General features: G+C 39.3%; 50 protein-coding genes and 1 tRNA gene (1 of these 51 running past the window's edge). 22 read left to right on the forward strand and 29 right to left on the reverse strand.

Features of this window, described 5'->3' with window-relative positions:
- Positions 1-286: 286 nt before the first annotated feature.
- Positions 287-1,924, forward strand: coding sequence for an AMP-binding protein (locus tag ACT29I_RS19190; RefSeq protein ID WP_430932949.1), 1,638 nt, complete (start codon positions 287-289; stop codon positions 1,922-1,924).
- Positions 1,925-2,113: 189 nt separating this feature from the next.
- The gene (locus ACT29I_RS19195) at positions 2,114-2,362 is read left to right on the forward strand and encodes a putative signal transducing protein (protein ID WP_430932948.1); all 249 of its coding nucleotides are present in this window, start codon (positions 2,114-2,116) and stop codon (positions 2,360-2,362) included.
- A gap of 136 nt (positions 2,363-2,498) precedes the next feature.
- Here the strand turns inward: ACT29I_RS19195 and ACT29I_RS19200 are convergent, their stop codons facing one another.
- The 8 genes from ACT29I_RS19200 to ACT29I_RS19235 all read right to left on the reverse strand — a co-directional run bounded on the left by ACT29I_RS19200 (position 2,499) and on the right by ACT29I_RS19235 (position 13,563).
- Positions 2,499-3,953, reverse strand: a complete 1,455-nt coding sequence (locus tag ACT29I_RS19200) for a DUF6029 family protein (RefSeq protein ID WP_444794173.1) — start codon at positions 3,951-3,953, stop codon at positions 2,499-2,501.
- Positions 3,950-4,435 (reverse strand): TlpA family protein disulfide reductase, encoded by a 486-nt coding sequence (locus ACT29I_RS19205; RefSeq protein WP_444794174.1) that lies wholly within the window; start codon positions 4,433-4,435, stop codon positions 3,950-3,952. The genes ACT29I_RS19200 and ACT29I_RS19205 overlap by 4 nt, the downstream gene beginning before the upstream one ends.
- 3 nt (positions 4,436-4,438) lie before the next feature.
- Positions 4,439-5,020, reverse strand: coding sequence for a peroxiredoxin family protein (locus ACT29I_RS19210; protein ID WP_444794175.1), 582 nt, complete (start codon positions 5,018-5,020; stop codon positions 4,439-4,441).
- 367 nt (positions 5,021-5,387) lie between these two features.
- On the reverse strand, positions 5,388-7,334 hold the full coding sequence (locus ACT29I_RS19215) for a DUF3857 domain-containing protein (protein ID WP_430932944.1): 1,947 nt from the start codon (positions 7,332-7,334) through the stop codon (positions 5,388-5,390).
- A 156-nt stretch (positions 7,335-7,490) separates the two neighbouring features.
- Complete coding sequence (locus tag ACT29I_RS19220; protein ID WP_430932943.1) at positions 7,491-9,449, reverse strand: DUF3857 domain-containing protein; 1,959 nt, start codon at positions 9,447-9,449, stop codon at positions 7,491-7,493.
- A 45-nt stretch (positions 9,450-9,494) separates the two neighbouring features.
- The gene (locus ACT29I_RS19225) at positions 9,495-12,755 is read right to left on the reverse strand and encodes a tetratricopeptide repeat protein (RefSeq protein WP_430932942.1); all 3,261 of its coding nucleotides are present in this window, start codon (positions 12,753-12,755) and stop codon (positions 9,495-9,497) included.
- A gap of 153 nt (positions 12,756-12,908) precedes the next feature.
- Positions 12,909-13,100 (reverse strand): cold-shock protein, encoded by a 192-nt coding sequence (locus ACT29I_RS19230; protein ID WP_027472784.1) that lies wholly within the window; start codon positions 13,098-13,100, stop codon positions 12,909-12,911.
- 172 nt (positions 13,101-13,272) lie between these two features.
- Entirely contained in the window at positions 13,273-13,563 is a 291-nt protein-coding gene (locus ACT29I_RS19235; RefSeq protein ID WP_430932941.1) for a hypothetical protein, read from the reverse strand.
- 215 nt (positions 13,564-13,778) lie between these two features.
- Here ACT29I_RS19235 and ACT29I_RS19240 point away from each other — a divergent pair, with 215 nt between their 5' ends.
- Positions 13,779-14,597, forward strand: coding sequence for an MBL fold metallo-hydrolase (locus ACT29I_RS19240; RefSeq protein ID WP_430932940.1), 819 nt, complete (start codon positions 13,779-13,781; stop codon positions 14,595-14,597).
- A gap of 3 nt (positions 14,598-14,600) precedes the next feature.
- On the opposite strand, the gene ACT29I_RS19245 is transcribed toward ACT29I_RS19240, so the two are convergent.
- The 7 genes from ACT29I_RS19245 to tatC all read right to left on the reverse strand — a co-directional run bounded on the left by ACT29I_RS19245 (position 14,601) and on the right by tatC (position 21,147).
- Entirely contained in the window at positions 14,601-15,311 is a 711-nt protein-coding gene (locus ACT29I_RS19245) for a Crp/Fnr family transcriptional regulator (RefSeq protein WP_430932939.1), read from the reverse strand.
- A 393-nt stretch (positions 15,312-15,704) separates the two neighbouring features.
- Positions 15,705-16,919, reverse strand: coding sequence for an ATP-dependent Clp protease ATP-binding subunit ClpX (gene clpX, locus ACT29I_RS19250; RefSeq protein WP_444794176.1), 1,215 nt, complete (start codon positions 16,917-16,919; stop codon positions 15,705-15,707).
- Positions 16,920-17,003: 84 nt separating this feature from the next.
- The gene (gene clpP, locus ACT29I_RS19255) at positions 17,004-17,681 is read right to left on the reverse strand and encodes an ATP-dependent Clp endopeptidase proteolytic subunit ClpP (protein WP_430932937.1); all 678 of its coding nucleotides are present in this window, start codon (positions 17,679-17,681) and stop codon (positions 17,004-17,006) included.
- 182 nt (positions 17,682-17,863) lie between these two features.
- Positions 17,864-19,225 carry a trigger factor gene (tig, locus tag ACT29I_RS19260; RefSeq protein ID WP_444794177.1) on the reverse strand — a complete coding sequence of 454 codons (1,362 nt, stop codon included), beginning with the start codon at positions 19,223-19,225 and terminating at the stop codon, positions 17,864-17,866.
- A 139-nt stretch (positions 19,226-19,364) separates the two neighbouring features.
- Positions 19,365-19,449: transfer RNA gene (locus ACT29I_RS19265), tRNA-Leu, on the reverse strand.
- A gap of 95 nt (positions 19,450-19,544) precedes the next feature.
- Positions 19,545-20,306 (reverse strand): LPS export ABC transporter ATP-binding protein, encoded by a 762-nt coding sequence (gene lptB / locus ACT29I_RS19270; RefSeq protein WP_430932935.1) that lies wholly within the window; start codon positions 20,304-20,306, stop codon positions 19,545-19,547.
- A gap of 19 nt (positions 20,307-20,325) precedes the next feature.
- Positions 20,326-21,147 carry a twin-arginine translocase subunit TatC gene (gene tatC / locus ACT29I_RS19275; RefSeq protein ID WP_430932934.1) on the reverse strand — a complete coding sequence of 274 codons (822 nt, stop codon included), beginning with the start codon at positions 21,145-21,147 and terminating at the stop codon, positions 20,326-20,328.
- Between the two features lie 321 nt (positions 21,148-21,468).
- Here tatC and recQ point away from each other — a divergent pair, with 321 nt between their 5' ends.
- A complete protein-coding gene (recQ, locus tag ACT29I_RS19280) occupies positions 21,469-23,649 on the forward strand; it encodes a DNA helicase RecQ (RefSeq protein ID WP_430932933.1) in 2,181 nt (726 codons plus the stop codon).
- Between the two features lie 77 nt (positions 23,650-23,726).
- Here recQ and ACT29I_RS19285 read toward each other — a convergent pair whose 3' ends face one another.
- From ACT29I_RS19285 to purE, 3 genes are all read right to left on the reverse strand, one after another.
- A complete protein-coding gene (locus ACT29I_RS19285; protein ID WP_430932932.1) occupies positions 23,727-25,745 on the reverse strand; it encodes a hypothetical protein in 2,019 nt (672 codons plus the stop codon).
- The gene (locus tag ACT29I_RS19290) at positions 25,742-26,533 is read right to left on the reverse strand and encodes a hypothetical protein (protein WP_430932931.1); all 792 of its coding nucleotides are present in this window, start codon (positions 26,531-26,533) and stop codon (positions 25,742-25,744) included. The genes ACT29I_RS19285 and ACT29I_RS19290 overlap by 4 nt, the downstream gene beginning before the upstream one ends.
- Before the next feature lie 138 nt (positions 26,534-26,671).
- Positions 26,672-27,178: a 5-(carboxyamino)imidazole ribonucleotide mutase gene (gene purE / locus ACT29I_RS19295; RefSeq protein WP_430932930.1), complete on the reverse strand. Its 507-nt coding sequence runs from the start codon at positions 27,176-27,178 to the stop codon at positions 26,672-26,674.
- Positions 27,179-27,301: 123 nt separating this feature from the next.
- Here purE and hpt point away from each other — a divergent pair, with 123 nt between their 5' ends.
- The 8 genes from hpt to ACT29I_RS19335 all read left to right on the forward strand — a co-directional run bounded on the left by hpt (position 27,302) and on the right by ACT29I_RS19335 (position 37,617).
- On the forward strand, positions 27,302-27,838 hold the full coding sequence (gene hpt / locus ACT29I_RS19300; protein WP_430932929.1) for a hypoxanthine phosphoribosyltransferase: 537 nt from the start codon (positions 27,302-27,304) through the stop codon (positions 27,836-27,838).
- A gap of 17 nt (positions 27,839-27,855) precedes the next feature.
- Complete coding sequence (locus ACT29I_RS19305) at positions 27,856-28,428, forward strand: adenylate kinase (RefSeq protein ID WP_430932928.1); 573 nt, start codon at positions 27,856-27,858, stop codon at positions 28,426-28,428.
- Positions 28,429-28,501: 73 nt separating this feature from the next.
- Positions 28,502-29,506: a GTPase ObgE gene (obgE, locus tag ACT29I_RS19310; RefSeq protein ID WP_430932927.1), complete on the forward strand. Its 1,005-nt coding sequence runs from the start codon at positions 28,502-28,504 to the stop codon at positions 29,504-29,506.
- Positions 29,470-31,296 carry a MutS-related protein gene (locus ACT29I_RS19315; protein ID WP_430932926.1) on the forward strand — a complete coding sequence of 609 codons (1,827 nt, stop codon included), beginning with the start codon at positions 29,470-29,472 and terminating at the stop codon, positions 31,294-31,296. Before obgE ends, ACT29I_RS19315 begins: the two co-directional genes overlap by 37 nt.
- 401 nt (positions 31,297-31,697) lie before the next feature.
- Positions 31,698-33,530 carry a DNA topoisomerase IV subunit B gene (locus tag ACT29I_RS19320; RefSeq protein WP_430932925.1) on the forward strand — a complete coding sequence of 611 codons (1,833 nt, stop codon included), beginning with the start codon at positions 31,698-31,700 and terminating at the stop codon, positions 33,528-33,530.
- A gap of 21 nt (positions 33,531-33,551) precedes the next feature.
- Positions 33,552-36,182, forward strand: coding sequence for a DNA gyrase/topoisomerase IV subunit A (locus ACT29I_RS19325; RefSeq protein WP_430932924.1), 2,631 nt, complete (start codon positions 33,552-33,554; stop codon positions 36,180-36,182).
- A 31-nt stretch (positions 36,183-36,213) separates the two neighbouring features.
- Positions 36,214-36,729, forward strand: a complete 516-nt coding sequence (locus tag ACT29I_RS19330) for a shikimate kinase (protein ID WP_430932923.1) — start codon at positions 36,214-36,216, stop codon at positions 36,727-36,729.
- Between the two features lie 48 nt (positions 36,730-36,777).
- A complete protein-coding gene (locus ACT29I_RS19335; RefSeq protein ID WP_430932922.1) occupies positions 36,778-37,617 on the forward strand; it encodes an MBL fold metallo-hydrolase in 840 nt (279 codons plus the stop codon).
- Positions 37,618-37,815: 198 nt separating this feature from the next.
- Here ACT29I_RS19335 and ACT29I_RS19340 read toward each other — a convergent pair whose 3' ends face one another.
- The 3 genes from ACT29I_RS19340 to ACT29I_RS19350 form a co-directional block, all read right to left on the reverse strand.
- On the reverse strand, positions 37,816-38,529 hold the full coding sequence (locus ACT29I_RS19340) for a tetratricopeptide repeat protein (RefSeq protein WP_430932921.1): 714 nt from the start codon (positions 38,527-38,529) through the stop codon (positions 37,816-37,818).
- Between the two features lie 21 nt (positions 38,530-38,550).
- A complete protein-coding gene (locus tag ACT29I_RS19345) occupies positions 38,551-38,904 on the reverse strand; it encodes a hypothetical protein (protein ID WP_430932920.1) in 354 nt (117 codons plus the stop codon).
- 872 nt (positions 38,905-39,776) lie between these two features.
- Positions 39,777-39,938 carry a hypothetical protein gene (locus ACT29I_RS19350; RefSeq protein WP_430932919.1) on the reverse strand — a complete coding sequence of 54 codons (162 nt, stop codon included), beginning with the start codon at positions 39,936-39,938 and terminating at the stop codon, positions 39,777-39,779.
- 48 nt (positions 39,939-39,986) lie between these two features.
- On the opposite strand from ACT29I_RS19350, the gene ACT29I_RS19355 reads away from it, so the two are divergent.
- The 6 genes from ACT29I_RS19355 (at position 39,987) to pheS (ending at position 46,004) form a co-directional block, all read left to right on the forward strand.
- The gene (locus ACT29I_RS19355) at positions 39,987-40,610 is read left to right on the forward strand and encodes an HD domain-containing protein (protein WP_430932918.1); all 624 of its coding nucleotides are present in this window, start codon (positions 39,987-39,989) and stop codon (positions 40,608-40,610) included.
- A gap of 45 nt (positions 40,611-40,655) precedes the next feature.
- Positions 40,656-41,015 (forward strand): hypothetical protein, encoded by a 360-nt coding sequence (locus ACT29I_RS19360; RefSeq protein WP_430932917.1) that lies wholly within the window; start codon positions 40,656-40,658, stop codon positions 41,013-41,015.
- Between the two features lie 17 nt (positions 41,016-41,032).
- Positions 41,033-41,899, forward strand: a complete 867-nt coding sequence (locus tag ACT29I_RS19365; RefSeq protein WP_444794178.1) for a peptidylprolyl isomerase — start codon at positions 41,033-41,035, stop codon at positions 41,897-41,899.
- 341 nt (positions 41,900-42,240) lie between these two features.
- Complete coding sequence (locus ACT29I_RS19370) at positions 42,241-43,041, forward strand: peptidylprolyl isomerase (RefSeq protein ID WP_430932915.1); 801 nt, start codon at positions 42,241-42,243, stop codon at positions 43,039-43,041.
- A gap of 198 nt (positions 43,042-43,239) precedes the next feature.
- The gene (locus tag ACT29I_RS19375) at positions 43,240-44,538 is read left to right on the forward strand and encodes a peptidylprolyl isomerase (RefSeq protein WP_444794179.1); all 1,299 of its coding nucleotides are present in this window, start codon (positions 43,240-43,242) and stop codon (positions 44,536-44,538) included.
- 446 nt (positions 44,539-44,984) lie between these two features.
- Positions 44,985-46,004: a phenylalanine--tRNA ligase subunit alpha gene (pheS, locus tag ACT29I_RS19380; protein ID WP_430932913.1), complete on the forward strand. Its 1,020-nt coding sequence runs from the start codon at positions 44,985-44,987 to the stop codon at positions 46,002-46,004.
- 260 nt (positions 46,005-46,264) lie between these two features.
- Here the strand turns inward: pheS and ACT29I_RS19385 are convergent, their stop codons facing one another.
- Positions 46,265-46,708 (reverse strand): Rieske (2Fe-2S) protein, encoded by a 444-nt coding sequence (locus tag ACT29I_RS19385; RefSeq protein ID WP_430932912.1) that lies wholly within the window; start codon positions 46,706-46,708, stop codon positions 46,265-46,267.
- Positions 46,709-46,843: 135 nt separating this feature from the next.
- Between ACT29I_RS19385 and ACT29I_RS19390 the strand changes: the two genes are divergently transcribed.
- From ACT29I_RS19390 to ACT29I_RS19400, 3 genes are all read left to right on the forward strand, one after another.
- Positions 46,844-47,260 (forward strand): hypothetical protein, encoded by a 417-nt coding sequence (locus ACT29I_RS19390; RefSeq protein WP_430932911.1) that lies wholly within the window; start codon positions 46,844-46,846, stop codon positions 47,258-47,260.
- Between the two features lie 253 nt (positions 47,261-47,513).
- On the forward strand, positions 47,514-47,987 hold the full coding sequence (greA, locus tag ACT29I_RS19395; protein WP_430932910.1) for a transcription elongation factor GreA: 474 nt from the start codon (positions 47,514-47,516) through the stop codon (positions 47,985-47,987).
- 10 nt (positions 47,988-47,997) lie between these two features.
- Complete coding sequence (locus ACT29I_RS19400; protein WP_430932909.1) at positions 47,998-48,390, forward strand: HIT family protein; 393 nt, start codon at positions 47,998-48,000, stop codon at positions 48,388-48,390.
- A gap of 272 nt (positions 48,391-48,662) precedes the next feature.
- Here ACT29I_RS19400 and rimM read toward each other — a convergent pair whose 3' ends face one another.
- The 4 genes from rimM to ACT29I_RS19420 all read right to left on the reverse strand — a co-directional run bounded on the left by rimM (position 48,663) and on the right by ACT29I_RS19420 (position 51,947).
- Positions 48,663-49,208 (reverse strand): ribosome maturation factor RimM, encoded by a 546-nt coding sequence (gene rimM / locus ACT29I_RS19405; protein WP_430932908.1) that lies wholly within the window; start codon positions 49,206-49,208, stop codon positions 48,663-48,665.
- A gap of 157 nt (positions 49,209-49,365) precedes the next feature.
- Positions 49,366-49,935, reverse strand: coding sequence for a 30S ribosomal protein S16 (locus tag ACT29I_RS19410; RefSeq protein ID WP_430932907.1), 570 nt, complete (start codon positions 49,933-49,935; stop codon positions 49,366-49,368).
- A gap of 139 nt (positions 49,936-50,074) precedes the next feature.
- Positions 50,075-50,881, reverse strand: coding sequence for an HAD family hydrolase (locus tag ACT29I_RS19415; protein ID WP_430932906.1), 807 nt, complete (start codon positions 50,879-50,881; stop codon positions 50,075-50,077).
- A gap of 16 nt (positions 50,882-50,897) precedes the next feature.
- The gene (locus tag ACT29I_RS19420; RefSeq protein ID WP_430932905.1) at positions 50,898-51,947 is read right to left on the reverse strand and encodes a DUF3810 domain-containing protein; all 1,050 of its coding nucleotides are present in this window, start codon (positions 51,945-51,947) and stop codon (positions 50,898-50,900) included.
- Between the two features lie 166 nt (positions 51,948-52,113).
- On the opposite strand from ACT29I_RS19420, the gene ACT29I_RS19425 reads away from it, so the two are divergent.
- The gene (locus tag ACT29I_RS19425; RefSeq protein ID WP_430932904.1) at positions 52,114-53,475 is read left to right on the forward strand and encodes a UDP-N-acetylmuramate--L-alanine ligase; all 1,362 of its coding nucleotides are present in this window, start codon (positions 52,114-52,116) and stop codon (positions 53,473-53,475) included.
- 293 nt (positions 53,476-53,768) lie between these two features.
- Here ACT29I_RS19425 and ahcY read toward each other — a convergent pair whose 3' ends face one another.
- From ahcY to ACT29I_RS19440, 3 genes are all read right to left on the reverse strand, one after another.
- Positions 53,769-55,193: an adenosylhomocysteinase gene (ahcY, locus tag ACT29I_RS19430; protein ID WP_430932903.1), complete on the reverse strand. Its 1,425-nt coding sequence runs from the start codon at positions 55,191-55,193 to the stop codon at positions 53,769-53,771.
- Between the two features lie 55 nt (positions 55,194-55,248).
- Positions 55,249-56,187 (reverse strand): bifunctional riboflavin kinase/FAD synthetase, encoded by a 939-nt coding sequence (locus ACT29I_RS19435; RefSeq protein ID WP_430932901.1) that lies wholly within the window; start codon positions 56,185-56,187, stop codon positions 55,249-55,251.
- A gap of 133 nt (positions 56,188-56,320) precedes the next feature.
- On the reverse strand, positions 56,321-57,671 hold the 3' end of the coding sequence (locus ACT29I_RS19440) for an ATP-binding cassette domain-containing protein (protein WP_430932900.1). It continues 1,760 nt past the right edge of the window; the window shows 1,351 of its 3,111 coding nt (coding positions 1,761-3,111); its start codon lies off the right edge, out of view; it ends in the stop codon at positions 56,321-56,323.

Raw genomic sequence — 57,671 nt, forward strand, 5'->3', positions numbered from 1 at the left:
TTGAATTATATACCGCCATATTAAATATTACACATGCAAATATAAATCCCCGCAACATCAAGTGCGATGAAATTTTATTGTAATTTTTTTACCCACGATAAATTCTTTGAAAGTAATCGGGACAAGTTATGCCTCGTTTCGGTAATGCCTTGTTTTATTATACTTGCAATGCTCATGACGAACCTCCAATACATAATCCGGGTTTAAATAAAAGTATTAACTTGCAAAGTTAAAATCGTTTTACAATTTTTGACCCATCCCATCCCAATTAGCTTAATCGAAATTTATGGAGAATAATGGATTTATCGGCATGATAGAACATGCCTTAAAAAGTTATGAAAATCAATCTGCCTTTAGCAACTATCAGGGAGAATCATATACCTATCGTCAAGCAAGCGAAAGAATTTACTGGATACACGAATTGTTTAAGAAGTGTGATATCCAACAGGGTGACAAAGTAGCACTTATCGGCAGAAACCTAAGCAATTATGCCATCACCTACTTGGCAACCGTGTCGTATGGAGCTGTTGTTGTCCCTATTCTGCCTGACTTTGGCAGTGGCGAGATTCATCATATTGTCAGCCATTCAGAATCGAAGTTGTTGTTTTCGACCGATTTGATTTTTAACAAGGTGGATGAAAGCATGATGCAAAATATAAAGGGTATCGTAAGCATCGAAAGTTTTAAACCCTTGGTTAGTTGTACACTTGAGCTAAAAAACATTGTTGACTCAATAAAAATTCCTGAGGAGTTTACTGTTGAGATGATAGAGTTTGCCAAAATTGATAAGGATGAACTAATGGTGTTGTCATACACATCGGGTACCTCCGGATTTTCAAAAGGGGTGATGTTACCTCACCGAAGTATCTGGTCAAATGTTCTTTATGCACAGGAAAATCTGGAACTAAAACCTGGTAACAGGATTGTTTCATTCCTGCCTTTAGCGCATGCATACGGTTGCCTGTTCGAATTTCTGTGGCCATTTACCGTGGGATGTCATATTACCTTTTTGAGCAGGACGCCTTCTCCCCAGATTATCACCGAGGCTTTTCAAAACGTAAAACCGCATTTGGTTTTAGCAGTGCCATTAATCCTGGAGAAAATATTCAAGAAACGGATTTTGCCGGCTTTGGAAAAGAATCCCGTGAAAACCTTGAGCAAGATTCCAATCCTAAATCAGGTGGTTTACCAAAAAGTAAAAAATCAATTGACCGAGGTGTTTGGTGGCGAATTTCAGCAGATTGTGATTGGCGGTGCTGCACTCAATAAAGATGTTGAAGATTTTTTGCGTAAAATTGGCTTCCCGTTTACCATTGGCTATGGCATGACGGAATGCGGTCCGCTGATCAGTTACGAGCCCTGGGACACAACCCAACCGAGATCTGCGGGCAGGCTAGTAGACCGTATGGAGGTAATGATTGATTCCAACGACCCCTATAACGAAGTGGGGGAGATTATGGTAAAAGGCACCAAAACAATGTTGGGGTATTACAAAAATAAAGAGGCTACAGAAAAGGCTTTCGACAAAAATGGCTGGTTGCACACAGGTGATCTGGGTGTTATAGATGATAACAACTTCATTTATATTAAAGGACGAAGTAAAAACATGATACTGAGTGGTTCCGGACAGAACATTTACCCCGAAGAGATCGAGGCCAAACTGAATAACATGGAATACGTTCAGGAGTGCCTGGTACGCGATATAGGGGAAGGAAAACTGGAGGCACTGGTATATCCCGATTACGAAAAGGCTGATGCAGAAAATTTATCAGAGAAAGAAATTACCGACACAATTGAAGGCCTCAAGAAATTGGTAAACGAAGAGTTACCTGCTTATATGAACCTTTCACAGGTGACTTTGTTTCCCGAGGAATTTGAAAAAACGCCCAAAAAGAGCATCAAACGATATAAGTACACCAAGTAGCATCTGGCTGCAGGCCTTTAGTTATCGGTTGCAGGATATTAGCCTTTGCAAAGGTGTTTCAGGTTGAAGGTTCTTAACCGGTACCAAATGGGCTTTACCGTAAACAGACTGCTTCGTATACTTGCGAAGGATTTTTTTAGTAGGAAAAACCGGGTATCTTATACACTTATTAATCAAAACTATTTAATTATGGCGGATACGGAAATAAAAGCACTACTTCAGGTAAGCGATAAAATTATAGCTGAGGAAATTAAACGAATTCTGGAGGGCTCTGGAATTTATTCCCTTCTTCATTCCGATAACCCGGCATCATCCTTAATGAATACCTATTTCGGGTCGGCAACACAAGATGATATTACACTAAAAGTTAATGCAGCCGATTATGAGAATGCCGTCAAAATCATCGAAGAACATGGATACCAGGATTTATTGGTGTAAGAAATTGGTTGGGACTATAACTCTGACCAGAGTGTAATACCTTTATTTGAAATTTAACTGGTGAAGGAGCAAAGTCCTTGCCTATATACCTGGATTTTTTCCGCTTCCATTAACCATTTGTGTTTTTCATTCTCCATCATAGTCTTGCCGACCACCTGATTTCCATTCCTTTAAAATCCAACACTTCGTAGCATACACCCGCGCTGCAGGCAGGCCCTCCTCTGCGTTCGCCAACAAACAGTTGAACGCTGTTTTTTGAGTTGAGCTTGTATCGGGTACTACACCCAACCCACCATTTATCGGATTCGGATACAAACCGATCGTTACTCCACTCTGTATTTAAGCCCAGATAAAATTTAGATTTATTACGAATGGTAAGCCCCAAAAGATAATTCTGGACATGGGTATCAAGTCTTTCAAATTTTTGTCCTTCACCTTCAACGATCAATCCCCATTTTTTGCAAAGCGGACTATCCATATAGAAACCAGCAGATATTCTTTTGTCCTCATTTTTAAGCGGATCCAGCGCATAATCGGCAAACAGTTTTAAATCTCCATCATAAATTCCAACACCCGAAAATTCAAAAAACCACTCGTTATAATTAAACTCCCTGACAAACCTGTTTCTGGCATAGGTGTAATTAAACGTCAACAAGGAAAAAAGACCTGGCTGATAAAACGCCTCCAACTGGATGCCACTTTCATTGGTTGGCTGCAGAACATGTGTGCTTCTGTTCAATAACTTATAACTATGCTCACGAACTAAAGCAGGTGGTTCGTTAATTCCTGTACCAATTAAAAAGTGCTCGTAATGCTTGTATTCCAGGCTTAAACCGAAGTTTGCTAACGAAAACGCTAAACTGCCATATATTGCAAAAGCTTCTTGTTCGTTGGAGCTTTTACCTTCTCCACCTAAATAGTCGGCATATCCCAAATAATATGTCAATGTTGGGAGAATGGTGCCGGAGAATCCTGTCATAGCATAGTAGCTTTCTTCCTCATCGTTCTTTAATCGTAATCCGGAAAATTCTATTTTTTGCTTTCCAACCGTATATCCCGCTTCAGTACCCAGCACCTCATCCGACCTTCTTCTCTCCCATATTTGCGTGGGTGGGTACAGGTTATTTAAGGCATACCCCCAAAGTACCTTTCCCGACCATTTATCGGTTTTATAGGAAGCCGTAGCTCCAAGCATGTCGGTATAGAAATACTGCTTGGAACGGAAACCGCGATCTTCGATAACCGCACCAGGTATTTCGTAATTTCTTAGTAGGATACCTTTGCCCAGAATCTCATTGTAGTTGCCTAATTGCACCGACACGGATTTTGTTTGATAGCTTACTTTGGCTTGCGATAAGTTTATGTAATTCCTTTCTCCAAAGGGCGATTGATATAGCTGCAGGCCTGCACCAAACTTAAACTGACTTAGAGTATAGTTTAAATTCAACTTGCTGTACACCGAATTGAACATATCGTCCTGTTCGTTGGGGAGCTTTCCGTATTGATACTCCGTTAAAGCGGTGCCCGAAAATTGGGCAGTAACAACCGTGAATCCAATCATCAATAAGGTAAATATCGAATAGCTTCTCATTCTGCAAGTAGTTTTTCTATTACCTTTCGCCACTCTTCCTCGTCGCCGGAAGCAAATCCCTCGTGACGAAAAACCACTATGTCTTCTTTGCTTATAATAAGAAATGTAGGCATTGAACTCACTTCCAGTTCGTCTTTTATCTTACCTTCAATATCCCTTATGTTGGGGTAGGTGATATTTAACGAGTTTACCAGTGGCAAGACCTTCGAGAAGCTTCGTGGGCCATCGGTATTTACGCCAATAAAAGCAACTCCTTTATGATTGTATTCCTGGTAAATATTTTGAAGTTTGGGCATGGCTTTCAAACAGGGCCGGCACCACGATGCCCAAAAATCGAGTACAGTTAAATATTCCCCTTTTATATCAGAATAGCTTACCGGTTTGTTATCTATCGTAGAGGTTGAGAAATTCCGAATCGTCTGTGCACTTATGTTGAGCGAAATAAACAAAACAAAAAGGACAAGTAAATGATTTCTTGCCATAGTCTATTTGTTTAGGTATGTTTCCACGGTACTTTTGGCAGAATCTGCATCGCTTCCAGCTCCACGGCTCCCTTTAAATCGGATATAACCTTCCTTATCCACAACAATAAGCCTGTCGTAGGTAGTTTCGAACTTACTGGCTACCGATGAACCTTTCAGCAGCAGAGGGAAATCTACACCTGTACTGTTTTTAAACCCTTCTACCGAAGCCTTTGTGCCATCCCACTGATCAATACCTACAATAATAACATTGCCGTTAGCACTATATGCATTTGCCAACTTGCTTTGCACTGACGGCGCTGATGCTATGCAGGATGGGCAAGTGTTGCCAAAAAAGAAAAGTACCACCACTTTTCCTTTGTAGGCAGATAGCGTTACGGTTTCGTCATTTAGATTTTGAAGACTGAAATCCGGTGCCAGTGTTGCACCGTTATTGTTACTCCCATCATCATTCATATCCCCATCGTTATTATTGTCCGTGGGGTTTGTGTTGGAATCTGACATGGGATTATTGCCATCATCACATGCATAAAAGGCCAATGACGAAATAACGAAAACGGATATAAGAAGTCGACTTACTTTCATTACAGTATAATTTTAAATTCCAAATGTATTCGAAGGAACTCCCTATAATGCTTCTCTTCCCAATGAATAGGGACAAATAGTGCGAGAAACTTTTCTTTAGGGTCGTTTCTTTTACGTACATTTATAAGATTAATACCGTATCAGTCGAATGGCATAGCATTTCCTTACAAATAGGATTGTATTTTTTGGTGACATTTTTTATTAAAAGGCGATTTTCCTTCGCAGAAAATAAATCCGCGAGAAACAACAAGCATACTACAGCATATCTTCTTCGTTTATGAGTCTTCGGTAACCCAGGCATATAGATATATAGATAAGGGAACCGACAGTTATCGGGTAGATGAATATTTTACATCTTAACTCAATATTACTTTTCCTCCAAAACCAGTACAATTTTATTAAAATCGGCGGCGGCGTTTACCACGTTTTTAAAACCTTCAAAGGATTCTTGATCGACAAAAATTTCCTTGTAATATTCTTCAACCACTATTTTATAGATATCACCGTTGTAGGTATAATTCGATTCAAATCCGAAAATCTTCTCACCCCCTTTGCTTGCAATAACGTTCAATTCTCCCGCTTCGGGATTGACAATTTTATAACCTTGGGGCACTTGTAGGCTGATTTCGCGATAATACATGCGGTTAAAGTCGTTCTCAGCCATCGACTGGCGGTCATCTTCAAAATACATTTCAACCTGTTGGCCGATAGCTTCCCCAATACTCAATAATAGTTTGGGTCCTGCTTGTTCCAGAAATGCGGCCGTGGTAAAATCGGAATGCACCAGAAACTCCCCATCTTTTAAATGTTCCAGATCGCTCGAATCCCTTAAAAACAATTTGTTAACAGTTGGGTTTGGTGCTTTGGTCGCGGTCATTTCCTTTAAAGTATTCTGTTGTTGCTCTTCATCCATCATTTTAAAAAAATGAATGAAGAAACCGCCGCTCAAACCTTTGAGTCCTCGTTCGGTAACAATACGAACATTATCGCTATCCACATCTAATGTCATATTGATAATCATATTGTCGTAGTTGTGGTTGTATGGAGCGGGTGGAATATACCTTATTTTGCCAATGGCCGATTCAAAATCCCCAATCCTGACGGGCTCAATAAAAAGTCCGTCGGTAGCGGTGAGTTTGCCATTGACCACACCTAGTCTATATCCGGCATTGGATGGGTCGATGTACTTATCGAGGTTCGGGAAATAAATTAAATATTGGTCGAGGTAGTTCCATGACTGGAAGCTACCATCGAACCTAACGTTATCGCGCTCCGAGGTCAATACCATTTGATGCTCAATGCCCAGTTGTTTTAAGATATTTCCGTATAATTTAACTATTCCCCGGCTGCCGGTCACTTTGTGTTCCAGCACAAAATCAAGGTCGGAGAACTCGTCGGCATTGAACTGTTCCACATAAATATTGCTTTTGAGGAACGCCTCTACATATGTTACTTTTTCTTCTTCGGTATTGCCCTGAACCTGTATCAATTCCATCCATTTTTCGATGGTTTTAGGGTTAACCGTCAAGTACATGGATTCATACACTCGTTGCGCCGCATCGTCCCAGGTCAGTTTTTGTGCATTGTCATGGGAGTAATTATAGTCTAAACGATATTCAATGCGTTGTTTTCTCGGGTCAACATAGGAAAATTTCTCGCCTTTAATGGCCGGAATCATGCCACTCTCGCACCAGAACCGGCTTCGTTCATCGCCAAGCTTTTCAAAAATTCCGTTGGGAAACCCGTTGTATCCGCGAATATCATATACCAGGTTGTTTGGGCATATTATCTCGAACGAAGCATGCTGTAAAGGAAAATTAAACTGGAAATAGTTGCGACCGAAATTGCTGGCATGCATTTTTCGAACCACGTAATATTCTACCTCATCGCCTATCTCGATTCCGTCGATGGCGAATATTTTATAGCTTTTGCCGCTTTCATCGTCTTTTATTTCCTTGATATTATTTTTATCGAATTCGATGGATTTCCCATTAGGCTTGATGGTTCTGGCTTTAATATCAGTGACCTCGATCACATTTCCCAATGCCACTGATATTTTATTAAAACGATTGATTGCATCATCGTTATTCAGGCGGAATTTTTTATGAATGGTATGGTTCATCAGCAATCCTTCTTCCTCGGAATAGAAATATTCGTACTTTTCTTTTAAAAGGATGCCGATTATGTTTTCGCCTTCGTTCTGTTCTTCAACTTCGGAATAGTAGGGTTTTGCCGACCATACTTCGTTGGTCGCGTTTTGCGCCGAGAGACCAAAGGCAAAAGTTAGTAATATTAGTAAAATTGAATTTCTCATATTAGTTCTTTAATATCATCCTTATCTAGTTGCGGTGTAAAAACGACTTGAATCTTTCACATTTGTGATTCCACCGTTTATAATATACACAATTTACCCAGAGCGTTGCCCTAAGCTATGTTCTTTATGGCTTTCAGCCTATTTACTGTACCTGTATCATTTGAAATCAAAGTTAGGGTTAGTTTTTAAACCTTTTTTTAGTACCAGTGTGTTTCTATAACTCTTGTTTAGTGTTTTTATCATTTTGTTCCACTCTCCAATTTTATCCTCCAATAGAATCAGAAATTTAAACTTAAGTTCCTTCTCCAGAATCACCGTATTATCAGTTTTCTTGTACTGGATGCTAAACTCAAATTCTGGATTTGAAAAACTGTTGTCTTTAGGCATATACGTAACTTCATATCCTTCCGGAATCTCTAATTCTGTTATATATCGTTCGGTACAATAAAAATCATTTTCAAGGGGTGTGAATGTATTACCGGTGGTATCTATAATCATCTGACCGTAGGATTTATCGAGATGCAGGTTCAGGTATATTTCATCACCCATGGATTTATAATAATCACTGACCTCAAATTTCAATTCGAGCCGGGCTGGATTGTCATACTCAAATAAATTAATTATTTTATTATTCGTGACCACGAATTTGTTGTTACCCATCTCAAAATGATGGGATAGGTATTGATTGTATTTTTCGGGTTTTACACCATCCAGGGCATGGGCCAATTCCAGCTTGTTAAAACCCGTGTATTGGACTTTATCATGGCCTTTCACTTTGCCATCCACTAACTTAATTTTAATCGAATCGCTTGTAACACTATAGTCAGCCGGTGTAATTGGCACTTTATAAATTTTATACTTATCCTCGCTTATCCCAATCATCACTTCTTTCCCTTGGATATGGTATGGACTTACTCCATAATCGAGATACTCGAAGGTGCCATCCAGCAACACGACTGAATCATTTACAATTTGAGCAGCTATCATATGATTGTCTACCACAGGTAAGGGTAATTCCTCGTACCTGTATGGTTTATGACGGGTTCCCACCCAGGTAAAGTAAGTAGGGAGGCCTGCCATGTCCATCATGGTTTTTATCAGACACGACATGCCCTTGCAATCACCAAAACGTTTGGTCAACACTTCCTTGGCCGGCATAGGAACAAAACCTGAATAACCCTCTTCGTAAGCAATGTATTTGATGTTTTTGTGTACCCAATAATAAATGGCCTTGGCTTTTTCTTGGTCATCGGTTAGCCCATGTGTAACTTCATCCACGAGAGCTTTCAACTCTTCGGTTCCGGATTTATCTACCTGGTTTATAAAGTCGTTATAGAATGCATAAAGTTGATCGAGTGTTCCGAAGTAAGGTTCATTGTTAATACTTTTGATAAAAAAAGCGATATGCGGACTAAAGAAACTGGTGGAATAAAAGCCTCCCGCATAATACTGATACGGCATAACATCTTCTACCGTCCACTCATAAAAAGTGTACTTGCCTTTTTTATACGTTTTATAGCTGGGCTGAATATGATCGAAATTAAACTCTTTGAAACCTAGCTCGATATGCTTATGGACTTTCACAATTATTTTTGCCTTGGCAATAGGGATGAAGGATTGCAGGAAGGATTGCCCTAAAAATTTAGGATTGCTATAATTGATCGTATAATTCAAACGTGTAATAGCGCCTTTTTGAATCGCAGGATAAGCAAATTGCATTATTTTGGAATCATCGTAAAAAATGCCGCCATCAATACTGTGCGTTTCTTGAAACTGTTTCACCTTCACTTTATCGAAATCATCACCAGCAGGAACTAAAGTGTACGCTTCTTTTTCTGAGATTGTTGTAAAGCCACCAAAAAAGATAAAATCTTTTGTAAGACCTTTAGAGAAATCGTTTAATATCACCACTTCCTTTGAGTTTTGCTGAGTGACAATTACCGAATCATCTGCCCAATCCATCACATACAAGGATTCCATATTGGAAACTACCGCATTATATTTTTGATATTTAGCAGTTAGTTCATCAACGTTTGGATAATTGGCCGGGAAGCTTTTTTTTGCTACAATGCTCAGAAAGCAAAGAAAGATGTATTTTAGTATTGTAGTCCTCATGGTATCAAAAATAAAACACAAAAAGATAGTGTGAATGAAATTCTTCTACTGCTCATATCCAATAAACTTGCCACTCCACCATTTTTCAATGGAAATAATCTTACCCGATTGGTTGTAATTCTTTACAACACCGTGTAATTCATCACGCTTATATTGACTCACTTTTTTTGGTTTCCCGCTCTCAAAGAATTCGGTATTTTTTCCGTTTTTCATTCCCGCAATGTTGAAATACTCCAATTTCTTTTTGCCGTTAGGATAATAGGCTAAAAATTGTCCATTCAGCATTCCGTTTTTAAAGGAGTTTTTTTGACGGATTTTCCCATTACTATAATATTTTATTCTGTCTCCATGGGGAAGAAAGTTTTTAAAGGATTGCTCGTAACTTTTCTTACCGTTGTTAAAATAGGCTTCAATTTTATAATCGCCATTCGTAATTGGAATGGTATCTGTGTACAAGCCGTTTTTTAAATACTGGTATGCCATCAGTTCGTTTTCTTCAAAAATGAGTTTAATGATGACATCGCCACTTATATCATATTGGATGACATCGCCATGTAATTCTCCATTTCTATAATTTTCGGTGAGTTCTAAAGTTTTGTCTTCGTCATAATATTTGGCTTCAGCATCTTTTTCTCCATTAAAATAATTGACTTCTTCTTTCAGATTTCCATTTTCGTAATACTTCACGCCTTTGCCCACTTTTTTCCCGTTCAAATAGGACTCTCTCGATTTTACACTTCCGTTTGCGTAGTAATGAAAATATTCACCGTGTCTTTTATGGTTTAAATAGCTCCGTTTACTCAGGGTTCTTCCATTGGGGTGATCCCATATTAAATCTCCTTCGTAGTATCCCCCTTTGATATGACCTACTGCGTTGATGTAATTTGAATCACGCATGATCATAAATCTGTCCTGCTCTAGCAGGGAAGTTGAGTTTATTCTATTTGCATGAATATCATAGTTTTCGTGAATCAACATTTTTCCATCCAGATATTTACGTCTATTTTCAATGATACCTTCAACATCATAGTTGGTTAACCATCCATGAATATCCCCTTTTAAAAAGTAATAGGTTGATTCCAGGCTGCCATCGCTAAGCCTGTAAGTCCAAGTATTGTCCTGGTAGCCATCCTTGTAAAAACCTTGGTTTACCAGCGTTCCATCAGGAGAATACTGCTTATATGCTCCATTCAGTATTCCGTTTTTGTAAATATAGATTTCTTTTATGTTAGCGTTGGCATGATAAATCGTTACTTCGCCATCCAATTCACCGTTTTTATAATAAGATGTTTGCTTAGGCCATCCATTCTTAAAGTAGCTGGTCCATTTACCTTCAAACTTTCCAGCTTTAAACGAACCGCTTGTTGTTTTTCGGCCGCTGGAATCGTGTGCTAAGAAACTAAAGGTTCCCTCTGGGTTTTCACTCACCAAATATCTTTCTCCCGATTCACTGATAGATGAAACCTTGATAATAATTCCATTGTCGTATACCTCTTCCATGTATAATTTGCCATCTTCATCGAAGGAGTTGTATAATCCATGCAGGTTACCTTGCTCATTGTAAAAGGTTTCAATTTTTAAATTTCCATTTCGGTAGAACGCCTTAAATGCCCCAACCAACTCTCCATCTTTTAAGTTTCGAATGTCTTTCAGATTTCCATCAGAATAATAGTTTCTCCATTCTCCCTGTTCTTTATCGTCCTTAAACTGTCCATCAGAAGCAAGTATGCCATTTGGATGGTACTCCTTAAACTTCCCGTTTGTTTTACCTTCTGAATATGATTTTTGATGATGTATTTTTCCGTTTGCAAAGTACGATTCGTAGTTTCCTTCGAATTTTCCATCTTTATAAGTAAAGCTCTCGCTAATAATTCCATTGGCAAAGTAATTATAGGCCTGGCCATTTTGCAGGCTGTTGGTATAACTTGTCAAGCCGGTTCTGTTGCCAAATTCATCAAACCATTCCACTTTCCCATTCACTTCTCCATTCGAATATGGAGCCCTTACGCTCTCTTTTCCTGTTGTATGATATTTTGTCCAAATCCCGTTTAGCTTACCATCCGTTAAATACTCTACAGTTTCTAATTGAGCCTTTGAATTGTAATAACGCCATTCGCCCTGTTTTTTTCCGTCCTTATATACGCCTATGGCATTTAACTCCCCGTTGCTGTGGTAATATCTCCAATCGCCTTCTTCCTTTCCTTCCGTATTTGAATTGCCGATGGAATAGAGCTTTCCATCATCGAAGTAGGCAAAATCCAAGGTATCTAATATACCCGTGACATGGGTTAACCTGCGTTGTTTAATCTTGCTTAATTGGCTTCCTGTTTGATAGAACTTCTTCAATATATCCTCATTCTTCGATACATACTTAGTGATGCTTTCATGTTCGGTAGAACGCAGTAGGGTATATAAAAAGGGTTTTAAATGCCCTTCTTCTTTGATGGCCTTGATAAATGGGAAATACATCTTTATCCAGAAATCGTCTGCGCTATCCGATAGAGGCAGAACCTTAAATAGCATGTCTGTTTGTTTTACCAACGAGGCATTGAAACCTATCGGTAGGGAGTATCTGTCGGTTAGTACAATCCTGGATTTAATATAGTGGTCAACTTCTCCAAATATCTTGTTGTCTTCAATTGGTTCGATAAAATGACCTTGGGTAGTGTCTATATAACCGTTGGATAGGTTTTCTACAAATACCAGTACTTGGTTGCTTCTACTGCTGTTGGGTTCCAATGCCAGGAATGTTTCTAACGAAAGCATGGCCCTTGTGTATTGTTTTTGTCGTGCGACTAACTTGCCCAACTGCATATGACTGGAAGCATGATAAGGATTACAGCGCAAAGCTTCCTGAAAACAGGATTGTGCTTTGTCATAATATTCTGCGCCTAAATAAGTAACACCTAAATTATAGTGCAACAAAGAACTGTGTGGATATCTCTCAATGGCCTGTTGGTAGGTTTCAATAGCTCTAGGGGTATCGCCCAGGTGGTCATAAGCGGTTCCTTTAGTTCTTAACAAGTGCTTATGATTTGATCCGGGAAGGCTTAAGCCATTGTTGGCCATAATGATAGCGCTGTCGTATTTATGCATGGCCAGATAGGTCAAGGCCATTTCTGCAAGCATTTTATTGTAGCTGGAATCGTTTTCGTTTACAAGCTTAAACCGGGCAATCGCTTCGGCATATCTTTGTTCATCGTAAAACTGAATGCCTGCCTTTATTATACTATCACCTGTAAGTTGCTGGGAATGGGCGCTTAAAACAGAAAAAATATAAAGAAGTGCTGTTAATTTCTGGAGCATAAGAGGTTTGTTAAATGTATACCCTGTGAAAATAGTAACATTTTATCTAACAAAAAAGCACAAAAAAGCCGGAATGAAAATCATCCCGGCTTAATTTAATTCTTTAAGCAGTAAATACTACTCTAATTTCTTCATTAAAGTGGTATAAATATATTATAATACTCTAACGTTCACTGCGTTCATACCTTTACGGCCTTCTTTTAGTTCAAATTCAACTGCATCGTCTTCACGAATTTCGTCGATTAAACCTGATACGTGCACGAAATACTCTTGGTTTGTTTCGTCCTCTTTAATGAATCCAAATCCTTTAGATTCATTGAAAAATTTTACTGTTCCTTTATTCATTACTGTAATTAAAAAAATATGTTCGCCAAAGGTAAGGGAAAATATTACAATCCCAACAATTGTATCTATTTATTTCACAATATTTTAAACAGGGATGCAAAAAAACGGTCAATACCTTTGTTTTTAGTGCCTTAAAAAAACATATTAAACTATAAAATAGCAGGATATGATGTTAACCTCGCTTTTTTCGGAAGAACTGTATACCCCCAAACCCTGAAATGATGGAGATATAAAAACCAAAATCGTACCACCAACCGGTATTATACGTTTCATAGACACTAATTGACTCATTAAAAAGACCCAGTATTAGCGAAAATGGTGCAATCCAACCATGCCAAATACCGGAGAAAAAACCGGCGTGATCATCCGGTCCGTAGCTTCCACCTCCCGGCAGACAGGAAGTCAACATTAGTAGAAGTGATAGCAACCCCAAACAAAATACTATTTTTCTATTTTTTTCCATACTTGTTAAATTTAAGGAATATATTTACTAAGCAATTTACCTTATAAAATTAATAAAGATGTGTTTTAAAACTGTTAATTTATTCGCTATTATTCGCACCATTCGAAACAGGGGAGAAAAATAAACCTGGACATGAGATAATAGACTATAAAAATTTAAAGATTTAGAATTCAATCTTTTATAAAATAAACCAACTTGAATCATAAAATAATCCTATGGAAATAACCATTCTCATTGATAACGAAAAAAATGAATTGGTGTATCGTAGCGAGCATGGTCTTTCCATGTTGATTGAATGGAACGATACAACCATTCTTTTTGATACGGGCAAAAGCGATGCTTTTATCCAAAATGCCAAACTGCTGGGTAAAGATCTTACCAAAGTAGACTACGTGGTACTCAGCCATGCACATTACGATCATACCGGGGGACTAGAAGAGTTTCTAATTCTTAATAAAACCGCTAAAATTATCCTTAAAAAAGAAGTGCTTGAAGAGCGATGGAGTGTTTCACATGGCTACAACCGAAGAATTGGTTTCCCTCTTAGGAAAAGATTTGAGCAGCTTAATGGTCGTTATATGTTTGTAGATAAAACACAAGAGGTTGTGCCCGGGTTAATTGTCTTTACCGATATCACTAAGCAGTCAGGGCATACGTTTACAGACTCCTATTTATTTGCACAGCAAGATAGTAAGCTGGTTCCTGATACCTTTAAGGATGAATTGTTTTTGGCGGCAGTAAAGGACAACAAGTTGGTGGTGTTTACGGGATGTGCCCATAACGGGGTTGAAAATATGATTCGTACCGCTATTGCGCATACTGGAATTAAAGAAATAGCATTTGTGGTAGGAGGAACGCATTTAAATAGAGCTTCCGAGGGACAAGTTCAAAGGACTTTAAAGGAACTTGAGAAATTTGACATTAAAAGGGCGGCTTTTAATCACTGCTCAGGCAAGCATAATATTCCGATGATGGATAATAAACTGGATGGAAAAATTGAATATGCTTATGCAGGAGCAAGTTACTTCCTGTAAAGCTTAGCTCTGTATAAAAAAATGGTGATCCTCTATTTCCTTTTTCATCAAGTCAACTTCGGGGATTCCGATTTTTTTTCCGTAACTATCGATCAGTTTCTCTTTTTTAAGAGAGAATAAAATACGAATAACCTGTTCCTCTTCTGTGCCGGCAAAATTAGCAATTTCTTTTGTACTAACCTGAATGTCTATTACTCCGTTCTTGTTGCCGAATTTACGAAACAAATACAGGATCGTATCTATTACTTTCTCCCTCACAGTCATGTGGGCATACATTCTCACTTTGGTTTCACTTCGGTTTAATTCTTCAGCATAAAATACCATAAAATCGTATGCCATATTAGGGTTTGATAGCAGCATTTCCTTTAGTGTATCCATTGAAAAATGGCACATAGTGGTATTTTCCAGGGCTACTGCGCCAATAGCATGACTCTGCCTGGAACTGAAACCGCGTATACCTACCATCTCACCGTTAATCGCAAAACGTAATATCTGTTCCCTGGCATTAATCCCTGTGCTAAAAACTTTAACCTTGCCCGTATGCACAAAGTGCATTCCTTCTACAGGGGTGCCTTCAACTATTATGCTTTGCCCTTTCTTACATTGCGTGGTATGCTTATTTTTCAAATAAGCCTCAATGCTTGGTTCCCCAACGTGTTTATGAATTAAACAACTTGTATTTGAGCAGTTTTTGCAATCTGTGTTATTGGGCATTTTCTTACTTTTTAACTTAAATTACAATCGAAGCATGGTTTAGTTCGGGAAAATCTATCTTTTAATATCATGCCATGAGTTCGATAGTGTGCGAATGTATATAGAATTATTCTTAAACCCGGATTATGCATTAGCACTTCGTCGTGAACATTGAAAGTGCAATAAAACAAGGCTTTGCTGAAACGAGACATAACTTGTCCCGATTACTTTCGGGAGCATCGTTATGGTGAGTTGAGGTGAAGCAGCGGAGTGTCTTGTTTTGAAACAATTTCAATGTGTAATAGATTTTCTAATGCATATTGCGGGTTAAAAACGTTAGTGCTATTTTCGGTCAAATAAAAAGCCCCTCAGCTGAGCACTTAGCAGAGGGGCTTTGTTTATATCCGAATAAGCCTAGCTTGCTTTTAAACGGGCCAGACTTTCCTTGTCAATTTTAGCTTTGGCATACTCAACGGTGATGACCAATTCTTTGTCGTTTTTAGAAGGCGCTTCAAACATCATGTCCATCATAATGGTTTCGCAAATAGAGCGCAAACCTCGCGCACCTAATTTAAACTCGACCGCTTTATCTACAATGTAATCCAAAACGTCCTCGGTAAAAGTCAAGGTTATGTCATCAATTCCAAAAAGCTTTTCGTACTGTTTGATGATTGAATTTTTTGGTTCATGAAGTATCCTTCTTAAGATATCTCGATCCAACGGATTTAAATAAGTTAAGACAGGCAAACGGCCAATGATTTCAGGAATCAAACCAAACGATTTTAAATCCTGAGGAGCTACATATTGCAATAAATTTTTCTGATCAACTTGATCTTTTGCCTTACTGGCCGTGTAGCCAACCACTTTGGTATTTAGGCGCTGTCCAATTTTGCGCTCGATACCATCAAATGCACCACCACAAACAAATAAAATATTCTTGGTGTCCACCGGAATCATTTTCTGTTCAGGGTGTTTACGTCCCCCTTGTGGCGGAACATTAACTATAGAGCCTTCCAATAGTTTTAGAAGCCCTTGCTGAACACCTTCGCCGGAAACATCACGGGTAATGCTCGGGTTATCTCCTTTACGTGCAATCTTGTCTATCTCATCAATAAATACGATTCCCTTTTCGGCAGCTTCTACATTATAATCTGCTGCTTGCAGTAATCGGGTCAGAATACTTTCAATATCCTCGCCAACATAACCTGCTTCCGTTAAAACGGTGGCATCAACAATAGTAAAGGGAACATGAAGCATTCGGGCAATGGTACGGGCTAAAAGCGTTTTACCGGTACCTGTTTCTCCTACAAGGATGATGTTGGATTTTTCAATCTCAATATCATCGGTGCTACTGCGCTGTTGTAATCTTTTGTAATGATTGTACACCGCCACCGACAAGTATTTTTTTGCCTCATCCTGACCGATAATATACTGATCCAGGAACAATTTAATTTCGGTTGGTTTCAGTAGCGTAATTTCGTCCACATTAAAACCGCCTTTTTTCTTAAATTCTTCCTCCAAAATACCATGAGCCTGCTCTATACAGCTGTCGCATATATGACCCGAAACACCTGCAATCAGCAAGTTGGTATCCTTTCTCTCTCTTCCACAAAACGAACACTTATCCATAAATTACCCTTTGAAAAATATAAACAACAATGCAGAATACGTTGAATTTACGGTATTCTGCATAGTTGTTATCAGTTTTTTATTTTACTTTACATCCCTGGTCAACACTTCGTCGATCATTCCATATTCCTTCGCCTCTTCCGCGGTCATCCAGTAATCGCGATCAGAATCCTTCTCTACCTTTTTGAAGGTATTTCCGGAATGATTGGAAATAATGGTATACAATTCTTTTTTCAGTTTTTGTATCTCTCTGGCCGTAATCTCAATGTCAGAAGCAGGCCCCTGGGCTCCACCCATGGGTTGGTGAATCATTACACGTGAATGGGTGAGCGCAGACCGCTTCCCTTTTGTTCCGGCGGTTAATAAAACAGCTGCCATAGAGGCCGCCATGCCTGTGCAAATAGTAGCTACGTCCGAGGAAATATACTGCATGGTATCGTAAATACCCAATCCGGCATAAACAGAACCACCAGGAGAATTGAAATAAATGGAAATATCCTTGTGGGGATCAGCCGATTCCAGATATAACAACTGTGCCTGAATAATATTGGCTACGGTATCGTCCACAGGCAATCCCATAAAAATAATCCTATCCATCATCAAACGTGAAAATACATCCATTGAGGCTACGTTCAACTGTCGCTCTTCAATAATGGTAGGTGAAATATACCCACTACTAACAGAGGTGTATTTGTCTAAAGCAAGACTGTTAATGCCAATATGTTTGGTGGCATATTTTTGAAAATCTTTTGGATCTATCATGATATTATTTTTTCCTATTCTTAAATATTATTGGAGAGCTAAATTAAAAAAAAATAATGTCTTATTGCAAATGAACAAAGCCTTAAATGCATATTGCGATTTAAGGCTTTGTATTTATTTGATCAACAAAGCACTATGGCTTAACGTTTGGAGAAGCGTTGTGGTTCCGTCGACCTTATTTTTTAGTTATTTTCAAAAAGCTGGTTAAATTCTTCTCTATTAACTGTTTTATCCTCAATTTTAACAGCCTCTTTTATGAAAGCTATAACCTTATCCTGCGCGGCTGTTTCCGACATGTTTCTTCGTTGCTCTTCCTGATTCATCATATCTTTGGCGTAGCTCTCCAGGTGCTCTTCAGGAATGTTTGACAATCCATATTGCATAAACTGCATTTTTGCGGATTTCTTGGCCACTTCGAGAACATCAGCTTCTTCGATTTTAATTTCGTTCACCTTTAGAATTTCGTTCTTGATCAACTGCCATCTTAAGTCATCAAGATATTTAGGCATGTCGTTCTCAAGTGATTCAGGAGTGATTTCTTCCTTGTCATGATTGATCGTTAAGATCCAGCGTTTCAAAAATGCCTCAGGCAACGCGATGTCTATTTTTTTCATCAGCTTTTCTTTGGCATCCATGGAGAATTTGTACTCACTCTCGAAATTCAAGGTTTTTTCAAGATCTTCCTTGATCTTAGCGACAAACTCTTCTTCGTTAGTGACTATATCTTTACCTAACACCTGGTCGAACAATTCCTGGTTCAACTCAGCCTCAATATAATTGGTAACTTCTTTCACGGTGAACTGGAAATCACCATCAATTTGCTCAGCTTCCTCGGCGGAAATTTTTAGCATATAGGAGGTTTGTGTAGCATCCTCGAAAGTAGTTTTGGGGGTGATAACAATAACATCGCCAGCTTTAGCACCAATTAACTTGGCTTTTGCTTCTTCGTTTTTAATAGAAACAGCGGAAATAACAGAGTCTTCTGCTGTAATACCTCCTTCTAATATTTTTCCATCCTGATCAAGCTGAGCAAAATCTCCTTTGATCATAGACTCTTCAGTAGCTTCCTCCACAATTTCCGATGTGCCAAAGCGACTCGTTGCTTGTTTCACCTGCTGGTCTAACATTTCATCGGTAACCTCTATGCTATAATACGGAAGCTTTTCTCTTTTTGACAATTTCACTTCAAATTCAGGAGCGAGGGCAAGGTCAAAATTAAACTGGAAATTTTCTTGCGTCTCAAAATCGATGGTTTCTTGTGTTTCACTTGGAAGTGGCTCACCCAGAACATTCAATTTGCTCTCAAATAAATATTTCGAAATTTCTTCAGAAACAATTTTGTTAACTTGCTCGGCCAACACATGTTTACCGTACATCTTTTTAATCATGCCAAAAGGAACTTTTCCGGGACGGAAACCAGGCATGTTGGCTTTCTTACGATAATCTTTTAGTACCTCATCAACGCGACTCTCGTAATCTTCTTTCTCTACAGTAAGTTTTAATACTGCATTTAAATCATCAATGTTTTCTTTTGAGATGTTCATCAGCTAAACAATTATTAGTGAAGTTTTTGTGTGATTACTGTTTGACCTAACCTAGGTCATCATCAATTTACTTAATTTAAAAAAACCGTCCTACTACCGATTTACATCGTAAGTGAGACGGTTTTTGTATTTCCTGAATTGGTGCGGATGAAGGGACTCGAACCCCCACGCCTCTCGGCACTAGATCCTAAGTCTAGCGCGGCTACCAATTACGCCACATCCGCGTTATTTTTTTAGCGATGCAAAGATAAGCTGTTTCTGATCTAATTTGCAAATAATATGGCAAAAAAAATAAAAATATTTTTTTCAAGTCTAAAAATCAATTACCTACATCGAACTTTCTTCGTTTTAACTCAAAGTCGTTACCCAAATAAAGCCTGCGTACTTCTGGGTCTTCAGCCAGTTCCTCGGCGGTTCCCGCTTTGAGTATATTTCCTTCAAATAATAAGTAAGCCCTGTCGGTAATGGAAAGCGTTTCGTGAACATTGTGGTCGGTAATCAAAATGCCAATGTTTTTATATTTCAGTTTGGCGACAATCTCCTGGATATCTTGCACGGCAATTGGGTCTACACCTGCAAATGGCTCATCCAACAAAATAAACTTGGGGTTAATGGCCAATGCACGGGCTATCTCGCACCTTCTTCTCTCTCCGCCCGACAATTGAATACCCAGGCTTTTGCGGATATGCCCTAAGCCAAATTCGTTCAGCAGCTCCTCCAGCCTTTCTTTCTGGTACTCCTTTGAAAATTTGGTCATTTCCAATACGGCCTTTATGTTGTCCTCAATACTCAACTTTCGGAATACGGATGCTTCTTGTGCTAAATAACCGATTCCTCGTTGTGCCCTTTTGTAAACGGGCTCCTTGGTAATAACCGTATCGTTAAGATAAATATTTCCTTCGTTAGGAGTAACCAATCCAACCGTCATATAAAAAGTGGTGGTTTTCCCGGCGCCATTAGGGCCCAGCAAACCAACAATTTCACCTTGCTCTACCTTTACAGATACACCTTTTACAACAGTCCTGTTCTTATATCTTTTAACCAAATTATCCGTATGTAGCACCAAATTCTTTTCTGACATAGTCTTATTTTTAATCCCCTTAACTCAGTTTTTCTTCCTCTTTCAATCTTTTTCGTTCAACGTTCCTCGCAATTAATATGCCGCCTTCGTATAAAAATATTAAGGGAAAACACACCAATACCTGACTAATCATATCAGGGGGTGTAATAATTGCTGCCAATAAAAGGCTTACAACAATTGAGTGCCGTCGATATTTTTTTAATGTTTCGGCAGAAACAAGACCAACTTTGGCCAAGAAATATATCAATATAGGTAATTCGAATATCAAGCCCCCTGCCAACACAATGGAGGTTATGGTGGAGATATAAGATCCCAGGTTTAAAATATTTTCTACTTTGTCGCTGACATGGTAGGTGGCCAGAAAGTGAACGGATAAAGGACAAATAATATAATAAGCGAACAATATGCCCACAGAAAAAAGGATGGAAGCAAAAAATATGGCTCCTCTCGAATGTTTAATTTCTTGTTGGTACAAAGCAGGTTTTATAAATCGCCAGAATTCCCAAAATATGTAGGGAAAGGCCACCACCAGACCGGCTATAAAAGAAACCTTAAGGTGCATAGTGAATTGTCCGGCCATTAATATATTCTGGAACTTAATAACGTCCTGATTAATGCTTAACGCCGGCATATTAAACTTATCGGCTAAATGGGTCAGCATACTATTAGTAAAAAAGTCGGGGTTGCTGGGGCCGAATATTATGGCGTCGAACAAAATTTCTTTGTACAGAAATGCCAATATAGCCACCACAAAAACCGATGCAAATGACCTTACCAAGTGCCACCTTAGCTCTTCCAAGTGCTGTAAAAAAGTCATTTCTTCATTTTCAGATTCTGCCATTGGTATTTGAATAAACAGTTTTTAGAGCGCAAACAAAAAAATCGCGGTGAATTAAATTTTTGCGAAGATAACACAGTAATTTCACAATGACAATAAGTAGAAATTAAGAGTTTTTTTCTTATATTCTACTTTTGAATACCAAAGAAATCAATATATTCTAGAAAGAATACGCTAAAAATTTGTTTAAACGAATCATATTTTTTGGATAAATGCCTAAAGTTTCTCCAAGAAAAAGTATTTTTGTTTAAAGTGATAGTTAGGAATTAAGAAACTTTTGTGCCGTTAGCTCGCAGCGGTATGGAAAGGTTAATGATATTTGTTATGGGAAAAAAGGTCGATCTTGGGGTTCACTTGAAGAGGCATTTTGGTTTTGATACCTTTAAAGGAAACCAGGAAGAAGTAATTGAAAATGTTCTTAAGGGGAATGATACATTTGTTTTAATGCCAACCGGTGGAGGTAAATCGTTGTGTTATCAATTGCCGGCACTTATCTTACCCGGCACTGCCATTGTTATTTCTCCTTTAATTGCCTTAATGAAAAATCAGGTGGATGCTATACGTAATGTAAGTGAGGACGATGGAATTGCACATTTCCTTAATTCATCGCTCACAAAAGCAGCAATTGCCAAGGTAAAAGAAGATATGCTGTCCGGTAAAACAAAATTGCTTTATGTGGCGCCGGAATCACTTACCAAAGCAGAAAATATAGATTTCCTGAAAAAGGTGGAGATTTCCTTTTATGCTGTGGACGAAGCGCACTGTATTTCGGAGTGGGGGCATGATTTTCGGCCGGAATACCGGAGAATAAGGCCGATCATTGAAGAGATTGGAAGCAAGCCTTTAATTGCATTAACTGCCACAGCTACCCCAAAAGTACAGAGTGATATACAAAAGAGTTTAGGAATGGTGGGTTCTATGGTGTTTAAATCATCATTTAACCGTCCAAATCTTTACTACGAGGTTCGTTCAAAGAAACATGCCACAAAGCAGATAATAAAAATTTTAAAAGAAAATACAGGTAAATCGGCTATTATTTATTGCCTAAGCCGAAAGAAGGTGGAAGAACTGGCCGAGACATTAGTTGTTAATGGAATTAAAGCCAGGGCTTACCATGCCGGGATGGATGCAAGTAGGCGGGCCGGAAACCAAGATGCCTTTTTGATGGAAGAAACGGATGTGATTGTCGCCACCATCGCCTTTGGTATGGGTATCGATAAACCCGATGTTAGACTCGTGATTCATTATGATATTCCTAAAAGTCTAGAAGGCTATTATCAAGAGACAGGCCGTGCCGGCAGAGATGGAGGAGAAGGAAAATGTATCACTTTTTATAGTTATAAGGACATTCAGAAGCTGGAGAAGTTTATGCAAGGTAAGCCAATAGCAGAACAAGAAATTGGCAAACAGCTTCTTTTGGAGACAGTATCCTATGCCGAATCGTCTATCTGCAGGCGTAAAATATTACTCCACTATTTTGGTGAAAAGTATCATGAGGATAACTGTGATACCTGCGATAACTGTTGCAATCCTAAAGAACAAAGCGAAGGGCAAGATAGTGTTGTTACCATGCTTAATACTGTACTTGAACTGAAAGAGCGTTTTAAAGCCGATCATATGGTTTCATTCTTAACCGGGGAGGCCAATTCTGCTATTAAATCTTACAAACATAACGATCACAAATTGTTTGGCAGCGGAAAGGAAAAAGACGGTAAATACTGGAATGCTGTTGTCCGTCAATTGTTAGTGGCCGGATTGTTAATTAAGGAAATTGAAAACTATGGTATTTTAAAAGTTAGTGATGCCGGAAAAGAGTATCTGGAGAATCCTCGTTCGTTTATGATAACCCAGGAACATGATTTTGATACCGAAGATGTAGAAGAAAAGTCGGTTGGGGGAACGGCAGCTGTCGATCCGGAATTGTTTAGTATGCTAAAAGACTTAAGGAAAAAGATTTCGAAGAAGAAGAACTTGCCTCCTTTTGTGATTTTTCAGGATCCCTCGTTAGAGGCTATGGCTATACATTATCCGATTACTTTGGAGGAGATGATGAACATACCCGGGGTAGGTTCGGGAAAAGCCAACCGTTTCGGGAAAGAATTTGTGCAGCTGATTAAAAGCCATGTGGAGGAGAACGAGATAGAACGTCCGGTGGATATGGTGGTGAAGTCCGTGGCCAACAAGTCGAAAAATAAGATTGCTGTTATACAAAGCATTGACCGTATGATCCCGTTAAACGATATTGCGGAGTCAAGAGGGCTGGACATGAATGAACTGATTTCGGAAATAGAATCCATAGTTTATTCCGGAACCCGGGTTAATATTGATTATTACATCGATCAAGTAATGGACGAGGATCGCAGGGATGATATTTTCTATTATTTTAAGGAGGATGCCGAAACGGATGACATTGGTAGTGCTTTGGATGAGTTGGGCGAAGATGAGTACTCCGAAGAGAACATCCGATTGGTAAGGGTCAAGTTTTTGTCGGAAGTTGGGAATTAATCTGGTCTATGGTAAGTTAATGCGGAGTCACTGGGTTGTATTTAGAAACTATAGATCAATGTTAAATCTACCATTGACTAGAATTTTATTTGTATTTGCATTCTAATATTGGTTCGGGTATTGCTATTGATGGTTTGTAATCCCGAGCTGATTTCGTTTCTGTCAGAATAGGTGGTTCTGCCTGCCTTAATCCAGAGCTTCACATTTCTAAGCGCTTGGTATTGAGCCATAAAATACACCCTCGATCCTTCCCCCTGAAAAGCAGGTGTGTAAAAATTATAAAGCAGATCGTTCTCGTAAGCATACAAACGTGTGTCGTAATTTTCGGTGTCGAATATGCTGTAACGTAACCAACAAGAAAGTTTGTGGTTGTTGTTCAGGAATTTTACACCGGTGTAGGCAAGTATTCCTTCCGTGCTGCGTTTGTTTTCTTCCTTGTAAAAAGACTTCTCCACGCGCATCTGCAGCAACCAGTTCTGATGGGCTACCATGTCTGTGTGTAATCTAACTTTCTTAATGTTAGTGGTTGCAATAATATACTCGGGGATATCTTCTATAGTTTGGTTTTGCGACTTCTCTTTTTCGCGATAACGCACATTTACTTTAAACTGTGGATTAAGCTCATAATTTGCCTGAAAAGAAATGTCATAGCCGCTTGAAGGTTTGTCGATACTATATTTTAACCAGTTGGTTTTAAATAAATCCACGTAACCCGCAAGTTTTAACTTAGGCACCGGCAATGTGTTTATAGCCAGATAAAAACCCGATTCGCCTGCCGGAAATGAGTTTTCGGAAAAAGCGTTAACCCAAGGCGAATAATATTTGCGGGAGAAATAACGGTGCGATAGTGCCACGGAAACTTGGTTGGCCGGTCTGAGCTGCAAGCCGTTTATCATGGCTGGATTACCGGTGCCGTCGACAGCCAGCTCGCCAAAAGCCAGCCAATTGTTAGTGCCATAATTATAAGCAATCCAATACTGCGACGATTTCGTTTTTTCGTGGGCCAAAATTTGATATAGCTCTTTTACGGCTATGGAGTCGGCATCGTACGTCTGAGAAAATCCCCCTAAAGAAACAGATAGGTTTTTAAACCGACAATCTAAATTTGCGCCATAAGTGGACTGGCCAAGTTTGTTCTTTTTGTTTAATTCGCTTTGGGTACGATGGTAACCGGTCTCGGGCATCGAAGCTACGATGGTCCAAGTTGAATCTTCATGGAATCCGATATCTGCATCCCTATCCTTTAGAGAAGCAAACAAGGAAAATTCCGCATTTTTATAGGCAAGGGTAGTTGCTATACCTCTAAAATAAGCATACTCATTAGCTGATGAATACTTCCTGAATCCATGGCCTCTTTTCCGAATACTCAAGGGTTCCGAAGTCTTACCCATGCTTGTTCCGGTCCACAAAGCAAGGCCCTGTCCAAAATTGGCATGATAATCTCCGATAATCACAGTCTTTATAAGATTGTCGCCCTCAAACATCGCATAACCGGATACAAAGTCGATAGGCGTTATTTCCTCTCCGGGATCTTTGTCCATCACCATGCCAGCATACCAGTTGCTACCATACCGGAGTTGAAGTTTGGCGTACAAATGATGCCTGTCGCCATAGTAGCCCGAACCGGTAGAGTCCGATTCGTAACCTTTGGCTTTTTCCACATCAAACTGGTCGCGCAGAATCAATTGTCCATCTAGGTGTTTTCTGTATGGTGGTTTTGTTTCGATAGGTTCTATTGTTACAAACATCATTAGCCGTTCAATATCTGTCCGGGTAAGACCACCTGCACCTTGTAACTGATATTTTGAGTCCAGCGGCCCCATTTTTTCCATATAATCCAAAATCGCTTTAATCTGTAGGTCGGACAGAAATACGAGTTTCTCCAAATCAACCTGTTCAATTAAATTTATATTGACAGGATTTTCATACAGCTCTAAAAGGTCATCAAAAATTTGAGATTGATTGTTTAAATCGATGTCGTTCTCACTAAGCGACTCCATCAGCTCGTCAATCACTTTCTCCGGATTTTCGGCCACCTGTGCCCGTATTCCTGCAATGCCGATCAGGAGAGTTAATGTCAAGAGTAGCAGCTTCATTGATTTTGCCGAAATAAATAAGTAATTCCGAAACAAGATGATATTCCAAGAACATCGTGATGTGACATTCCTGCATCCAATTGAAAATCGAAAACGTTAAAACCCAGTCCAAAGGTGTAATTCAGCGGTTTTCCAAAGAGGCCTGTCCTTATCCAAACCATCTCCTTTATCTCATATTCCAGGCCCAGTTTAAATAGACTTTTAAAACCGTCTTGTTTTTCCAATTCGCAGGAAATATCGAAATCGGTCGAAGCATTCCAGTTGAAACCCAATACAAACAAAGAAGGGATCTGGGAAGAAATATCTTGAACTGTAATTTTGGACCGTTCGGGATTGGAAACAAAGCAACCTAGTTGAACGGCATCCATAGGTTCGTAGATCACACCTACGCCGGCAAAGAGTTGGCTTCCCGATCCGCTTTGTGAAACATCGGTATTCTGAAAGTTAAACTGGAAGGCGGCATGCAGAGTGGGTGTTATGCTTCGCGAATAGGATAAGCCAATGTTATTCTCTTGATATAATGAATAGCCAAATTGATTGATATTCACAGCTAACACGCCAAACTGGTATGGAAGCACAACCAGGGCATTTTTTGAGCTTAATTCATGCACAAAATATGGGAGGTAGTACGAAACTGAGGCGGCAATTTGTGTTGTTTTGGAGGTTCCGGCGGGATTTGTCAATACGCTCCAGCTATCAAAGCTGGCTGTACCTGTTCCTCCTCTTCCCAAAGATACAGGAGAGTTTAAATAAGCCGACTGCCCCATTGTTCCTATGGGTAATAACATGTAGGCAATCCATTGTAAAATACGGTTAGGGGTCATAAAAAAAGGCAACCAAAAGTTTCACCTTATAAGTTACCTTATTTGTAATACGATAGCAAGTATTCTTCTACAAAAATATGTCAAATAACCAAGCCTAAACTTTTAGTTGGTTTTGAAATCATATTTAATCTCGCTTAATTCCTTGTTGGCATTTTCAATTTTTACCTTTAGGTTGTCCTTGAAAGCTGCAACCCGCTCGGCTAATTCCCTGTCGCCAAGAGATATCATCTGAGCGGCTAGGATACCTGCATTCTGGGCACCGTTGATACCTACAGTTGCAACGGGAATTCCAGGAGGCATTTGAACAATCGCCAATAGGGCATCCAGCCCATCCAGAGAGGCTTTAATGGGTACGCCAATAATTGGCAACTTGGTCATGGAAGCAATTACGCCGGGAAGGTGAGCGGCCATACCGGCAGCAGCTATAATTACCTTTATTCCTCGGTCTTCGGCTCCTTTAGCAAATTTTTCAACAGCTTCAGGGGTTCTGTGCGCCGATAATGCGTTTATCTCAAATGGAATTTTTAAATCGTTTAGCACTTGGGCTGCCTTTTCCATAACAGGCAAGTCGGACGTGCTACCCATAATAATACTAACTACTGCTTGCATAGTAAAACTGTTTGTAATAAATGATTAAACTAGCGCAAAATTAATAAGTTATAAAATAAAATAGCTCATGCACGGGTTTTTTTTGTATTTTTGCGCCATTAATTTAAAAAATCCCCCCAATTAATGAAGCGCATAAAGTTATTAGACAGGGAGTTTGAGCTGTCTTTATCTTATAAGGAGATTGATGGAGCGATTGAAAAAATCGCGGATAAAATGAATAAGGAGCTGGCAGGTGTCGACCCATTAATGATTTGTATCTTAAATGGTTCGTTTATGTTTGCGGCCGATTTAATGAAAAAGGTAAATTTTCCATGTAAGATCAGCTTCGTTAAATTGTCGTCGTACGAAGGAACCGGAACAACCGGAACCGTAAAAGAATTGATCGGATTAACCGAGAATATTGAAGGCAGAACGGTTGTGATTCTGGAGGATATAATTGATACCGGTATAACCATCGAAAAAATTATAAAACAGTTAGAGGGTTACAAACCAAAGGATCTTAAAATAGCAAGTATGCTGTTTAAGCCCGAAGCTTGTAAGGCAGATATTAACGTAGATTATATCGGACTGGAGATTCCGAACGATTTCATAGTAGGTTACGGATTGGATTATGACGGTTATGGAAGAAATTTGCCTGACATTTATACCGTAGTAGAATAAAATAAAATATAGTTAAAATGTTGAACGTAGTAATTTTTGGCCCTCCGGGGTCGGGTAAAGGTACCCAAAGCGAAAATATTATTAAGAAGTATAACTTAGCTCATATTTCAACCGGAGATTTATTGAGAGCCGAAATTAGCGGTCACACTCAATTAGGCACAATTGCTAAAAGTTTCATCGACAAAGGGGAATTGGTTCCTGATGAAACCATTATTGGAATGATTGACAACAAAATTGAATCATTGGCAAATACCGACGGGGTTATTTTTGATGGTTTTCCAAGGACCGAAGCACAGGCTGCTGCGCTGGATGAGTTGTTAGGTGAATATAAAACCAAAGTATCCGTAATGGTAAACCTTGAAGTCCCCAGGGAGGAATTGATAGAGCGTTTACTTAAAAGAGGTGAAACCTCTGGTCGTTCCGACGATAATTTGGATACTATCGAAAAAAGAATCTCGGTATACGAAACACAAACTAAGCCGGTCATTGATTTCTATAAAAAGAAAAGAGTGTATAAATCAATTAAAGGCGTAGGTAGTATCGAGGAAATATTTGAGTCAATTTCAGAGGCTATTGATTCTGCCAATTAGGCAATTATTTTAATTTTATATAAAGCCACGGAGGTTATACCTGCCCGTGGCTTGTTCTATTAAAAACTAGGTTATGGCAAGCAGCAATTTTGTAGATTACGTGAAAATTTTCTGTCGTTCAGGAAAGGGAGGGGCTGGTTCTATGCATATGCGTCGCGAGAAGTTTATCCCCAAGGGAGGGCCTGATGGTGGCGATGGAGGCAGAGGCGGACACGTAATTATAAAAGGAAGCCGTAACCATTGGACCCTGCTTCATCTTAAGTTCCAGCGCCATATTTTTGCCGGTCATGGCATGTCTGGTGGCGGACAAGGTAGTTATGGAGCGCAAGGTGATGACAAAACCATTTTTGTGCCGCTCGGAACCATTGCCAAAGATGCTGAGACAGGAGAAGTTATCTGTGAAATAACTGAAGAAAATCAGGAATTCATTATTGCCAAAGGCGGACTTGGAGGCAGAGGAAACATGCATTTTAAAACCTCCACTAACCAAACGCCTCGATACGCCCAGCCAGGACAAGACTTGACGGAAATTGCAGTTATTCTTGAACTAAAAGTTTTAGCCGACGTAGGTTTGGTGGGGTTTCCAAATGCGGGCAAGTCGACCCTGTTGTCGGTAGTGTCCGCCGCAAAACCCGAGATCGCCGACTATCCTTTTACTACCCTTGTTCCGAATCTTGGGATTGTGAACTACCGCGACTACAAGTCGTTTGTGATGGCCGATATTCCAGGGATTATAGAGGGAGCAAGTGAAGGGAAAGGTCTTGGATTAAGATTTTTAAGGCATATTGAACGCAATTCCATTCTCCTGTTTTTGGTTCCTTCCGATGCCGATGATATTAAAAAAGAATATGAGATTCTTTTAAATGAGCTAAAAAATTACAGCCCCGAACTGCTCGACAAAGAAAGGCTTCTAGCGATTTCAAAGTGCGATTTGTTGGACGAGGAGCTAATGGAGGAAATCAAACAAGACCTTCCCGAAATCCCATATACTTTTATATCTTCGGTGGCCAATTTAGGTATCACTGAGTTAAAAGATATGATATGGAAAGCATTGGAGGAATCCAACAAAGATATATAGGACTATGCGAACAGTATAGCGAACGGGCGAGTTTATATACCAAACAAATCGATGATGTATCCGGTAAGCTTGTTCGTTTAGGTTGGTTACGTTTATTGATTTTTATTCTATTATTTGCCGCACCTATTTATGTTTATGAATATTCCATAGTTGCTTCGGCAATTCTTTTTGTTGGTTTTGCTATTGCCTTTGGCGTTTTAGTTAAGCGATCTATTTCCTATAGAAAGTATAAGGCGGAAATGTATCTATGGCAAGGTCTTAACCGGAATGAGAGAAAAGCCATGGAAGGCGATTGGAGTTGCTTTGATCCGGGTAGCGAATTTATTGATCCCCGGCACGATTATTCTCACGATTTGGACATGTTCGGAGAAGGTTCGTTCTTTCAGTATATTAACCGGACTTCAACTTTGGAAGGCACCAATGTACTTAAAAACAAAATTTGTTCTCCCTATACGGACTGCAACAGTATTTTAACCGAACAAAAATCTATCATAGATTTATCGGAGAGATTGGATTTTCGTCAGCGTTTTTTTGCTAAGGGGAAAATGTTGGACGAAACAAAAGAAGATATAAACAGGATTAAATCTTTTAAGAGTTACAAGCCTTTTTTCCAGTCAAAAGGCAAACTATTTTATTCGCTGCTTATTGCAATGCCCATATTGTTTTGTATCTCCCTCATATTTTCATTCTTTGAATTGCCGTCCGGTGTGCCAATAATTATCTTTTTAATAAACCTTGGCATTGTTGGATTCAATATTAAAGAAATCAATAAAATTAACCAGCAATTTTCATCGCTTACCGGAATATTGCAAAAGTATGCCATACTAACCGATCTAATAGTGAATGAAAAATATAGCGCAGAAAAATTGACAGCTTTACAAAGTCAGCTTAGTGTTGAAAACGTCACGGCATCAAAAATAATTCGTAAACTCAGTAAATACATGAGCCAGTTTGACCAGCGAAACAGCATGTTTGTCGGGTTTCTGCTTAACGGTTTCTTGCTTTGGGATTATAGATATGTGAATAAGATTGAACTGTGGTTGGAGAAATTCGGAAGTGAAATTGACCAGTGGATTGATGTGGTGCATGAAATAGATGCATTAAACAGTATGGCTGGATATGTTTTTAATCACCCTGATTTTGTATTTCCCCTGCCGCAAAAACAAACAGTACTTCAGGCTAAAGATCTGGGGCATCCTTTGTTGGACAGAGGCGAACGGGTTTGCAACGATTATGATTTTAAAGAATCAATATTCTCGTTAATTACCGGGGCTAATATGTCCGGTAAAAGTACTTTTTTACGGACTGTGGGTTTAAATTTAGTATTAGCCAGATGTGGAATGCCTGTATGCGCAAGCGCTATGACTTTCAGGCCAATGTCGATGATTACCAATATGCGAACTACGGACTCGCTGATGAAGCACGAGTCATACTTTTTTGCGGAGTTGAAGCGCCTTCAGTACATCATTGAACAACTTAAGCAGGGTAACGACGTGTTTATAATTCTTGATGAGATTTTAAAGGGGACCAACTCCAATGATAAAACCTATGGTTCGATGGAACTGATTAAACACCTGCTGTCTTTAAACGCTTTTGGAATGATAGCAACGCATGATCTGGAATTGGGCGTGCTCGAAGATCAAACGGATGGTAAAATTGTTAATCGCTGTTTTGAAGTTGAAAATACGGACAACAAATTACATTTCGATTATAAATTGCAGTTTGGAGTCACTCAAAATCATAATGCTACTTTCTTAATGAAACGTATGGGTATAATTGCGAACAATTAATAAAGAATTATTTTTTGATTAGAGCCAAAAAAATAGCTAAAACACTATGTTTTAAAGTTTTTTTTGGTTTTTTTTACAGGGATATTACTCAATCTCCAATTGATTAAATTTTTAAAATTAATTCATGAGGAGTGTTTTTACCGTTATATTAATTTTCGGTTCACAAAATTTGCAATAAACGGGTTCATTTAGTTGGACCCGTTTTTTTTAAAATGAGATTTCAATAGGAATATACATTAAATTATGATAGATTGACAGGTCGTTCCACAAACTTACCAACTGGGTAAACACAATAACAGTTTGACAATAGACAACAATCTGCCTCCTATTGTTGATAAAAGAATTACCAAACAAAATCCTGTTTTATTATATTTGGGAGATTTTCTTTAAAAAAACAAGCTATGTCGCAGCAGTATTCAGAAGACGCTATAAGAACGTTAGATTGGAAAGAGCATATTCGCAAACGTCCCGGTATGTACATTGGTAAGCTGGGTGACGGTTCCTATCCCGATGACGGGATTTATGTGCTTTTAAAAGAGGTTATGGACAACTCTATCGATGAGTATATGATGGGGTTTGGGAAAAAGATTGATGTCACCGTGCAAGAAGGTATCGTTACCATCCGCGACTATGGTAGAGGAATTCCTTTAGGTAAAGTGATTGACGTGGCCTCGAAAATGAATACCGGGGCAAAATACGATTCTAGAGTGTTTAAAAAATCTGTGGGGCTTAACGGAGTTGGTATCAAAGCCGTAAATGCGCTATCCGCAGATTTCTCGGTGACAGCCTTTCGTGAAGGGGAATGTAAGAAAGTCGATTTCTCACAAGGGAATATCATTAAAGAATACGAGATTGAGCCAACCTCCGAAGAGAACGGAACCTTTGTGACATTTAAACCGGATTCGTCTATTTTTGATAAATATAACTATAGAGACGAGTACATCGAGCCACTTCTGAAAAACTATACCTATTTAAATGCCGGTTTAGCTATCTATTTCAATGGTAAAGTGTATAAATCGAAGAATGGCTTGTTGGATCTACTTAACGACAACATGACCTCTCCGGGGATTTATCCACTTATTCATCTTTCGACAGATGATTTTGAGGTGGCATTGACGCATGGAAACCAGTATGGAGAAGAGTATTACACCTTTGTAAACGGGCAGCATACCACACAGGGGGGTACACATCAGATTGCATTCAGGGAGGCCTTAGTAAAAACAATACGAGAGTTTTACAATAAAAACTTCGATGTTTCGGATATCCGAACTGGGGTTATTGCAGCCATCAGTATAAAAATTGAAGAGCCTGTTTTTGAGTCGCAAACAAAAACCAAGTTGGGATCTAAGGATATGGGCCCTCAAGGCCCTTCCGTCAGAAATTTCATTGTAGACTTTATTAAAAAGGAGCTGGATAACTTCCTGCACAGAAATGCTGAAACGGCAGAACTTTTGATGAAGAAAATACTGGAATCCGAAAAAGAGCGCAAAGCTATTTCAGGTATCCAGAAACTGGCCAAAGAAAGAGCCCGGAAAGTAAGCTTGCACAATAAGAAACTGCGTGATTGTCGGGTACATTACAGCACCAACAATGAGGATGCACCCAACTCATCTATTTTCATTACCGAGGGTGACTCGGCCAGTGGTTCCATTACTAAAGCACGAAACGTGAATACGCAAGCGGTTTTTAGTTTAAAAGGAAAGCCCCTTAACTCATATGGATTAACACGCAAGGTGGTATATGAGAACGAGGAGTTTAACTTGTTGCAGGCGGCCCTTAATATTGAAGATGGTTTGGAAACATTGCGGTATAACCACGTTATTATTGCTACGGATGCCGACGTGGATGGAATGCATATCCGTTTGTTGTTGATTACCTTCTTTTTGCAATTCTTCCCCGAATTGGTTAAAAACGGCCACCTGTATATTCTGCAGACGCCATTGTTTAGGGTCAGGAATAAAAAGAAGACCATATATTGTTACTCCGACGAAGAAAAGCAAGCTGCCATGAAAAAACTGGGCGCCAATCCCGAGATAACCCGATTTAAAGGACTTGGCGAGATTAGTCCCGATGAGTTCAAGCATTTTATCGGGAAAGATATCCGGTTGGAACCGGTACGGATGAAAAAAGAAGATTCGGTGAAGGAACTGCTAACTTTTTATATGGGTAAAAATACACCAAACCGCCAGGAATTTATTATTGAAAATCTTGTAGTAGAAGAAGATCCTGCATAATTTTTATAATGCACCAGAAGAATGAGCGACGAAAATAATACACAAAACGAGGAAGAATTAGCGCCTAACCGCAAAGAGTTTAATTCGGACGAAGATCAAGGTACAGAAAAACCGTATACAGAAACGCGGATTTCACATTTGGGAGGCATGTACAAAAGTTGGTTTTTGGATTACGCATCATATGTGATTCTTGAACGCGCGGTGCCTCACCTCAACGATGGTTTAAAGCCGGTTCAGCGACGTATTCTTCACGCCATGCGGCGGATGGACGATGGGAGATACAACAAGGTGGCCAACATTATTGGTTTTACCATGCAGTTTCACCCGCACGGAGATGCGTCAATTGGCGATGCCTTGGTGCAATTGGGGCAAAAGAACTTATTGATTGATACCCAGGGAAACTGGGGTAACGTGGCAACAGGGGATGGTGCAGCCGCTCCGCGCTATATCGAAGCCAGATTGACCAAGTTTGCCCAGGAGGTAGTCTTCAATCCCAAAACCACGCATTGGAAAATGAGTTACGATGGCCGTAACAAAGAGCCCATCACCCTCCCGGTTAAGTTTCCGTTGCTTTTGGCCCAGGGTGTTGAAGGTATTGCAGTGGGTTTGGCTTCCAAAATTTTGCCACACAACTTTAATGAATTGATCGATGCTTCTATCTGTCATTTGGAAGGTAAGGACTTTGAAATATTCCCGGACTTCCCGACCGGCGGGATGGCTGATGTTTCCCGTTATAACGATGGGCTAAGAGGAGGAGCGGTAAAAGTACGTTCCAAAATAGTCAAGGAAGATAACCGGACCCTGAATATCAGCGACATTCCGTTCGGTAAGAATAGCTCCACCTTAATCGAGTCTATCATAAAGGCCAACGAAAAGGGTAAAATTAAGATTAAAAAGATTGACGATAACACCGCGGAAAAGGTGGAGATTCTTATCCATTTGCCCAACGGTGTTTCTACGGATAAAACGATAGATGCGCTATATGCCTTCACCGATTGCGAGGTTTCAATCTCGCCCAACTCCTGTTTGATTGAGGATAACACGCCTAGGTTTATGCCGGTTTCCGAAATCTTAAAGCGGAATACCGACCATACGGTTCATTTGTTGACACGTGAGTTGGAGATTCGCAAGGGTGAGCTGGAAGAGGCCTGGCATTTTGCCTCCCTGGAACGTATTTTCATCGAAAACAAAATTTACCAGAAAATTGAGGAGTGTGAAACGATGGAGGCCATTATCCAAACCATCGATCATGGCTTGGACCCGTTTAAAGAGATCTTGCGCCGAAAGGTAACACGCGATGATATTATTAAACTAACCGAAATTAAGATTAAGCGTATTTCGAGGTTTGATGCCAAAAAGGCGGATGAGTATATTGCTTCCATAGAGGAAGAAATGGAACAGATTGAATACAATCTGGCAAATATCATCCCTTACAGTATCAACTATTACAAGCATATCAAAAAAACGTACGGTAAAAATCATCCCCGACAAACCGAAATCAGAAGCTTTGAGAACATTGAAGCAAGCAAAGTTGTGGTGAAAAACGAGAAACTGTATATCAATCGGAAGGAAGGATTTATGGGAACGTCGCTGCGACGCGACGAGTTTGTTTGCGATTGCTCGGATATAGACGATATTATTATTTTTTATAAAGATGGTCGTTATTTGATTACAAAAGTATCCGACAAGGCATTTATCGGCAAAGGAGTGTTGCATCTGGCAGTTTTCAAAAAATCCGATACACGAACCATCTATAACGTGGTTTACCGGGATGGGAAGGCAGGTGCAGTATATGTTAAGCGGTTTGCGGTCACCGGAATCACCCGCGACAAAGAATATGATGTCACAAAGGGAACAAAAGGATCGGACATATTGTACTTTAGCGCTAACCCAAATGGAGAGGCCGAGGTGCTCAAAATTATGCTGAAACCAAAGGCCAGAATTCGTAATATGATATTCGACTTCGATATGGCCGGCCTGGCCATTAAAGGTAGAGGTGCCATGGGTAATATTCTTACCAAATACGAGGTTCAGAAAGTGGCCCTGCGCAAAAAGGGAGTCTCTACACTTGGTGGACGGAAAATTTGGTTCGATAAAGATGTGCTCAGATTAAATTCCGACAGCAGGGGAGAATATCTGGGAGAGTTTCATGCAGATGATTTGATTCTGGTGATTACCAAGGATGGTCATTACTACCACACTAATTTTGATCTGACCAATCATTACGAGGACAATATCTTGTTGATCGAAAAATACAAATCAGATAAGGTATGGTCTGTTGCCTATTACGATGCCGATCAAAAATATTACTACTTAAAAAGGTTCCAGCTAGAAGCTTCAACCAAGGCGCAAAGTTTTATCGGAGAAAACAACAGATCCTATCTGGTTAGGGTAACAACAGTGGATTACCCTCGCTTGGAAGTAAAATTCGGGGGGGAAGATAAGGATCGCGATAAGATGATTGTTGAGGTAGATGAGTTCATTGGGGTGAAAAGCTTTAAGGCCAGAGGCAAACGGTTAACGACCTATCAAGTTTCAAAAATTAACGAGTTGGAACCGTTGATTAAAAAGGAAGAGCCGGAAGAACCCGCTGAACCTGAAAATAAGGAGGGAGAAGACAGGGAAGATAAAGATCAGATGTCGTTGTTTTAAAGTTCAAATTCTCGTATCTAAAGCTATGGAAATGACCAAAAGAGTTTACCTGATAGGATTTATGGGCAGCGGGAAATCCACGCTTGGCCGTTGGCTGGCAAATGCCATGGAAGGATGGACTTTTTTAGACTTGGATCATTTTATCGAAAATAAGTATCATAAAACCATTCCTCAAATATTTGAAGAAAAAGGGGAAGATGGTTTTCGTCAGATAGAAGCCTCATGTCTCGGGGAAATAAGTTGTTTTGAAAAGGTAATTGTTGGAGCGGGAGGCGGAACGCCTTGCTTTTTCAATAATATGGAGGTAATGAACAATACGGGTTTATCAATTTATCTTCAGCTTACACCTCAGGTTATTTATAATAGATTACAAACATCGAAGTCGCAGCGCCCGCTGATTAAAGGGAAAAAAGGTGATGAACTTCTTGACTATATAGCTGTTAAACTAGCGGAAAGGGAAGGTTTTTATACCAAGGCTAAACTGATAGCCGATGCCGATAATTGGGTGGTGGAGGATTTTGTAAATGCTATCCGTAACCATTCTTAAACCTTTTCTAAAGATTCTAGCTTTGGAAAAATCACTAAAGAAATTTTCATGCAATTACATAAGATAGAAGCCGGCAACTTTATGGCAGATGGAGGTGCGGTTTTTGGGGTGGTGCCCAAAGTGATGTGGGAGAAAAAATACCCTTGTAACAGTCAGAATTACTGTAACCTTTCATTGCGTTGTTTGCTTGTTAAGACCGAAAACAGGGTGGTTTTAATAGATACCGGAATAGGTAATAAACAAAGCGAAAAATTCTTTTCGTATCACCATTTAAATGGGGATGACTCCCTGGAAAAATCATTCGATGCAGCTAACATTTCATTTGAAGAAGTCACGGATGTGATACTTACTCATTTACACTTTGACCACTGTGGTGGTGCTGTGCAAAAAGATGATGATGGAAACTTGTCGCTTACCTTCCCCAATGCTGCTTATTGGCTAAGTGAGGCCCAATGGCATAACTTTAACCATGCAAACGTTAGGGAGGGATCGGTGTATTTTAAGGAAAATATTTTACCTGTTCTGGAAGAGGGAAGGTTGAAATTGATCAAGGATGACACCTGGCTTACTCAGGATATTGAGCTGAGGCTATTTCACGGCCATACGAAGGGGCAGATTATTCCTTTTGTTAAATATATGGGTAAGACGCTTGTATTTACTGCGGATTTAATTCCGGTAATGGCCAGTATTCCGGAGGCATGGGTAGCATCTTACGATATTGATCCGGTAACTTCGATGAATGAAAAACGCGACTTTTTAAATGAAGCACTGCAAAATAATTACATTTTATTATTTGAGCACGACTTATATAATGAATGCTGCTATTTGAAACAAGCAGATAAGGGAATTACAAATAGTGAAAGTTTTAAACTTGAGGAAATAAAATAAATGAGATCGAGAAAATTATAAAAGTACCATCAATAAGTATCCCACGAATGGCTCTTCCCTTTAGCCTCGAGGCAAGGGGGAAGTGCCACGTCAGAGAAGGGGGTGGGGCTGAAATTCATACCTACCCTTACAAATCGTAGGTTGTACTTTACCCTATGGCTTCTTATCACCTATACTCTTTATTATTGACACTACTATTCAGTTACAGAACTCCATCAAATAAAACGTTGCACCTTCGTCGCCAAGAGCGGCTGCTTTGTTTAAATCGGAACATCCGGCGCTTTTGCTTTCCATATTAAAATGTGCGATGGCACGGTTAAAGAAAAAGTCGGCAATCTCGCTATCCAATTCTATGGCATGCGTATAATCTATGATAGCATCCGCATAATTACCCATTCGAAACCAGGTATTGGCTCTATCGTAGTAGGCAAAGGCATAATCGGGTCGGATCTCAATACCTGTGTCGAAATCCATAATTGCCATTTTAAACTTGCCGAGCTGGTAGTAGGCGTTCCCGCGGTCAAAATAAGCGTCGTAATATTCCGAATCAATGGCTAAAAGCTCGGTAAAGACATCAATAGCACCATTGAAATCTTCTTTTTCGTACAATGCATTGGCCATATTATAATAAGCATCTATGTATTTCCTATCAAGTTTTATACATTTTCTGTAATTTTCAATGGCCCTTTCCAAACTATCCATGTCAAAGTATGTGTTGCCTAAATAGTAATATAAACGGGCATCATCTTTATTAATGACAATAGCTTGTTGAAACGAAGCAACGGCTTTGTCATACTGTCCTTTTTCAAGTTGTTTATTGCCTTGTTTAACAAGGTCTTCAATTTTATTTTGCCCGGAAACACTAATGGAAGCACCTAACAGCAAAATCAATAGAAATTTAATTGTGGTCATGGTTTTCATCAATTGGGTTAACTAGCGCTTCAGTTTTCTTTTCAAAGCTCTTTGTCTTTGTAGTTTTTTAAGTTTTTGTAGCTGTGCCTTTCTCAGTTGTAACAGCTTTTTGTTATTTGCTTTCGGATTTTGTTTTAAGGCTTTCATAACCGCCCTGCGCTGCTGTTTCGACATCTTTATCATTCGATTCATCTGCAACATTCGTATATCCAAGCGCTGATGGTAATTATCCCGTTTAACAACGGATTGCTGCCTGCTGTTTGATCGTATTTCTATGGTTTTAACATCGGGAACTTCCTTTTTTAGGACAGCTTCCTGCGCAAAAATGTTTCCCGCCATTAGCAGAAACATCAATGATATGATTAATTGTCTCATGGTTTTGCTTTTAATCTAACCTTTCCACACATTTCGGTTAGTCTGTTTGCACGCTTTGGTACTTGGATAGCAAAAATATAAAAAGGTTTAAAACACAGATAACTTTTTATTCCAATTGTATATTTAATATGCCGATAAGTATTTTGCTTGTTACAATGGTAAATGCCGATACTTTACAATATAGCTTCGATGCGAATCGTATAAAGGCGCATTTTGATAAGTGATCGGTATTATCCCGGGTATCAGTCAACAGTTGTAGTATTAAATAAATGATAAGTATTTTGTAAAATATGTTAACGGATTTAACAACTGGTGTATTATGGAAATTACATGTCCAAATGACTTAATGGTAGGAGTATAAATGTTAATTCTTGCTTTAAACAGCTGTTTTTTTACAATTTTATAGTTAAAAGTTTGTTAAAAAATAAAAATAAACTCTATATTAGTGCTCGGAAAAAATAATACCCTTTTCCCTTAAATCAGATAAAAAAAATCCGGAAGAAAAAAGACCCGCTGCCCTTGGGTCTTTTTTCGTTTTAGTACTTTAAGTTTCATGATGCAATGAACTAATGTTGTATTCAAAATGTTAACATGATTTCTAAGTTAACGGCTATAATGCCAGTTTAGAATTTTGTTATGAATACTTACCAGGGAGGGAGATTGTTTGATATGAGCTATTACATGAATAATAAAGAATACCAGCAGAAATCGCCAAAAAAATACCTTGTTCAAGGGGGTATACCAGAAAATGATTTTTACTTAAATGCAAGTAATACCCGCCAAGAAGCCGGAATCCTAATTATAAGGAGGTCGGATTTCATGCATTAGCTCCTCAAAAAAATATGAAGCCATCAATTGATAGATCTGTAGTATTAATTTTTGCCAATTAATATCGGTTCGGCAATTAACGGATGTCCGGGATTTATTAGAATAACTCTTTCCAGTACTTCATGAAGTTCCTCGTCACTAAAAATAGGCAACCAAACACTGTTTGCATAACCAAAATATTCGTTTTTATCCTGTATTTTCTTCATCTCTAACTATGTTAGTCTCCTTCAATTAACCCTATTAAACCAATATTTATGCCAAAATTAGATTCCAATTTATCATCCCGATTCCAACAACAACTCCATTTTATCATCGAAATAGATAAAGTAAAGCAGATTATACGGCAAACTTTATTAATGGATTCATCAAAACAGGAAAATGATGCCGAGCATTCCTGGCATATGGCTGTAACCCTCTTTGTGCTTGCTGAATACGCTAACGAAAAATATTTAGATTTAATAAAAGCAGTGAAGATGGTGCTTATTCATGATTTGGTTGAAATTGATGCGGGAGATACTTATGCATACGATGAAAATGCCCATCATGACAAGGATGAGCGGGAGCAAAAAGCTGCAAAAAGGATTTTTGGACTGCTTCCCGATGATTTGAGAATAGAGTTTACGCAAATTTGGGAGGAGTTTGAAGCAGGGGAAACTGCCGAGGCAAAATTTGTGGGCGCAATTGACCGTTTTATGCCCATACTTCATAATTATAAAACCAATGGCAAACAATGGTTAAAACATGGAGTCACTGCCGATACAGTATTAAAAAGGAACAATCCTGTGAAGGAAGGTTCTGAAACCCTGTGGAACGAAGTATTGCGGATGGTGGATGATGCCAGGCGAAAAGGATATTTACTTAATGGGCCTAAAAAATAATATTATGGCATTTTTGGGCAAAGTATTATTTTTAAGGTGCCAATTATGGTATTTTTGAACGAAATTATAGCGATGGATCATAAAGATAATGTTTGGGAAGAGCTGCTGCTAAAGGTCAGCAAAAGGTTTAATGTATTGGCGGACTTCGATTTTCTGCTGTTTTTAATTGGCATACAAGAACGGGGAACAGGCTATATTAAATATTCTAAGGAAGAGAAAATGGATTTGATTAACTTGGCACGGTGTGTTCTGTTTGAGCATAAAGGTTTTTATAAGCGAGAGGGACTGGACGAAGGTGGTTGGCCTTCCTTTACCGTAGTTAATGTTATTGATGATATTCCGCCTTCGGAACGGGAAAGTATTTTGAAAGAGGCTATGATCGAATATCTTGGCGAAAAATTATAACACACAATCTAACAACGATGAGAAAGATATTAATTCTGTTATTTACTGCATTTTTTGTAAGTATTTATGGGTGTTCACCAAAATCAAACGAACCCATTGTTCTTATTAAAACGAACCATGGGAATATTAAGCTTAGGCTTTATAATGAAACGCCGGCACACCGAGACAATTTTCTAAAGCTAGCCAGGGAAGGGTATCTGGATAGTACCTTGTTTCATCGTGTGATCAAAGATTTTATGATTCAAGGGGGAGATCCGGATTCGAAAGGGGCAGAAGCGGGTATGCATTTGGGAGAGGGTGGCCCGGGTTATACTTTACCGGCCGAGTTTGTTTATCCTGCCATTTTTCATAAAAAAGGAGCTTTGGCCGCTGCCAGGGAAGGTGACCGAACTAACCCCGAAAAGCGTTCTTCAGGTTCGCAGTTTTACATTGTTCAGGGAAAAGTTTTTGAAGATGATAAGTTGACAAAAATCGAGAATCAAACCCGCGAAGGGAAAAAAAGAGGTATTTTCAATCAGTTGCTGACAGAATATAACGACTCGCTAAATGTGCTTCAGAAGATCGGGGATGAAAGCAAGATGATGGCCTTGCAGAATAAAATTATGGCCGAGGTCAACCAAAAATATGGTGAAGAACCTGAGTTTAGTATTCCCGAAAATATTAAAGAGATTTATAAAACCGTAGGGGGAACCCCGCATCTGGATGGAAGCTATACCGTGTTTGGGGAGGTGATTGAAGATAAGTGTCTGATGGAGAAAATAGGATCTATGTTTGGCAAACGCTACGGTCTTGAGGTCATCGACCTGATTGCGGAAGAAGAAACCGATGGAAGGAACAGACCGCTGAAAGACATTGTGATGGAAATCAAAGTGATCAAGGAATAGGGTAAGGTAATAGGGTATAGGGATTAGGAAATAGGATTAAGGTAATAGGTTGTAGGAACTTACTAGTAGAGCGTTCAATAAATTACATTAAGAACTTCAAAGTGTAAATGACAATTGCAAGTAATTGTATTCTAGTCTAAAAATGACATTTTCACTTTATAAACTTTTTACTTTGTAACTTTACGAACTCAATACTAGTGAGCAAAACACCCCTGAATGGGTTGGGTTTTATTAGGGGGTTGTCTCAAAAGTCAAAAATATTGATCAAACTTATAAATTGTAAGGCCTTGTAAATCGCTAAAGAGAAGAGGATAAAGTGGCGCTTTTTTAATTAAATTACAATGAGAAAATTATTAGGTTTAATACTTGTAATATTACTTTTGTGTGCTGACCGGGGTTACTCCCAAAGCCGGCATGTGATCATCTCCACCAACATGGGTGATATTAAAATCATGTTGTACGATGATACCCCCAAACATCGCGATAGCTTTTTAAAACTGGCCAAAGAAGGACATTACGATGGAACCTTGTTTTATAGGGTGGTGAAGAACTTCGTGATTCAAGGGGGTTCTTCCGACTCTAAAAATGCCCCGGCCGGAAAGCATATTGGATATGGGAGTGCCAAACTCAATATCGATTCCGAATTTCGCGAAAACCGCTTCCATAAAAAGGGCGCTATCTGTGCGCCGCGTCAGCCAGAAGATATCAATCACTTTAAAATGTCGGACGTCAGCCAGTTTTATATCGTTCATGGCAAGGTGTATAAACACGAAGAACTGGCGTTATTGCAGAAGGCCATAAACAACCCGATAAAACTTAAGCTCAAAAAAAAATTTTATAATCCTCATAAGGAAGAACTCCGGAAGTTAAAAGCAGAGAACCCGAAGGAATTTAACAGACGTTTACGGGAGATAAAAGATAAGATTGCCGTTGAATACGCCTTGTCCCATAAATTGGAATTCACCGAAGAACAAAAACAAATTTACACAACCAAAGGCGGACTGCCTGAGCTGGATGGTGATTATACGGTTTTTGGCGAGGTGGTCAGCGGTTTTAATGTGGTAGAAAAAATCGCTGCCTTAAAAACGGATAAAAACAGCCGTCCTTATACCGATGTTAAATTGGTCGTAAGAATATTGTAAGTTAATGCTTGTCCGCAGATTTTTCAGATTAAACAGATTGTGGGTAGTTAGGAAAGAAAGAGGAAATAAGTCTTTACATAAGTGTATGAGAAACCACGAAGTGGTTTAATTTTGAATAACCGCGGGTGAAACCCGTGGCACTATATGAAATAAAGAGAACCCTGAATGGGGTTCAATTATGTATAAGGAGATAGTTTTATGACTAAAATTGGTGCATTTCTACTCGTAGTTTTTACCTTAGTTGCCTGCCAGCCCAAGCAGCAAAAAACAACGGTTGCCAGGGAAGAACTATCCCGCCCCAAAGGTTCTTACCTACGAAACATCAAAGCCGTTGTAACCATAGAAACCTATGACCATTACAACCGCTTGCTTAAACAGGGCTACGGTTTCTATATCTCCTCAAAAACTTTGATTACCAACCTGGACTTGATTAAAGGAAGCTTCAAGGCAAAGGTAACCATTGTAGGAACCAACGATTATTACGATGTGGCAGGATATACGGCTTATGATATCGAAAATAACCTGGTCATCCTGAAAACCTGGAAAGAGAACCTCCATTACCTGAAGCTGGAAAAGTCTATTAAAAATATTCCGGATTCAATTGCAGGTTTATATCGTAAATCAAGAAAGATATATGCACCCAAAGCTGAAGTTACGAAGATAAAAGGTGATTCCCTTATCCTATATCAATTGAGTAAAAATATGGCATCCGGATTACCCGCATTTACCTTTTTACATCACCTGGTGGGAATGGTACAAAACCAAAATACCGACAGCGGAAAAGTTTCTACGCTAATTCCGTCATCTGAAATAATCGCTTTGCGCAAAAAGCAACTAAAGCAACAAAAATCCATTTACGACCTAAGGACAAAAACCAATAAAGTATATCCTTCTTATAAGGATATAAAAGGATTCCGTATCAAAACATCCATGGGTAATATTGGTATTCGGCTGTATAACCAAACACCTGTCTTCCGCGATAATTTTATCAAGTTGGTCAGCGACCAGTTTTACGACAGCCTGTTGGTGCATCGTGTTTTAAAAGACTTCCTGATTCAAACCGGAGCAGCCGATAGCAAATATGCCGGCAAAGACGATATTGTGGGATGGCAGGGGCCTGGTTATAATCTTAAAACTGATATTGTTCCCGGGTTGTTCCATAAACGGGGCGCCATTGCTGCTTCCAAAATGCCCCCGGAGCGAAACCCCAAGGACCGTTCTGATGGTTCGCAATTTTATATTATCTCGGGTAGAACTTTCACTTTGGATGAGCTCAAAGACATCGAAAAACAGAAGGGGATCCGCTTTACCCAGTCACAAATAAACACCTACGCCACGGTTGGCGGTGCTCCCCACCTCGACGGCGAATACGCTGTTTTTGGAGAAGTAACCTCAGGCATGGATGTGGTTGATGAGATCGCTGCCGTTGAAACTTATGCGGTGGACAGGCCCGTGAAGGATATACGGATTCTTGGGATAGATATTCTAAAGAGGTGAAATCTTTGTGGGGATTATTTCAACTTCGGAAAGGTAATGTATTAGTTGGGGATCGATAAATGAAAAGCAATTATAAACAACGTGATCTAAATGATTAATTCATTTACTAAATGGTATACGGATTATAAAGATTGAGATTCTTAGAAGGTAGGATTTATTATTTGGGGTACGACATTGGGCGTAATGTAATTAGTCGCACTCCGAATGCTACATGGAGGATTAAATATTTAATCGCTGCCATCGCATGTCTGGCTATTTAACAAAACACACTTTTGTCGGGCTTTGTGTCGCTTTAGCGCCTTCGTGCAATGCACAGGAAAGAGGAAAATTGTTTGACTCAATAAGTTATTCTGCGAATCACTTATCTTTTATCTAAAATCTATCATTCTATTTTATTCCTTTTATTAAATTTGCGGATTCAGAATAATATACAAAAGAAGCCAACCATGCTGGATAAAATAAATGCTTTACGCGAAGAAATAAAGCAGCTTACTGCCCAATCGGCAGAAGAAGCAGAGCACTTACGAATCAAGTACCTCAGTAAAAAGGGTATTATTTCGGAACTGTTCAACGAATTTAAAACGATCCCCAACGAGCAAAAACGTGAGGTAGGACAGGTAATCAATGTGCTGAAAAATGAGGCGCAAGAGCTTATTAGCGACTTAAAAGAACAATTTGCTAATTCCCAGGTAAAAGGAAGCGGTGTTGACTTAACACTTCCGGGGACCATTATGAAACTGGGTAGCCGTCACCCTTTATCGTTGGTGCGTAACGAAATTGTGGATATTTTTGCGCGATTGGGCTTCAATATTTCCGAAGGACCAGAGATTGAAGACGATTTTCACGTGTTTACAGCCTTGAATTTCCCCGAGGAGCATCCGGCAAGGGATATGCAAGATACCTTCTTTATCGAGAAAGACCCAGATGTGTTGTTGCGTACCCATACTTCGTCAGTACAGGTGAGGGTGATGGAAAAAACGCAGCCGCCTATCCGTTCTATCTTTCCTGGTCGCGTATTCCGCAACGAGGCTATTTCGGCCCGCGCACACTGTATCTTCCATCAGGTAGAGGGATTGTACATTGACGAGAATGTGTCGTTTGCCGACTTAAAGCAGACTTTGCTTTATTTTGCCAAGGAGATGTTTGGTGAGAAAACACAAATCAGATTGCGACCATCGTACTTTCCGTTTACAGAACCTTCTGCCGAAATGGATATTTCTTGTACGCTTTGTGGTGGAAAAGGCTGCAACGTTTGTAAATATACAGGTTGGGTCGAGATATTAGGTTGCGGTATGGTAGATCCTCACGTATTGGAGTATTCTGATATTGACAGTGAAAAATATACAGGTTTTGCCTTTGGTATGGGAATAGAACGTATCACCATGCTCAAATACCAAATTAAAGATATCCGTCTGTTTTTCGAAAACGATGTCCGTTTCCTGGAGCAGTTTAAAGCGAATATTTAACTCTTGCTAATATACCTCTCACCTACGTATTAACTCAAAGGAGCCAGGTTAAGGCATTTTTACCTTAGCGAAGAGAGGAGTAATGGAGAGTTTCAAATGAAGAAAATACAGGGGGATTGAATCCGGTTAGTAAATCCCCCTTCAAAGTCGTTCCAGATAGAACTATATTTATCGCCCACATTGTTAAGGGGAAACTCCCGTTATTTTTTTATCAAAACAGACAAAATGTCAAGCTGTGGTAAATGAGACTCGCTTTAATTTTAATTCCAAATATATAAGGTACCATCCCTTACCTCGGAATTATATTTTTTAAGTGACCAATTGGAAGGGCCTTCCAGTAATCCCCCGTACTCATTGGCAATTGCAAATTTGGAACCGCAAGTTGGGCATACGCAGTTGATGCCATTTTCTTCAATCTCCACCAAACTACTTATTTGTTTCTCGTATGGACACATCAAATCAAATACGTAATATTCTTCTTGGGTGAGCATAAATATAACAACTCCAGCCGTTCCAATGTAGTTTCCGTACGAGTCGTGAGTAACGATGAAAGGGTTATTCTGATTGTATTGGGGATCGGTTGCAATGTAATTGAGCCGAGCCGTAAAACTAATGTTAGGTATTATGTCTTCCGTGTCAGCGGTGCAAGAATTAGCAAGCAGCAGCACGGCGATAATGAAAGTAGAAAACAAGGTGGATTTCATGGTAATTAAATAATTAAAATATAATGCAAACTTATCAAAAAACTATCAGTATTATGTATCCGGTTAAAAAAAGGATAATGCCTATTATAAATCAACAGATATTTTTATAACTTTATTGTTTGTAAATTAAAACTAATGGAAGATTTTGGAGATTTATTATATATAGTTTTTGCAATTATAGGTATTGTCTACAGCCTTATGAAAAAAAACAGCAGAAAAGCTGAACAAGCAACACCGCCAATAATGTCTGAAGATGAGGAAGGGGAGACGTTTGATGAACCAATACCGGGTTTGGAAAAGGAACTGAGCGATGAGCCGGGGATTGAACAGCCAAAACCTGTATTCGTTCAGGAGCACGCAATGCAAAGGGAACCGGATAGAGCTATGGAAGAGAAGAAGAGGCAGATGGAAAAAACCTTTACCCGGATTAAAAGTACCCAGCTAAAACCAGAAATCAAGGAAGAGGAATGGCAAAAGGAACCTGAAGGAATTGATTTTGATTTGAGAAAGGCCGTTGTTTATTCCGAAATTCTCAAGCGGCCTGAATATTAACAAAAAGCCGGTTTCAATTTAAACACATATTTTTATATCTTTGTAACGAAGAGTTTCGGTTTCCGGGATTCTTTATTTTTTTATATAGAATACAGGTGGTTTCTAAGAATTGAATATTGTGAAAAATGACAAGGCTTTTGATAGATTAAATCCGCGGTTAAGTGATGTAAATGAGGGAATTAATTTAGAGAATAACGAAGTCATGTTTTAAAATAACGGTTTTTAGATGTTACCTAAATAAAGGAGGAAAGACATGTCAAACGTAAGTTATCTTACCGAAGAGGGTTTGAGAAAATTAAAGGAAGAATTGCACCAGTTAGAATCGGTAGAGAGACCCAGTATTTCGGCGCAGATTGCCGAGGCCAGGGATAAAGGGGATTTATCGGAGAATGCGGAATACGATGCTGCAAAAGAAGCGCAAGGTATGTTGGAGATGAAGATAGCCAAACTAAAGGGTGTGTTGGCGAACTCAAGAATAATTGACGAATCGAAAATCGATACTTCCAGGGTACAGTTGTTGAACAAGGTGAAAATTAAAAACCTGAAAAACAATGCCGAAATGACCTATACTTTGGTGCCGGAAAGTGAAGCCAACCTTAAAGAAGGTAAAATTTCTATTTCAACTCCTATTGCAAAAGGGTTGTTGGGAAAAGAAGTGGGCGATCTTGCAGAAATCCAGGTGCCATCCGGCTTAATGACTTTTGAAATTGTAGAAATATCTATTTAAACGATACTTTATGTCAACCATTTTTTCGAAAATAGTTAAAGGAGAAATTCCTTGTTATAAAATTGCAGAGGACGATAAGTTTTTTGCGTTTTTGGATATTAACCCATTGCAGAAAGGGCATACGCTAGTGATTCCCAAGGATGAGGTAGATTATATTTTTGATTTGGATGACGATACACTGGCAGGTTTACATGTGTTTGCTAAAAAAATAGCAAAGGCATTGGACAAGGCGGTGGAATGTAAAAGGGTTGGAGTTGTTGTTTTAGGCTTGGAAGTTCCCCATGCTCATATTCATTTGGTACCTCTTCAGGGTGAAGGTGACATCAACTTTTCAAATCCGAAACTTAAGTTTACGCCTGAGCAGTTTAATGAGATTACACAAAAAATTAAGGATAACCTTTAAGGTTTATCGATAGAATACTACTAAAAAAAAGGTTGGGCGTCATTGGCGCCCAACCTTTTTTTAGTTCATGCGGGTGATTTAACGCGCAATATGCATTAGGAATTCTATTACCCATTGAAATTTCTTTAAAACAAGACACTTCGTTGCATCACTTCAGCTCACCTGAACGATGCTCCCGAAAGTAATCGGGACAAGTTATGCCTCGTTTCAGTAATGCCTTGTTTTATTGTACTTGCAATGCTCATGACGAACCTCCAATACATAATCCGGGTTTAAATGTCTTCGTCATCATCTTCGCCAAGGTATAGGTCGATTAATCCGTTGGGCAAGTCCACCTTCAAGGTGGTGTTCGAATCATCTATCTCGATAATAAAGTCCGGATTGATCGGGAACAGTACTTCCTTGCCCTCAAAATCAAGTACGAATAGAGGGTTGTTGGATATCTCCTGAACTTCCGTTATTTCACCGATAAAACCCTTGCTTTTGTCGTTTACGGTATATCCGATGAATGCGTTGTTGGTAAGTTCTTTTTCCTGTTCAAGGGTAGAACTTTCAACGTAAACCAGGGTTCCGGCCAGTTCGCTTGCCCTGGTTTCCGTGTCAATATTTTCCAGTTTTACCAGCATGCTTTTAGAGCTTTTAATGCGGTGCGATTCCACATAAAAGGGAACCAGGCCATTGTCGATTTCCAGAAGAATAAATTCGGGAGCAAGGTCCTCGGTGTAGAACCCATCATGTAGCGTAAGGGCAAGCTCGCCTTTAACGCCATGGGATTTTTGAATAAAGCCTATTTGTGTGGATTTTTCTTTTAAAAGCATACCATTACATGTTAACGGGTTAAAAATAGAAAAATGCAGCACCTTATAAATCATATTCCGCCATTTTTTTTAGGAACATGATTTTTATACGGTACAAAAAAACCCTCATCGTAAAATGAGGGTTTAATTTTATCAAGGATAACTAAGATCTTTTTCCTTACTCGGCAGTTGGCTCTTCAGCAGCAGCTTCACCTTCGCTTGCAGCTTCTTCGCCTTCAGTATCAGCAGTAGCTTGCGGCGCATTTGCAGCCTCAGCTTCAGCAATCAATTCTGATTTTTTCTTGGCGATAGCTTCAGCTCTTTCGCTGTTGATTTTCGTTTCGCGCTCAAACTGTTCTTTGGCTTCATCGGCAGCTTTACCTGCAAGTCCGTCAACTTTAGCTTGGATTTTAGCTTCTTTTTCAGTCAGCCATGCCTGGAATCTCTTCTCGGCTTCAGCCTCGTCAAAAGCGCCTTTTTTAACACCTTCAAGCAGGTGCTTCTTCATCATTACCCCTTTGTACGACAAGATTGCTCTTGCAGTGTCAGTAGGCTGCGCTCCGTTGTTTAACCAAGTTAACGCTTTATCGAAGTTCAAATCGACAGTAGCAGGATTGGTGTTTGGATTGTACGATCCAATACGCTCAATGTACTTACCATCACGTGGTGATCTGCTATCAGCTACCACTATGTGGTAGAAAGCATGCCTTTTACGTCCGTGTCTTGCTAGTCTAATTTTTACTGGCATGTGTTTAAATTTTATTTGTTTAACAAATGATGCAAAAACTCTGTTTTGCGGCTGCAAAGGTAACTATTATTTGTTAACAGGCAATGTTTTAAATCATTATTGTTGAAATCTGTATGAATCGGATTAATCGGTGGACGGATTATGCCAAGCGATTAAGTCTTCCATTTAAAACAACGTTTTCAATCACTTTTATTACTCCGTCATCATTATTGCTTGGGGCTTGAAACCTGGCCACATTTTTAACATCTTCATGTGCGTTTTCCATGGCATAGCTATGAAAGGCCGTTTGCAACATTTCTATGTCGTTATGAAAATCGCCAAAAGCCATGGTCTCCTCTTTGCTTATTCCAAGCTTGTTTTGAAGGTATTTTATGGCAGCCCCTTTGTTTACGCCCAGCGGCATCAAGTCAACCCAAACCTTACTCGATTTTGCAATAACAAATTTGTCAATAAAAATATCCCAGGCGTCACCGCTGTTTAATTGCCAAGTTTTGGCATCGTAGATGGCCATCTTTAGTGTTTTTTCCGTCAATTCATTTATGTTATCCACAATCTTTAAATTCGGATAGTACTTTTTAGCCTCTTGTATAAAAAGTGGATTGTCAGATTCGGTATAAGGGCGTTCCGGTGTACAGCGGATCAGATGAACATCGGAGATTTTACGTCCGGCAGCTACAATTTCAGCTACCTCTTCCTGCGTAAAGGGGTTCATCACAACAGGTTCCGGATGCGTTCCAATATAGGCGCCATTGTCGCCAATAAGAATAATGTCGTGATTAATATGTTGGAACTGTGGGAGAAGTGTATAATAGGGTCTGCCGCTTGCCACGGTAAACCGGATTCCCATTTGGGTTAATTCATTGTACGTGTCTTCAAATTTTGGAGATAGCTCATGGTCTGAATTCAATAGCGTACCGTCCATGTCGGCAACAATTAGTTTTATCATCGGTATGTTTTTGGGTTTAACCATTCTGGAGCAAATAATCAATAATCAACTGAACAACACCGTTGTAATCATCAATTCCCTTTTCAATGCTGTTCGATTTTAAGTAAGCATCGTTCACTTTAGAAGCCGCTTTATCAATTTTGGCGTTGCGCCAGCCCCGCCAATGCTTGTTCCGGGTTTTGATATCTTCAATAACCTCAGGCCTGATTTTTTTTATGAGCTCTTTTCTTTTTTCCAATCTACTGGATTGATGCATGAAATAATCCATTGCATATAACCAACCTGAATATTGCACAAATGGTTCATCACTGCTCACACAAATCAACCAACCGTAAAAGCTGGCTTCCGCTTCGCTGGTAACTCCCAGCTGGTGCGACTTTTCATGTGCCGAAACAACAGGGATGTCCCAAACGGTTAGATGTTTGTTAATATGGGTTTCGTTAAAAAAGGGGCCGTAATAGCCTAGTATAGTGGCCTTCGCAAAAAAGTTGCTAAAAGTAATATGTTTTATTCTTCGCTTTCCCATTGAATGATTCAAGTTAAGATAATGGGACAGGTTTTTGTACGAGTTTTCCAACACAGAATCGTAGGTATCTTTATGGAAACCGGAGGAAGGGGTATAGCTGTTATTTGTTTCTTCAATGATGCGGTTAAACATGGACACAAATGTAGAATCGTTGGCGTGACTCCTGTTCAGATGGAAGCGATTATGTGCAGGTTCGCGGTAGTAGTTGAAACCCCATAACCAGTAAAACGAGATATAAACAAGCGCTGTAATTTGCAACACGCTCAGCAAATACTTTTTAAATTTCATTTTTCGGAAGATGACCATGCTTGAGCCTGCCAATAGAACCAGGATTAAGCAGACATAAAAAACATCGTCAAGTGAGAATGGCACTAAGCCCGAAATAGCAGATAATACGCGGGCAATGAACGGATAGATACCTGTAGAATAAAACCTTTCGGTTAAAGATGGATTGTTTTTAAAAATAATCTGTAACAAAAAGGTCAGGGCAACCAGTATAAAGGGAATGGATTTTTTAATATAGGATGGTTTTATTTGCATTTGGTTATATTTGTTAAATAAGTTGGGTTAATTAACGTAAGTAGTAACGATAAGCGTTAAATTTTACAATAAAAATCGGATCTGCACTGAAAAAGTTATAATAGTCAGCCAATGATCTCTTGTAAACAGTGTAAATATCTAAACAAACAAAGATAGAAATTTTACTATGCATATTCACTTTATTGCCATTGGAGGTGCTGCCATGCACAATCTGGCTATCGCATTACATCAAAAAGGATATAAGGTAACCGGGTCCGACGATGAGATTTTTGATCCGTCGCGTAGCCGTTTGAACAAACATGGGTTATTGCCCGATGAATTTGGATGGTTTCCCGAGAAAATAGACGGGGAAATCGATGTGATCATTTTAGGGATGCATGCGCGCAAAGATAATCCCGAGTTAGTAAAAGCGCAGGAGCTTAATTTAAAGGTGTATTCTTATCCTGAATATTTATACGAGCAGTGCAAGGATAAAAAACGTGTGGTCATTGGGGGAAGTCATGGGAAAACAACCATCACCTCTATGGTGATGCATGTATTGAAGCAGCTGGAATACAAATTCGATTATATGGTTGGAGCGCAAATTGAAGGATTTGATACAATGGTTCAGCTTTCGCACGATGCTCCCATTGCTATTTTCGAAGGAGATGAATATTTGTCTTCACCCATCGATTTGCGCCCTAAATTCCATTGGTACAAACCGCACATTGCCCTGTTGACCGGTGTTGCCTGGGATCACATCAATGTATTCCCCACTTGGGAAAACTATGTGGATCAGTTTAAAATATTTGCCGATTCGCTGGAACAGGATGCTACACTAATCTGGTATTTATTGGATGAAGAGCTTCAGAATATCTCACAGCATTTGCGAAAGGATATTAAGAGTTTGGCCTATGATGAATTACCTTCGGTTTTGGAGGATGGCAAGTCGGTGGTTACTTTTAACGATGAACGCTTTGTGTTATCTGTATTTGGTGCACATAACCTTCAGAACCTAAATGGAGCCAGAATTATATGTGCGGAGTTGGGGATTGATGACAACAAGTTTTTCGAATGCATAGCTTCGTTTAAAGGGGCGGCAAAAAGATTGCAGACTTTAATAGATGAGAACAATACCGCCGTTTTTCTTGATTTTGCCCACTCACCGTCCAAACTGAGTGCGACGGTTAAGGCGGTAAAAAATCAATATCCAGAAAGGAAATTAGTGGCCTGTATGGAATTGCATACGTTTAGCAGCTTAAACAAGGAATTTTTGCCGCAATATAAAAATACCATGGCGGATGCCGACATGGCCTATGTTTATTTTAATCCTGAGGTAGTTCAACATAAAAAGCTCCCGGAAATTGACGAAAAAATGGTTTATGAGGCTTTTGGAACAAGTAATGTGACTGTTTTTTCTGATACTGCACAACTCCAGGAATTATTGCTACAATCAACATGGGAAAATACCAATCTTCTTTTTATGAGTTCAGGTAATTTTTCGGGCATAGATTTTATAGAGTTTGCAGACAAGTTGGTTAAACAATAGCCAACTTTACAGCGTGCCGAGCCTATATTTAATAGGAGGTCCTGAGCATAAAACCGCATTGGAATACTACGATAAACCGAGAGCTGTCATTAGGGATTTGAGAAATTCGGCAGGCATCAGTGGCCCTGGTTGTTATTGGGATAGAAAATCTTACATGGCTGTGTTTAGCAATGCATATATATTATTGATGGAACTGGAATTGCGGTGAATTTTACTAACAATGTTGGGATAAATAAGGGGCTTGCGAAAAATCGTAAGCCCCTATTAATATATTTTGCAAGTACTAAATTTGTTTAATATCTGTAGTGTTCCGGTTTATATGGCCCTTCCTGTGGAACACCGATATAATCCGCTTGTTCTTTTGATAATTGAGTTAGTTTAACCCCTAACTTCGCTAAGTGTAAACGGGCAACCTCCTCATCTAATCGTTTAGGTAAGGTGTAAACGCCAATTTTGTAATCGTTTTTCCAAAGTTCCAGCTGAGCCAAGGTTTGATTGGTAAACGAGTTACTCATCACAAAACTTGGGTGACCGGTTGCATTGCCAAGGTTTACCAAACGACCGCGAGATAAAAGGATAATCGCATGTCCATCAGGGAATTCGAACAAATCAACTTGAGGTTTAATGTTTTTTTCCTTGATACCGGGATAGTTTTCTAGTTTCTCAACCTGGATTTCGTTATCGAAGTGACCAATATTACAAACAATGGCCTGATCTTTCATTTTTTCCATGTGTTCTATGGTTAAGATATCTTTGTTTCCTGTTGTGGTTACGTAGATATCAGCTTCGCACAGTGCATCCTCGGTTGTTGTTACCTCATATCCTTCCATGGCAGCCTGCAATGCACAAATAGGGTCAATTTCGGTAACCAATACCCGTGCACCGAATCCACGCATACTTTGCGCACATCCTTTACCAACATCACCATATCCGCAAACCAGTACGGTTTTGCCGGCAACCATTACATCTGTTCCTCTCTTGATACCATCAGCCAGGCTTTCCCTGCATCCGTAGAGGTTGTCGAATTTTGATTTGGTTACCGAGTCGTTTACGTTGATAGCAGGGAACAGTAACTCTCCTTTTTCCATCATTTGGTATAAACGATGAACGCCGGTGGTGGTTTCTTCACTCACACCTTTGCATTTTTCTGCAGCTTTTGTCCAACGTGTAGGGTTCTTTTCGAACTCCAGTTTAAGGCGTGAAACAAGCTCTCTGTAGTCTTCACCTTCTCCGCTGTAATCTCTGTCAAGAATAGATTTATCCGATTCGATGTCACGTCCCAGGTGAATCATCATGGTGGCGTCACCTCCATCATCAACAATAAGATCGGGACCTTCGCCATCACCAAAATCTAATGCTCTTTCTGTACACCACCAATACTCAGCCAATGTTTCGCCTTTCCAGGCAAATACGGGAACTCCGGTTTGTGCAATGGCAGCTGCAGCGTGATCCTGGGTACTGTATATGTTACAACTACACCAGCGCACATCTGCTCCAAGTTCAACCAGCGTTTCTATTAATACGGCGGTTTGAACAGTCATATGCAACGAACCCATTACTTTGGCACCTTTCAATGGTTTTTTGGCCCCATACTGTTCGCGTAAAGCCATTAGGCCGGGCATTTCTTTTTCCGCAATTTCAATTTCTTTTCTGCCGAAATCCGCTTCGGCCATATCTTTCACTTTGTACGGAAGTGTATCTATTAACATTTCAGACATATTGTTGTTTTTAATTTTGTACGCAAATGTAATAAAAATCAGATACTTTGCATATTTATAGCATAAGTGGACACAGAATCTTCCGGATATTTATTTCATCAGTCTTAAGTTGTTGTATCAAACTTTCAATGCCATCAAATTTCTGTTCGTCCCTGATTTTTTTGATAAAAGTTACTTCTACTTCTTCGGAATAGATATCCTGATTAAAATCCAGGATATGTGCTTCAATCGTAAGTTCGTTATCCTTATTAACGGTTGGTCGAACACCAATGTTCAACATGCCACCATATGTTTTACCCATTACGTGTATTTTACAGGCATAAACGCCAGTGGACGGTATTAGCTTATAATTTTCGTTAGGTTTAATATTGGCCGTTGGATAACCCAGCCTGCGACCCAATCTTTGACCTCCTCTAACTGTTCCAAAAATAGAAAAATCATAGCCTAACATTAGTTTGGCCTCTTCCACTTTCCCTTCATTTAAGGATTGGCGGATAGCGGTGGAACTAACGGCTTTGCCATCCTTGTATACAGCATCGACACGTGAGATACCAAAGCCGAGTTTTTTGCTCAGTCTAGTGTAAACGCCGAAGTCAGCCAACCTGTCTTTTCCGAACCTATGATTGTAACCAACAACCAGGTGGCTCATATTAATTTTGGCAATAAGGAAGTTTTCGATAAACTTTTCGGCGGTTAAGTTGGCCAGCTCTTTGTTAAATGGAAGAAGGATGAGGTAGTCGATTCCGAACTCGCTGATTATTTTAGTTTTTTCATCCAGCGTAGTAATAAACTGAAGCGTTTGGGGTTCCTTATTCAGTACAAGCCGGGGATGAGGCCAAAAAGTTAAAACCGCCGAATTGCCATTCGTCTCTTTAGCCCGTTGAACCAAGTGCTCAAGTAATTTAGTATGTCCCAAATGCACACCATCGAACATTCCAATGGTTACAATTACGTTTTTGCCAGAAAAAGATTCAGGATCGGAATAGACTTTCATTTTTTACTTATTCTTTATCGGCAAAATTACTTTAAAAAACGGGAATAATGCAAGGATCGTTTGATATAGAAGGGAAATCGGCAAACAAGATACGATGCGTCATTCCAATTCAAGCAACGCCTCAGTGCACCCCCTATACTTTATTCAGGTAAACCATGAACCTGCGTCTCAACCTAAATTTCTCAAAGTAACTTATTATATGTCTGAGCACATCTAAATATAATGTAATGTACAAAAGGAATGTACTAAGCCAGATTACAAGTACGTTGAAAATAGGAGTGGAAATTGTAATGCCTGCCATTTTTTTGTTCGGGGCAAAAAAATGTGCTCTTCCCCATTCAGAACTTCCATTTCTTAAAACAGGATCTTTTTTAGGAATGTACTCGCCATTTTTAAAGGTAATTTGTTTCAATTCGCCTTTTTTTAATAGCATCGCCGCCAATTTTTTATTGTGGTATTTCTGCTTTTTTTCAAAGAGCTTATCGGAGCCCCCGAGCTTAGCTTCAAGTTCCCTGAAAGAATTATCCTTGTGGTTTCGGGAGGTTTTGTATTGCTTTTGAAAAAAAGATTCCAAACTGTCCAGCGTCGAAGACATTCTTTCAATGGAATACTCGCTTAGGTTAGTGGAAAGAGGATTAACTACGTGATCTAAATTAATAATTTGTTTTTCCTCAATTTTGGATAATTCCCGTATTATTAGTGTATTATGTGCTTCAGCTTGACTTACGTTACCTGCTTTTAGAAAGTCTTTACATTTCAGGTTGTGTTGTTTGAGTCGGGGAATCAATAATGATAAATAGTACGAGGCTTGACTAATTATCTGCTCGTCTTCAAAAAAATGTTTCTCATATTCGTTATTTGCAAACTGATTGACGGCTAAAGCTTCATATGCCCACCTTGAGGTCATCACGTCAGCTATTCGGGGGACATAATCTTTGGGAGCGATGGAACTGTGAAGTTTATCGAAATTAACGATGACACCGCTAAATAAAAGCTGGGGGACCAAAATTAACGGTATTAAAATATATATGGCAACCACTGATTTTAAACCGCTACTGATATTTAAACCCAGCATGTTGGAAAAACAGGCCGTAGAAAATAAAATTAACCAGTAACTTAGATTAAGTCCTTGTATTTCAAGGATATGATTTCCTATCAAAACTAAACTTAGGGTTTGAATCGCCGAAATTACAAACAGAATGGTGATTTTACTGTTGAGGTAACTAAACCTGCTTAAGTTCAGGAATTTTTCCCGCTGCAATAGTTTCTTATCCTTGATGATTTCCTCGGCACTTACATTTAACCCCAGGAACAAGGCAACAACAACAGTCATAAAGAGATATGCCGGGATATTGTCATTCTGGCTAAAGATATAGAGGTTGGGATTTGTGTCGGTACCAATTATAAATTTGGTAAAGAAGCCAAGTATCAAGGCAAGCACGGGAGCTTCCAAAAAGTTAATCATTATATACTGACGATCTTTC

The organism is Saccharicrinis sp. GN24d3 (genome assembly GCF_052400645.1).
GTDB lineage: Bacteria > Bacteroidota > Bacteroidia > Bacteroidales > Marinilabiliaceae > Saccharicrinis.

Coding starts and splice junctions, on each gene's coding strand:
- ACT29I_RS19390 (WP_430932911.1), top strand. CDS start 46,844: ATGGAAGATTTTGGAGATTTATTATATATAGTTTTTGCAATTATAGGT.
- tig (WP_444794177.1), bottom strand. CDS start 19,225: ATGAACATCTCAAAAGAAAACATTGATGATTTAAATGCAGTATTAAAA.
- ACT29I_RS19425 (WP_430932904.1), top strand. CDS start 52,114: ATGCATATTCACTTTATTGCCATTGGAGGTGCTGCCATGCACAATCTG.
- ACT29I_RS19190 (WP_430932949.1), top strand. CDS start 287: ATGGAGAATAATGGATTTATCGGCATGATAGAACATGCCTTAAAAAGT.
- ACT29I_RS19220 (WP_430932943.1), bottom strand. CDS start 9,449: ATGAGGACTACAATACTAAAATACATCTTTCTTTGCTTTCTGAGCATT.
- ACT29I_RS19345 (WP_430932920.1), bottom strand. CDS start 38,904: ATGAGACAATTAATCATATCATTGATGTTTCTGCTAATGGCGGGAAAC.
- ACT29I_RS19285 (WP_430932932.1), bottom strand. CDS start 25,745: ATGAAGCTGCTACTCTTGACATTAACTCTCCTGATCGGCATTGCAGGA.
- tatC (WP_430932934.1), bottom strand. CDS start 21,147: ATGGCAGAATCTGAAAATGAAGAAATGACTTTTTTACAGCACTTGGAA.
- recQ (WP_430932933.1), top strand. CDS start 21,469: ATGGGAAAAAAGGTCGATCTTGGGGTTCACTTGAAGAGGCATTTTGGT.
- ACT29I_RS19340 (WP_430932921.1), bottom strand. CDS start 38,529: ATGACCACAATTAAATTTCTATTGATTTTGCTGTTAGGTGCTTCCATT.
- clpP (WP_430932937.1), bottom strand. CDS start 17,681: ATGATAGATCCAAAAGATTTTCAAAAATATGCCACCAAACATATTGGC.
- ACT29I_RS19210 (WP_444794175.1), bottom strand. CDS start 5,020: ATGAAAGTAAGTCGACTTCTTATATCCGTTTTCGTTATTTCGTCATTG.
- ACT29I_RS19195 (WP_430932948.1), top strand. CDS start 2,114: ATGGCGGATACGGAAATAAAAGCACTACTTCAGGTAAGCGATAAAATT.
- ACT29I_RS19290 (WP_430932931.1), bottom strand. CDS start 26,533: ATGTTATTACCCATAGGAACAATGGGGCAGTCGGCTTATTTAAACTCT.
- pheS (WP_430932913.1), top strand. CDS start 44,985: ATGCTGGATAAAATAAATGCTTTACGCGAAGAAATAAAGCAGCTTACT.
- ACT29I_RS19385 (WP_430932912.1), bottom strand. CDS start 46,708: ATGAAATCCACCTTGTTTTCTACTTTCATTATCGCCGTGCTGCTGCTT.
- ACT29I_RS19365 (WP_444794178.1), top strand. CDS start 41,033: ATGAGAAAGATATTAATTCTGTTATTTACTGCATTTTTTGTAAGTATT.
- ACT29I_RS19315 (WP_430932926.1), top strand. CDS start 29,470: ATGGAAAGCATTGGAGGAATCCAACAAAGATATATAGGACTATGCGAA.
- ACT29I_RS19325 (WP_430932924.1), top strand. CDS start 33,552: ATGAGCGACGAAAATAATACACAAAACGAGGAAGAATTAGCGCCTAAC.
- clpX (WP_444794176.1), bottom strand. CDS start 16,919: ATGGATAAGTGTTCGTTTTGTGGAAGAGAGAGAAAGGATACCAACTTG.
- ACT29I_RS19200 (WP_444794173.1), bottom strand. CDS start 3,953: ATGAGAAGCTATTCGATATTTACCTTATTGATGATTGGATTCACGGTT.
- hpt (WP_430932929.1), top strand. CDS start 27,302: ATGAAGCGCATAAAGTTATTAGACAGGGAGTTTGAGCTGTCTTTATCT.
- rimM (WP_430932908.1), bottom strand. CDS start 49,208: ATGCTTTTAAAAGAAAAATCCACACAAATAGGCTTTATTCAAAAATCC.
- ACT29I_RS19205 (WP_444794174.1), bottom strand. CDS start 4,435: ATGGCAAGAAATCATTTACTTGTCCTTTTTGTTTTGTTTATTTCGCTC.
- ACT29I_RS19375 (WP_444794179.1), top strand. CDS start 43,240: ATGACTAAAATTGGTGCATTTCTACTCGTAGTTTTTACCTTAGTTGCC.
- ACT29I_RS19370 (WP_430932915.1), top strand. CDS start 42,241: ATGAGAAAATTATTAGGTTTAATACTTGTAATATTACTTTTGTGTGCT.
- ACT29I_RS19360 (WP_430932917.1), top strand. CDS start 40,656: ATGGTATTTTTGAACGAAATTATAGCGATGGATCATAAAGATAATGTT.
- purE (WP_430932930.1), bottom strand. CDS start 27,178: ATGCAAGCAGTAGTTAGTATTATTATGGGTAGCACGTCCGACTTGCCT.
- ACT29I_RS19350 (WP_430932919.1), bottom strand. CDS start 39,938: ATGAAGAAAATACAGGATAAAAACGAATATTTTGGTTATGCAAACAGT.
- ACT29I_RS19215 (WP_430932944.1), bottom strand. CDS start 7,334: ATGAGAAATTCAATTTTACTAATATTACTAACTTTTGCCTTTGGTCTC.
- ACT29I_RS19415 (WP_430932906.1), bottom strand. CDS start 50,881: ATGATAAAACTAATTGTTGCCGACATGGACGGTACGCTATTGAATTCA.
- ACT29I_RS19400 (WP_430932909.1), top strand. CDS start 47,998: ATGTCAACCATTTTTTCGAAAATAGTTAAAGGAGAAATTCCTTGTTAT.
- ACT29I_RS19240 (WP_430932940.1), top strand. CDS start 13,779: ATGGAAATAACCATTCTCATTGATAACGAAAAAAATGAATTGGTGTAT.
- ACT29I_RS19335 (WP_430932922.1), top strand. CDS start 36,778: ATGCAATTACATAAGATAGAAGCCGGCAACTTTATGGCAGATGGAGGT.
- ACT29I_RS19230 (WP_027472784.1), bottom strand. CDS start 13,100: ATGAATAAAGGAACAGTAAAATTTTTCAATGAATCTAAAGGATTTGGA.
- greA (WP_430932910.1), top strand. CDS start 47,514: ATGTCAAACGTAAGTTATCTTACCGAAGAGGGTTTGAGAAAATTAAAG.
- ahcY (WP_430932903.1), bottom strand. CDS start 55,193: ATGTCTGAAATGTTAATAGATACACTTCCGTACAAAGTGAAAGATATG.
- ACT29I_RS19245 (WP_430932939.1), bottom strand. CDS start 15,311: ATGCCCAATAACACAGATTGCAAAAACTGCTCAAATACAAGTTGTTTA.
- ACT29I_RS19235 (WP_430932941.1), bottom strand. CDS start 13,563: ATGGAAAAAAATAGAAAAATAGTATTTTGTTTGGGGTTGCTATCACTT.
- obgE (WP_430932927.1), top strand. CDS start 28,502: ATGGCAAGCAGCAATTTTGTAGATTACGTGAAAATTTTCTGTCGTTCA.
- ACT29I_RS19320 (WP_430932925.1), top strand. CDS start 31,698: ATGTCGCAGCAGTATTCAGAAGACGCTATAAGAACGTTAGATTGGAAA.
- ACT29I_RS19355 (WP_430932918.1), top strand. CDS start 39,987: ATGCCAAAATTAGATTCCAATTTATCATCCCGATTCCAACAACAACTC.
- ACT29I_RS19305 (WP_430932928.1), top strand. CDS start 27,856: ATGTTGAACGTAGTAATTTTTGGCCCTCCGGGGTCGGGTAAAGGTACC.
- ACT29I_RS19225 (WP_430932942.1), bottom strand. CDS start 12,755: ATGCTCCAGAAATTAACAGCACTTCTTTATATTTTTTCTGTTTTAAGC.
- lptB (WP_430932935.1), bottom strand. CDS start 20,306: ATGTCAGAAAAGAATTTGGTGCTACATACGGATAATTTGGTTAAAAGA.
- ACT29I_RS19330 (WP_430932923.1), top strand. CDS start 36,214: ATGACCAAAAGAGTTTACCTGATAGGATTTATGGGCAGCGGGAAATCC.
- ACT29I_RS19420 (WP_430932905.1), bottom strand. CDS start 51,947: ATGCAAATAAAACCATCCTATATTAAAAAATCCATTCCCTTTATACTG.
- ACT29I_RS19435 (WP_430932901.1), bottom strand. CDS start 56,187: ATGAAAGTCTATTCCGATCCTGAATCTTTTTCTGGCAAAAACGTAATT.
- ACT29I_RS19410 (WP_430932907.1), bottom strand. CDS start 49,935: ATGCCAGTAAAAATTAGACTAGCAAGACACGGACGTAAAAGGCATGCT.